Annotated in this window: 52 protein-coding genes and 1 pseudogene; 23 read left to right on the plus strand and 30 right to left on the minus strand. The window is 66.2% G+C overall.

The features are described 5' to 3' along the window. Both NS365_RS23685 and NS365_RS16095 read left to right on the plus strand, forming a co-directional pair. Positions 1 to 321 (plus strand): transposase (locus NS365_RS23685; protein WP_153003811.1); only part of this gene is annotated, 321 nt, incomplete at its 5' end. A 65-nt stretch (positions 322 to 386) separates the two neighbouring features. Further along, a pseudogene (locus tag NS365_RS16095) lies at positions 387 to 1,799 on the plus strand (IS701 family transposase). Positions 1,800 to 1,821: 22 nt separating this feature from the next. Here NS365_RS16095 and NS365_RS16100 read toward each other — a convergent pair. The 9 genes from NS365_RS16100 to uraH form a co-directional block, all read right to left on the minus strand. Beyond that, positions 1,822 to 3,084 carry a urate hydroxylase PuuD gene (locus NS365_RS16100; protein ID WP_058601322.1) on the minus strand — a complete coding sequence of 421 codons (1,263 nt, stop codon included), beginning with the start codon at positions 3,082 to 3,084 and terminating at the stop codon, positions 1,822 to 1,824. 305 nt (positions 3,085 to 3,389) lie between these two features. Continuing rightward, positions 3,390 to 4,475 carry a BMP family ABC transporter substrate-binding protein gene (locus tag NS365_RS16105; protein WP_058601323.1) on the minus strand — a complete coding sequence of 362 codons (1,086 nt, stop codon included), beginning with the start codon at positions 4,473 to 4,475 and terminating at the stop codon, positions 3,390 to 3,392. A 26-nt stretch (positions 4,476 to 4,501) separates the two neighbouring features. After that, on the minus strand, positions 4,502 to 5,425 hold the full coding sequence (locus tag NS365_RS16110) for an ABC transporter permease (protein ID WP_058601324.1): 924 nt from the start codon (positions 5,423 to 5,425) through the stop codon (positions 4,502 to 4,504). Further along, entirely contained in the window at positions 5,422 to 6,573 is a 1,152-nt protein-coding gene (locus NS365_RS16115) for an ABC transporter permease (RefSeq protein ID WP_058601325.1), read from the minus strand. The genes NS365_RS16110 and NS365_RS16115 overlap by 4 nt, the downstream gene beginning before the upstream one ends. Further along, complete coding sequence (locus NS365_RS16120; protein WP_058601326.1) at positions 6,573 to 8,099, minus strand: ABC transporter ATP-binding protein; 1,527 nt, start codon at positions 8,097 to 8,099, stop codon at positions 6,573 to 6,575. Before NS365_RS16120 ends, NS365_RS16115 begins: the two co-directional genes overlap by 1 nt. Before the next feature lie 13 nt (positions 8,100 to 8,112). Then, a complete protein-coding gene (gene xdhC / locus NS365_RS16125; protein WP_058601327.1) occupies positions 8,113 to 8,982 on the minus strand; it encodes a xanthine dehydrogenase accessory protein XdhC in 870 nt (289 codons plus the stop codon). Further along, entirely contained in the window at positions 8,979 to 11,381 is a 2,403-nt protein-coding gene (xdhB, locus tag NS365_RS16130) for a xanthine dehydrogenase molybdopterin binding subunit (RefSeq protein ID WP_153003812.1), read from the minus strand. The genes xdhC and xdhB overlap by 4 nt, the downstream gene beginning before the upstream one ends. Continuing rightward, positions 11,381 to 12,823 carry a xanthine dehydrogenase small subunit gene (gene xdhA / locus NS365_RS16135; protein WP_058601328.1) on the minus strand — a complete coding sequence of 481 codons (1,443 nt, stop codon included), beginning with the start codon at positions 12,821 to 12,823 and terminating at the stop codon, positions 11,381 to 11,383. Before xdhA ends, xdhB begins: the two co-directional genes overlap by 1 nt. A gap of 5 nt (positions 12,824 to 12,828) precedes the next feature. Continuing rightward, on the minus strand, positions 12,829 to 13,200 hold the full coding sequence (uraH, locus tag NS365_RS16140; protein ID WP_058601329.1) for a hydroxyisourate hydrolase: 372 nt from the start codon (positions 13,198 to 13,200) through the stop codon (positions 12,829 to 12,831). Positions 13,201 to 13,374: 174 nt separating this feature from the next. Here uraH and puuE point away from each other — a divergent pair, with 174 nt between their 5' ends. From puuE to NS365_RS16160, 4 genes are all read left to right on the plus strand, one after another. Continuing rightward, a complete protein-coding gene (gene puuE, locus NS365_RS16145) occupies positions 13,375 to 14,808 on the plus strand; it encodes an allantoinase PuuE (protein WP_058601330.1) in 1,434 nt (477 codons plus the stop codon). Positions 14,809 to 14,812: 4 nt separating this feature from the next. After that, entirely contained in the window at positions 14,813 to 15,307 is a 495-nt protein-coding gene (locus tag NS365_RS16150) for an ureidoglycolate lyase (RefSeq protein ID WP_058601331.1), read from the plus strand. A gap of 285 nt (positions 15,308 to 15,592) precedes the next feature. Further along, positions 15,593 to 16,522 (plus strand): phosphatase PAP2 family protein, encoded by a 930-nt coding sequence (locus NS365_RS16155; protein WP_082684654.1) that lies wholly within the window; start codon positions 15,593 to 15,595, stop codon positions 16,520 to 16,522. A 130-nt stretch (positions 16,523 to 16,652) separates the two neighbouring features. Continuing rightward, complete coding sequence (locus NS365_RS16160) at positions 16,653 to 19,262, plus strand: membrane-bound PQQ-dependent dehydrogenase, glucose/quinate/shikimate family (RefSeq protein WP_082684655.1); 2,610 nt, start codon at positions 16,653 to 16,655, stop codon at positions 19,260 to 19,262. Positions 19,263 to 19,353: 91 nt separating this feature from the next. On the opposite strand, the gene NS365_RS16165 is transcribed toward NS365_RS16160, so the two are convergent. From NS365_RS16165 to ureC, 8 genes are all read right to left on the minus strand, one after another. Next, positions 19,354 to 20,034 (minus strand): HAD family hydrolase, encoded by a 681-nt coding sequence (locus NS365_RS16165; protein WP_244498469.1) that lies wholly within the window; start codon positions 20,032 to 20,034, stop codon positions 19,354 to 19,356. Positions 20,035 to 20,133: 99 nt separating this feature from the next. After that, positions 20,134 to 20,433, minus strand: coding sequence for an alkylphosphonate utilization protein (locus tag NS365_RS16170; RefSeq protein ID WP_058601333.1), 300 nt, complete (start codon positions 20,431 to 20,433; stop codon positions 20,134 to 20,136). Positions 20,434 to 20,556: 123 nt separating this feature from the next. Then, positions 20,557 to 21,894: an 8-oxoguanine deaminase gene (locus NS365_RS16175; RefSeq protein WP_058601334.1), complete on the minus strand. Its 1,338-nt coding sequence runs from the start codon at positions 21,892 to 21,894 to the stop codon at positions 20,557 to 20,559. After that, complete coding sequence (gene ureG, locus NS365_RS16180; RefSeq protein WP_058601335.1) at positions 21,891 to 22,556, minus strand: urease accessory protein UreG; 666 nt, start codon at positions 22,554 to 22,556, stop codon at positions 21,891 to 21,893. The genes NS365_RS16175 and ureG overlap by 4 nt, the downstream gene beginning before the upstream one ends. Further along, positions 22,553 to 23,269 carry an urease accessory protein UreF gene (locus NS365_RS16185; protein ID WP_244496420.1) on the minus strand — a complete coding sequence of 239 codons (717 nt, stop codon included), beginning with the start codon at positions 23,267 to 23,269 and terminating at the stop codon, positions 22,553 to 22,555. The genes ureG and NS365_RS16185 overlap by 4 nt, the downstream gene beginning before the upstream one ends. Further along, positions 23,244 to 23,738 carry an urease accessory protein UreE gene (locus NS365_RS16190; RefSeq protein ID WP_058601337.1) on the minus strand — a complete coding sequence of 165 codons (495 nt, stop codon included), beginning with the start codon at positions 23,736 to 23,738 and terminating at the stop codon, positions 23,244 to 23,246. The genes NS365_RS16185 and NS365_RS16190 overlap by 26 nt, the downstream gene beginning before the upstream one ends. A gap of 33 nt (positions 23,739 to 23,771) precedes the next feature. After that, positions 23,772 to 24,290, minus strand: coding sequence for a DUF29 domain-containing protein (locus NS365_RS16195; RefSeq protein ID WP_244498470.1), 519 nt, complete (start codon positions 24,288 to 24,290; stop codon positions 23,772 to 23,774). Between the two features lie 16 nt (positions 24,291 to 24,306). Next, entirely contained in the window at positions 24,307 to 26,019 is a 1,713-nt protein-coding gene (gene ureC / locus NS365_RS16200) for an urease subunit alpha (RefSeq protein ID WP_058601339.1), read from the minus strand. 117 nt (positions 26,020 to 26,136) lie between these two features. Here ureC and NS365_RS16205 point away from each other — a divergent pair, with 117 nt between their 5' ends. From NS365_RS16205 to NS365_RS16215, 3 genes are all read left to right on the plus strand, one after another. Then, entirely contained in the window at positions 26,137 to 26,589 is a 453-nt protein-coding gene (locus NS365_RS16205; RefSeq protein WP_058601340.1) for a hypothetical protein, read from the plus strand. 174 nt (positions 26,590 to 26,763) lie between these two features. Next, a complete protein-coding gene (locus NS365_RS16210) occupies positions 26,764 to 27,231 on the plus strand; it encodes a hypothetical protein (RefSeq protein WP_153003813.1) in 468 nt (155 codons plus the stop codon). A gap of 219 nt (positions 27,232 to 27,450) precedes the next feature. Beyond that, on the plus strand, positions 27,451 to 28,443 hold the full coding sequence (locus tag NS365_RS16215; protein ID WP_058601342.1) for a GGDEF domain-containing protein: 993 nt from the start codon (positions 27,451 to 27,453) through the stop codon (positions 28,441 to 28,443). Between the two features lie 94 nt (positions 28,444 to 28,537). On the opposite strand, the gene NS365_RS16220 is transcribed toward NS365_RS16215, so the two are convergent. Then, positions 28,538 to 28,843, minus strand: a complete 306-nt coding sequence (locus NS365_RS16220; RefSeq protein ID WP_058601343.1) for an urease subunit beta — start codon at positions 28,841 to 28,843, stop codon at positions 28,538 to 28,540. 1 nt (position 28,844) lies between these two features. After that, positions 28,845 to 29,414, minus strand: a complete 570-nt coding sequence (locus tag NS365_RS16225; protein ID WP_058601344.1) for a HupE/UreJ family protein — start codon at positions 29,412 to 29,414, stop codon at positions 28,845 to 28,847. 300 nt (positions 29,415 to 29,714) lie between these two features. Here NS365_RS16225 and NS365_RS16230 point away from each other — a divergent pair, with 300 nt between their 5' ends. After that, positions 29,715 to 29,927 carry a hypothetical protein gene (locus NS365_RS16230; protein ID WP_058601345.1) on the plus strand — a complete coding sequence of 71 codons (213 nt, stop codon included), beginning with the start codon at positions 29,715 to 29,717 and terminating at the stop codon, positions 29,925 to 29,927. 78 nt (positions 29,928 to 30,005) lie between these two features. Here the strand turns inward: NS365_RS16230 and NS365_RS16235 are convergent, their stop codons facing one another. From NS365_RS16235 to pncB, 9 genes are all read right to left on the minus strand, one after another. Then, complete coding sequence (locus tag NS365_RS16235) at positions 30,006 to 30,308, minus strand: urease subunit gamma (protein ID WP_019998062.1); 303 nt, start codon at positions 30,306 to 30,308, stop codon at positions 30,006 to 30,008. A gap of 65 nt (positions 30,309 to 30,373) precedes the next feature. Beyond that, the gene (locus NS365_RS16240) at positions 30,374 to 31,210 is read right to left on the minus strand and encodes an urease accessory protein UreD (protein WP_058601346.1); all 837 of its coding nucleotides are present in this window, start codon (positions 31,208 to 31,210) and stop codon (positions 30,374 to 30,376) included. 18 nt (positions 31,211 to 31,228) lie between these two features. Next, positions 31,229 to 31,879 (minus strand): amino acid kinase, encoded by a 651-nt coding sequence (locus NS365_RS16245; protein WP_058601347.1) that lies wholly within the window; start codon positions 31,877 to 31,879, stop codon positions 31,229 to 31,231. A 225-nt stretch (positions 31,880 to 32,104) separates the two neighbouring features. Beyond that, positions 32,105 to 33,007: a dihydroneopterin aldolase gene (locus tag NS365_RS16250; RefSeq protein WP_058601348.1), complete on the minus strand. Its 903-nt coding sequence runs from the start codon at positions 33,005 to 33,007 to the stop codon at positions 32,105 to 32,107. After that, on the minus strand, positions 33,004 to 34,269 hold the full coding sequence (kynU, locus tag NS365_RS16255; protein WP_430515428.1) for a kynureninase: 1,266 nt from the start codon (positions 34,267 to 34,269) through the stop codon (positions 33,004 to 33,006). Before kynU ends, NS365_RS16250 begins: the two co-directional genes overlap by 4 nt. Continuing rightward, entirely contained in the window at positions 34,262 to 34,510 is a 249-nt protein-coding gene (locus NS365_RS16260; protein WP_058601349.1) for an Lrp/AsnC ligand binding domain-containing protein, read from the minus strand. Before NS365_RS16260 ends, kynU begins: the two co-directional genes overlap by 8 nt. 27 nt (positions 34,511 to 34,537) lie before the next feature. Then, the gene (locus NS365_RS16265) at positions 34,538 to 35,380 is read right to left on the minus strand and encodes an alpha/beta hydrolase (RefSeq protein WP_058601350.1); all 843 of its coding nucleotides are present in this window, start codon (positions 35,378 to 35,380) and stop codon (positions 34,538 to 34,540) included. 68 nt (positions 35,381 to 35,448) lie between these two features. Next, a complete protein-coding gene (locus NS365_RS16270) occupies positions 35,449 to 36,273 on the minus strand; it encodes a ferredoxin--NADP reductase (protein ID WP_058601351.1) in 825 nt (274 codons plus the stop codon). Between the two features lie 137 nt (positions 36,274 to 36,410). Next, the gene (gene pncB / locus NS365_RS16275; protein ID WP_058601352.1) at positions 36,411 to 37,715 is read right to left on the minus strand and encodes a nicotinate phosphoribosyltransferase; all 1,305 of its coding nucleotides are present in this window, start codon (positions 37,713 to 37,715) and stop codon (positions 36,411 to 36,413) included. A gap of 190 nt (positions 37,716 to 37,905) precedes the next feature. Between pncB and NS365_RS16280 the strand changes: the two genes are divergently transcribed. The 9 genes from NS365_RS16280 to NS365_RS16320 all read left to right on the plus strand — a co-directional run bounded on the left by NS365_RS16280 (position 37,906) and on the right by NS365_RS16320 (position 47,653). Continuing rightward, positions 37,906 to 39,321, plus strand: coding sequence for a nucleobase:cation symporter-2 family protein (locus tag NS365_RS16280; RefSeq protein WP_058601389.1), 1,416 nt, complete (start codon positions 37,906 to 37,908; stop codon positions 39,319 to 39,321). A 97-nt stretch (positions 39,322 to 39,418) separates the two neighbouring features. Continuing rightward, positions 39,419 to 40,423, plus strand: a complete 1,005-nt coding sequence (locus tag NS365_RS16285; RefSeq protein WP_058601353.1) for a M23 family metallopeptidase — start codon at positions 39,419 to 39,421, stop codon at positions 40,421 to 40,423. A gap of 97 nt (positions 40,424 to 40,520) precedes the next feature. Beyond that, on the plus strand, positions 40,521 to 42,251 hold the full coding sequence (gene ggt / locus NS365_RS16290) for a gamma-glutamyltransferase (RefSeq protein WP_058601354.1): 1,731 nt from the start codon (positions 40,521 to 40,523) through the stop codon (positions 42,249 to 42,251). A gap of 136 nt (positions 42,252 to 42,387) precedes the next feature. After that, on the plus strand, positions 42,388 to 43,551 hold the full coding sequence (locus tag NS365_RS16295; protein ID WP_058601355.1) for a YihY/virulence factor BrkB family protein: 1,164 nt from the start codon (positions 42,388 to 42,390) through the stop codon (positions 43,549 to 43,551). A 170-nt stretch (positions 43,552 to 43,721) separates the two neighbouring features. Beyond that, positions 43,722 to 44,891 (plus strand): zinc-dependent alcohol dehydrogenase, encoded by a 1,170-nt coding sequence (locus NS365_RS16300; RefSeq protein WP_058601356.1) that lies wholly within the window; start codon positions 43,722 to 43,724, stop codon positions 44,889 to 44,891. Next, positions 44,888 to 45,691 carry an SDR family NAD(P)-dependent oxidoreductase gene (locus NS365_RS16305; RefSeq protein WP_244498471.1) on the plus strand — a complete coding sequence of 268 codons (804 nt, stop codon included), beginning with the start codon at positions 44,888 to 44,890 and terminating at the stop codon, positions 45,689 to 45,691. Before NS365_RS16300 ends, NS365_RS16305 begins: the two co-directional genes overlap by 4 nt. Further along, the gene (locus NS365_RS16310) at positions 45,688 to 46,134 is read left to right on the plus strand and encodes a DUF1810 domain-containing protein (protein WP_058601357.1); all 447 of its coding nucleotides are present in this window, start codon (positions 45,688 to 45,690) and stop codon (positions 46,132 to 46,134) included. The genes NS365_RS16305 and NS365_RS16310 overlap by 4 nt, the downstream gene beginning before the upstream one ends. Positions 46,135 to 46,231: 97 nt before the next feature. Then, on the plus strand, positions 46,232 to 47,308 hold the full coding sequence (locus tag NS365_RS16315; RefSeq protein WP_058601358.1) for an ROK family protein: 1,077 nt from the start codon (positions 46,232 to 46,234) through the stop codon (positions 47,306 to 47,308). Between the two features lie 75 nt (positions 47,309 to 47,383). Continuing rightward, complete coding sequence (locus NS365_RS16320; protein ID WP_058601359.1) at positions 47,384 to 47,653, plus strand: DUF2312 domain-containing protein; 270 nt, start codon at positions 47,384 to 47,386, stop codon at positions 47,651 to 47,653. 91 nt (positions 47,654 to 47,744) lie between these two features. Here the strand turns inward: NS365_RS16320 and NS365_RS24570 are convergent, their stop codons facing one another. Then, positions 47,745 to 47,903, minus strand: coding sequence for a hypothetical protein (locus NS365_RS24570; protein ID WP_193753463.1), 159 nt, complete (start codon positions 47,901 to 47,903; stop codon positions 47,745 to 47,747). A 238-nt stretch (positions 47,904 to 48,141) separates the two neighbouring features. On the opposite strand from NS365_RS24570, the gene NS365_RS16325 reads away from it, so the two are divergent. The 4 genes from NS365_RS16325 (at position 48,142) to NS365_RS16340 (ending at position 53,573) form a co-directional block, all read left to right on the plus strand. Next, positions 48,142 to 49,041: a bestrophin family protein gene (locus NS365_RS16325; RefSeq protein ID WP_058601360.1), complete on the plus strand. Its 900-nt coding sequence runs from the start codon at positions 48,142 to 48,144 to the stop codon at positions 49,039 to 49,041. Between the two features lie 683 nt (positions 49,042 to 49,724). After that, entirely contained in the window at positions 49,725 to 50,549 is an 825-nt protein-coding gene (locus NS365_RS16330; RefSeq protein WP_058601361.1) for an outer membrane protein, read from the plus strand. A gap of 195 nt (positions 50,550 to 50,744) precedes the next feature. Continuing rightward, positions 50,745 to 50,924 carry a hypothetical protein gene (locus NS365_RS16335; RefSeq protein ID WP_058601362.1) on the plus strand — a complete coding sequence of 60 codons (180 nt, stop codon included), beginning with the start codon at positions 50,745 to 50,747 and terminating at the stop codon, positions 50,922 to 50,924. A 297-nt stretch (positions 50,925 to 51,221) separates the two neighbouring features. Continuing rightward, on the plus strand, positions 51,222 to 53,573 hold the full coding sequence (locus NS365_RS16340; protein WP_244498472.1) for a putative bifunctional diguanylate cyclase/phosphodiesterase: 2,352 nt from the start codon (positions 51,222 to 51,224) through the stop codon (positions 53,571 to 53,573). Positions 53,574 to 53,693: 120 nt separating this feature from the next. On the opposite strand, the gene NS365_RS16345 is transcribed toward NS365_RS16340, so the two are convergent. Beyond that, a complete protein-coding gene (locus tag NS365_RS16345; protein WP_058601363.1) occupies positions 53,694 to 55,505 on the minus strand; it encodes an acyl-CoA thioesterase in 1,812 nt (603 codons plus the stop codon). Between the last annotated feature and the right edge of the window lie 316 nt (positions 55,506 to 55,821).

Raw genomic sequence — 55,821 nt, forward strand, 5'->3', positions numbered from 1 at the left:
CAACGAGTCCTGACACTAGGCGAGCTCCCCGAACTCGGCACGCTCTGCCGACGCCACGTCGCCTCTCTTGCCGGCCTGGCGCCACATGCAAGGGAGAGCGGCACTTGGCGAGGGGCAAGGCGCATCTGGGGCGGGCGACGAAAGGTGCGTGAGGCTCTCTACATCGTGGCCCTTAGCGCTTCACGAAACGTGCCCGTCCTTAAAGAACGCCTGCGCCTCATGGGCAAGGCGCCCAAGACGATCCTGATCGCCGTCGCCCGCCAGTTCCTCGTCATCCTCAACGCCATGCTGCGATCCAAAACACCAATCGCGCTCGCGTGAGCAAACACAGTTGCCCCTAGCATTACAGTTGCGTTTTTGACGCGAGTCTGAATCCATGTGGAGCCATGACGAAGAGGTCATGGCGATGGTGGCATCGATCGAGGAGACATTTGAGTTCTGGGCGTCGTCGCTGCGCGACGTGAAGGGCCGGATGCGGTCTTTGTTCACGCAGGATCGCGTCGCGGCATCGGCGGGGTTGTTTCTGGACGGGTTGCTGGGCGAGGAGCGGCGCAAGACCGGCTGGATGCGAGCGGAGGCGGCGGGCGACCGCGGTCCATGGCGCCAGCAGGCGATCCTGGGTCGGGGCCGCTGGGACGCGGATGCCCTGCGCGACATCGTACGGGACTATGTCGTCGAGCATCTGGCCGACGACGATGCGGTTCTGGTGGTCGACGGTGAGCCGGACCAGCGAATGATCCGGTGAATCATTCGCCCGGCGAACGGCTTCCTGAAGCAGGGCCGATCCTCCTGCGGTGTCGGGCGTCAGTACACGGGCTCGGCGGGCAAGATCATCAACTGCCAGATCGGCGTCTTTGCCGCCTACGCCTCGCGGCATGGCCATGCCTTCATCGATCGGGCGCTGTATCTGCCGAAGGCTTGGACCGGCAATCGCGAGCGCTTGAAGGCGGCGCACGTGCCCGATGGTATCGGCTTTGCCACCAAGCCGGCTCTGGCTCTGGCGATGATTCACCGCGCCCTCGAAGCCGAGATGCCGTTCGCCTGGGTTGCCGCCGACAGCGTCTATGGTGTGGGCGATATTGAGATGGCGCTCCGCCGCGCCAGAAAGGGCTACGTGCTCGGCGTCAACGCCAATAGCCCGTTCAACTCGTGGATCGGTAAACCACCTGTCGCGGGTACGGCCGCCCAGATCGCCGACGACCTCGATCCGACGGCTTGGCAGCGCCTGTCGGCAGGCAATGGCACGAAGGGTGAGCGCCTTCACGACTGGGCCTATCTGGAACTGGCCGACCTCGAGGCGGCCGAGGACGACGAGGGCCTGTCCGGTCTATGGACGCGCGGACTTCTGATCCGACGCCACCTTACTGATGGGGAACTGGCGTTCTTCTCCACATGTTGCCCCGCCGGCACGCCGATCAAGACGCTGGTCCGGGTCGAAGGCCATCGCTGGGCCATTGAGGACGGCTTCGAGACGGCCAAGACAGAACTCGGTCTCGACCACAACGAGACGCGCTCCTGGCATGGCTGGCACCGCCACGTCTCGCTGGTCATGCTGGCCTTCGCGATGCTGGCGGCCATCCGCCACAAAGCCAACGGTATCGATCCGAGAAAAAGGGGGCTCACCATCAAGGCCATAGCCCACCGCTGAGCGGCTGGTTGGTCCAGGAAATCCGCCGCATCGCTTGCCGCTTGGCGCGGCGACGCATCCAGCCGGCCCGCATCATCGCGTGGTCGCGCTGGCGACGAGCACACCAAGCTGCGGCGCAGTACGCTCATCTCAAGTCAAAACGCAACTGTAGTGCTAGGTGCGGCACCCAGTTCTTAGGGGCGGTAAAGGCCGCTGCCGGTTTCCAGCCAGCGGGCCAGCGTCAGGCGCTCGGAGGGCTCCATGCCGGTGATATTGCCGGGGGGCATGGCGTGGGAGCGCACGGCCTGACGCTCGATCAGTGCGGCGTTCAGAACGATGTCGCGGCCGTTTTCCAAGAGCACGCCCTTGGGTGCGTGGCCCATGCCCGGCCAGAGCGGCTTGCGCGCATGGCACATGGAGCAGCGCGACTGGACGATGCCCTCGGCCTCCTGAAACAGAGGCGAGCGCGCGAGTGCGAGTTGCGGATCGGCCGGGAAGTCGAGGCTGGCATTGGACGTGGACGAGGCCTCGCCCGTGGATGAGGCGCGCCAACCCGGCGCGCCCGACAGGGCCATGACGAGAACGAAGAGCACGCCCGCCACAGCCCAGCACCACCAGAGATGCTGCCCGGTCTTGTGTTTGGTGTTGAAGAAGTGGCGCACGACCGCGCCGATCAGCAGCACGAGCCCCGCGATGGCCCAGTTCCATTCCGTCGCGAAGGCGAGCGGATAATGGTTGGACAGCATCAGGAAGATGACCGGCAGGGTCAGGTAGTTGTTGTGGAGGGAGCGCTGCTTGGCGGCCGCGCCCAGGCGCGGGTCGGGCGAGCGCCCGGCCTTGAGGTCCGCCACCACGATCTTCTGGTTGGGGATGATGAGCATGGCGACATTGGCGGTCATGATCGTCGCGATCATGGCCCCCGTGTGCAGCATGGCCCCGCGCCCCGAGAAGAGCTGGCTGAAGACAAAACTTGCCGCGACGACATAGACGAACACGATGCCGAGCAGCACCGAGTCGTTCTTGCCGAGCGGCGACTTGCAGATCCGGTCATAGACGACCCAGCCGAGCGCCAGCCCCGCCACGCCGATCAGAACGGCGGCCCAGGCCGGAAGATCGGCCTTGGCGGGATCGATCAGATAAAGATCGGCGCCGAGATAATAGACGAGGAAGAGCAGCGCCGCGCCCGACAGCCAGGTCGCGTAGCTCTCCCATTTGAACCAGGTCAGGTCCTCCGGCATGTGCGGCGGGGCGACCATGTATTTCTGGATATGGTAGAAGCCGCCGCCATGGACCTGCCAAGCCTCGCCGCCAACACCCACCATGGGCGCGCCATGCGGTTTTCGAAGGCCCAGATCGAGCGCGATGAAATAGAAGGACGATCCGATCCAGGCGATCGCGGTGACGACGTGCACCCAACGCACGCCAAATTGCAGCCATTCGGAAAGATAAGTCCACATGGGATGACCCCCGAGACGCCGCCCCCTTGTCGCGGAACGCCTCAAAATGAATCCGATGTGCCTTTGCGGGCCCCTCGCCGTTCAGGAGACGGTGGGAGGAGCCAGGCGTTTGGGAAAGGGCGCGTAACGCCCTTTCGGAATTCGTCGCTCGCTCGGCCGGCCTCCCGTTATAGGGTGCCAACCGGAGGGTCGTGATGGCGAGTCAGCCAGCGTGGAGTCGCGAGACCCGAAGCGGAGCGGACTTTGTGTCCGCGAGCATCGGAAGCGCAGCGAACCGCGCTGGATGACCGCCAGCGCGAGCCGTCTTAGTTACGCACGCCTTGGACGTACCAGTCCATCTTGAGCAAGTCCGCATCCGGGATGACCTGACCCGCCGGGATCTTGTCGGCGCCCGACTGGTCCTTGATCGGGCCGGTGAAGACCTCGTAGGTGCCGGCCTTGGTCTCGTCCACGATCTTCTGCGCGGCGGCCTTCACGTTATCAGGCATCTTGGGGTTGAAGGGGGCCATCTCGACCTCGCCTTCCTTCATGCCGAGCCAGACGTCCTGCGTCTTCCAGGTGCCATCGGCCACCGCGTTGACGCGGCTGACATAATAGGGGCCCCAATTGTCGACGATCGCGGTCATGTGCGCGTTCGGGGCGAACTTGGTCATGTCCCAAGCCTGACCGAAGGCGATGGCGCCGCGCTTCTCGGCTTCCTGCAAGGGGCCGGGCGAGTCGGTGTGCTGGGTGATGACGTCGGCGCCCTGATCGAGCAGCGCGCCGGCAGCCTGCGCTTCCTTGGCCGGGTCGTACCAGGAGTTCACCCAGACGACCTGCGTCTCGAAATTCGGGTTCACCTTGCGCGCCGCCAGCGTGAAGGCGTTGATGCCCATCACGACTTCCGGGATCGGGAAGGAGGCGACATAGCCGGCCTTGCCGGTCTTCGACATCATGCCGGCGATTGTGCCGAGCACGGCGCGGCCCTGGTAGAATTTGGAATTGTAGGCCGCCATGTTCGGCGCGGTCTGGTAGCCCGTCGCGTGCTCGAACTTCACCTTCGGGAACTGCTTGGCGACCTTCAGCGTCGGATTCATGAAGCCGAAGGAAGTCGAGAAGATGATGTCGTTGCCGTCCTGCGCGAGCTTGCGGATGACGCGCTCGGCGTCCGGCCCTTCGGCCACGTTCTCGACGAAGGTCGTCTGCACCTTGTCACCCAGCTTCTCGGCCAGATATTTGCGACCCTGGTCATGGGCGAAGGAATAGCCGAAATCGCCGACCGGGCCGACATAGACGAAGGCGGCCTTCACCGGGCGATCCTTCACCTGCGCGAAGGCCGGAGCGCCGATCGCGAGCGTGGCGGCGAGAGCGGCGCCTCCCAGAAGAACCTGACGGCGGTTGAGAAGGATCATCGAGAACTCCTTGAGATGATCGGATATCAGGCCGAAGCCCGGAAGGGTTTGCCAAGGCAGGCCGGCGCCGCGCTGCGCGTGCGCGACCGCCCCGAGATAACAGCGAGGACGAGGATCGTCGCCAGATAAGGAAGGCTGGTCAGGAACTCGGGTGCCAGCAGCGACCAACCCGCCGCCTTGGCTTGAAGCTCCAGCGTGATGACCGCGCCGAAGAGATAGGCCCCGAGCAGGAGCCGCCCCGGCCGCCAGGAGGCGAAGACCACGAGCGCGATGGCGATCCAGCCGCGCCCGGCCGTTAGTCGCTCGGCCCACATGGGCGTCAGCACCAGCGAATAGTAAGCCCCCGCCAGCCCCGCCATGGCCCCGCCGAAGAGCACCGCGAGATAGCGCACCTTCAACACGGGATAGCCGATCGAATGGGCCGAGGAATCGCTTTCGCCGACCGCCCGCAGGACGAGGCCGGCTCTGCTGTGCTTGAGAAACCACCAGACGGCGAAGGTCAGCGCGAAGGAGGCGTAGACGATGGGCGAATAGCCGAACAGGACGCGCCAGATCGGATCGTCGCTCAAGCTCGCGGGAAAGACCGAGCCGAAGACGGGCGTGGTGATGCCCACAAACGATGCGCCCGCCAGCGCCGAAACGCCGGTGCCGAAGATCGTCAGCGCCAGACCCGTCGCCACCTGATTGGCGGTGAGTGTCAGCGTCAGATAGGCGAAGATCAGCGAGGCGGCGGCGGCCGCCGCCATGCCGCCCAGCGCGCCGAGCGCCGGAACGCCTGTCGACACCGAGACGATGAAGCCGGTGACGGCCCCGATCAGCATCATGCCTTCGACGCCGAGATTGAGAACGCCCGACTTCTCCACCACCAGCTCGCCGAGCGCGGCGATCAGGATGGGCGTGGCCGATGTGACGACCGCGACGATGATGGCGACGATCAGTGCCTCGTTCATGCCGGCACTCCGCTTCCGGTCTTGGTCTCGGCAACCGGCGCGATGGCAGGTCCGCTTTGGGCCGGCAGGCCGACCGGCGCACCGCTGCCGCCGCCGGATGTGGTCAGGCGGTAGCGCACGAGAATGTCCACCGCCAGAAGGAAGAAGAGCATCATGGCCTGGAACACGCCGATCGCGGCGGCCGGCAGGCCGATGGCCGTCTGCGCGCTTTCGCCCCCGACATAGGTCAGCGCCAGAACGAGCGCGGCAAGCACGATGCCGAGCGGATGGAGGCGACCGAGAAAGGCGACGATGATGGCGGTGAAGCCGTAGCCGACCGGAAAGGCCGGGACCATCTGACCGAACGGGCCGGCGGCCTCGAAGATACCCGCGAGACCGGCCAGCGCGCCGCCGAGCGCCATGGTCATCCAGACGACGCGCGTTTCGCGAAAGCCGCCATAGCGGGCGGCCTGCGGGCTGAGGCCGACGACGCGCACCTGAAAGCCCGCGACCGTGCGCGACACCGCGAACCAGAGCGCGAGCGCCAGCGCGAGCGCCACCGGAATGCCGAGATGGATCAGCGTGCCCGGCACGACGAAGGGCAGCGTCTGGTCGGGCGAGAACATGGCCGTCTGCGGGAAGTTGAACCCCATCGGGTCCTTCCAGGGGCCGCGCATCAGATAATAGAGAATCTGGATGGCGACATAGTTCAGCATCAGGCTGGACAGGATTTCCGAGACGCCCAGCGCCGTGCGCAGGAAGGCGGGAATAGCGGCCCAGACCATGCCGCCGATGATGCCCGCGACGACCATGAGCGGCAGAATCCACGGCCCAGTCATGTCGAGCGTCATGAGCGCGACGCCCGTGCCGGCAAGGCCGCCCATGACATATTGCCCCTCCGCGCCGATGTTCCAGACATTGGCGCGGAAGCCGACCGACAAGCCGACGGCGATCATGGCGAGCGGCGCGGCCTTCACGAGAAGGTCTTGCCAGCGATAGGGATCGAAGAGGGGCGTGACGAAAATCTCGCGCACCGCGCCGAGCCCGTCATAGCCGAGCAGGGTGAAGACCACGGCGCCGACGAGCAGCGTCAGCACGACAGCCAGAACCGGCGTCGCAAACAGCATGGCGCGGCTCGGCTCGCGCCGGGGAACGAAGTGAAGAGCCATCAGGCCGCCACCTCCGCATGAGTCTCGCCATGGATGCCGCCCATCAGAAGGCCGACGCGCTCGATCGAAATGCCCTTCACGTCCATGGCCGGCGACAGACGCCCTTCGTTGATGACGGCGAGCCGGTCGCAGAGTTCCAGAAGCTCGTCCAGATCCTGGCTGACGACGACGATGGCCGTGCCCTTCGCGGCCAAATCCAGCATGGCCTGCCGGATGAAGCCGGCCGCACCCGCATCGACGCCCCAGGTCGGCTGCGAGACGACGAGAACCGTCGGCTCCTGCCCGATCTCGCGACCCATGATGAATTTCTGCAAATTGCCGCCGGACAGCGAGCGCGCGGCGGCGCGCGGCCCCGTCGCCTTGACGCCGAAACCCTTGATGACGCTTTCCGCAAAGCTCTTGGCCGCGCCCATGCGCAGCAAGCCGCCCGAGGCCAGCCCCTTGCGCGCGCGGGCCGAGAGAATGGCGTTTTCATAAAGCGTCATATCCGGCACGGCGGCATGGCCGTTGCGCTCTTCCGGCACGGTCGCGAGCCCCGCGCGGCGGCGCGCGGAGACGCCGAGGCGTGCCAAATCCTGTCCGTCGATGCGCACATGGCCCGAAACGCCCGCCGTACGCTCGCCCGAGAGCACTTCCAGAAGCTCATTCTGCCCGTTGCCGGCAACGCCCGCGATGCCCAGAATCTCGCCCGAGCGCACGGAGAAGGAGACGTTCTTGAGGCTGGTGCCGAAGGGCGGCAGGCCGGGGGCGGAGAGACCGGAGACGGAAAAACGCTCCCGGCCGAGGCTGGAAGCCGGCTTTTCCGACAGAGCCTTGAGCGAGCCGCCGATCATCAGTTCGGCCATGGAGCGCGCGGTTTCCTGGCGCGGATCGCAAGTGCCCACCACCCGACCGCCGCGCAGAATCGTCGCCGTCGAGCAGAGGGTGCGGATCTCGTCCAGCTTGTGGGAGATGTAGAGGATCGAGCAGCCTTCGCCCTGCAACTGTCGGAGAACGCCGAACAGCGCGTCCACCTCCTGCGGCGTCAGAACGGATGTCGGCTCGTCCATGATCAGAAGCTTCGGCTTGCCCAGAAGCGCGCGCACGATCTCGATGCGCTGGCGCTCGCCGACCGAAAGCGTGTGGACTTCACGATGCGGGTCGAGCCCCAACCCGTACGCGCTCATGACCTCGCGCACGCGCGCCTCCAGCTCGCGCCGGGGCGGCGGATCGTCCATGCCGAGCGCGATATTCTCCAGCACCGTCATCGCCTCGAACAGGCAGAAATGCTGGAACACCATGCCGATGCCGAGCCGACGCGCCTCGCGGGGCGACTGAACCCGCACGGCCTGCCCGTCGAAGAGCATCGTGCCCTCGTCGGCCTGCTGCACGCCATAGATGATCTTCACAAGCGTGGACTTGCCGGCCCCGTTTTCCCCGAGCAGGGCATGGATGGCGCCGGGCGCGACGGAAAAGGAAATGTCATCGTTGGCCACGACGCCTGGAAAACGCTTCGAAATCGACTGAAGCTCAAGACGAGGCGCCATGGGCAAAGGTCCGCTACGGTTCAACCGAGATGTTATTGCACTCGTTTTGCACAAGCGCAAAGCCTGAGCAGTGGTTTTCCTCACAGGAGGATGCGAGGGCGGTCAAGATTTCGGCAGCCGCCAAAGCGGCGATCACGGCCGGGCGTTTGTCGCGCACCCGACCACCGCCGATCGGCAGGACGAGACGCTCGGCCAGAGCCCCCTCCCGCGCCTCGTCCAGGCGGCGGCGGAAGGTCTCACGCTTGGTCCGCGAGCCGATCATTCCGACATAGGCGGCGTCCGCCCGGCGCAGCGCTTCGGCCGCGATCAGGAAGTCCAGCGCATGATCGTGCGTCAAGACGACGAAAGCCGAGCCTGCGGGCGCGCCCGGCACCTCAGCCTCGGGCACGGCGCGCAAGCGGCGCTCGACGCCGTCTGGCAGCGTCGCCAGCCGGTCGGCGCGTGTGTCGATCACCACGACCTGAAGCGGCAGCGGCAGAAGCGCGCGCGCCAGCGCCTGCCCTGTATGGCCGGCCCCGAACACATAGATATGAGGATAGGCCTCACGCTCGCGCGCTTCCAAGGCTTCCATGTCCGACAGAAGCGCGGCGTCGAGACGGCGAAACCCGAGCGTCACATGGCCGCCGCAGCACTGTCCGATGGCGGGGCCGAGCGGGATCGCGAGGCGGCTTTCGCTCTCGCCCGAAGCCAACAAGCGCCGCGCCTCCACAATGCCTTCCATCTCCAGCGCGCCGCCGCCGACCGTGCCCTCGCAGGTCTCGGCGGTCACCAGCATGAAGGCGCCGACCTCGCGCGGGGTGGAGCCGCGCGCTTCCTCGACCCGCACGAAGACCGCCGGCCGCCCCTCGGCCATGGCCGTGCGAAGGGCGGGCAGCGCGCTCATGCGGCGCGCACCGCGCGCACGGCCGAAAGAATGCGCTCGGGCGTCGCCGGGGCGTCGAGCGCGGGGAAGCGCCGCCCTTCGCCCGCCGCGATCACCGCATCCGTCAGCGCCGAAAAGACCGAGAGCGCCAGCATGAAGGGCGGCTCGCCCACCGCCTTGGAGCGGAAGATCGTGGCGGCCGGGTTGCGGCCCTTGTCCCAGAGCTTCACGCGCAGATCGTCCGGCCGGTCGTTGGCGGTCGGGATCTTATAGGTGGACGGTGCATGGGTGCGCAGCCGTCCGGCCTTGTCCCAGACAAGCTCCTCCGTCGTCAGCCAGCCCATGCCTTGAATGAAGCCGCCTTCGATCTGGCCGAGATCGAGCGCGGGGTTCAGCGACTGGCCGACATCGTGGAGAATGTCGGCGCGCAGCAGGCGGTTCTCGCCCGTCAGCGTGTCGATCACGACCTCCGCGCAGGCCGCGCCATAGGCGTAGTAATAGAACGGCTTGCCGCTCGCCGTTTCGCGGTCGTAGCTGATGCCGGGTGTGGCGTAGAAGCCGGTGGAGGACAGCGAGACGCGCCCGAGATAGGCTTCGCCGACGAGATCGGAGAAGCGCTTTTCCACCGCGCCGATCCGCACCCGGTTCGGCAGGAACTCGATGGCATCGGGCGCGACGCGGTAGCGCTCGGCGGCAAAGGCGATCAGACGCTCCTTGATCGTGCGCGCGGCGGCCTGCGCGGCCATGCCGTTGAGATCCGAGCCCGAAGACGCCGCCGTCGCCGAGGTGTTGGGCACCTTGGCCGTCGTGGTCGCGGTGATCTTCACCCGTTCCACATCGATCTGGAACTCCTCGGCCACGACCTGCGCGACCTTGGTGAAGAGGCCCTGCCCCATCTCCGTGCCGCCATGGTTCAGATGAACCGAACCGTCCTTGTAGACATGCACCAGCGCGCCGGCCTGGTTGAGATGCGAGGTCGTGAAGGAAATGCCGAACTTCACCGGCGTCAGCGCCAGACCTTTCTTGAGGATCGGGCTTCGGGCATTGAACGCCCGCACGGCCTCGCGCCGGGCGCGATAGTCGGAGGAGGCTTCGAGTTCCTCCACCATCTCCGCGATGACGCTATCCTCCACCTTTTGATGATAAGGCGTCAGGCCCGGCTCGCCCGCGCCCATCGCCGCGTAGAAATTACGCTTTCGGACATCCAGCGGATCGAGGCCGAGGTCGAAGCCGATCCGATCCATCGCCCGCTCGATCGCGACCATGCCCTGCGGCCCGCCGAAGCCGCGAAAGGCGGTGTTGGAGACGGTGTGCGTCTTCAGGCGGCGCGAATGGATATGAGCCGCCTTGAGATCATAGGCATTGTCGGCATGGAACATGGCGCGGTCGGCGATCGCGCCCGACAGGTCCTTGGAATAGCCGCAGCGGATGAACTGGTGGAACTCCGCGCCGACCAGCCGCCCCTCGCCGTCATGGCCGACGCGGTAGTCCGTGCGGCACTCGTGCCGCTTGCCGGTCATCTCCATGTCATCGTCGCGGTCGAGCCGGCATTTGGCGGGGCGGCCGGTCTTCAGCGCGACGAGCGCCGCGACGGACGCAAAGAGCGCGGGCTGCGATTCCTTGCCGCCGAAGCCGCCGCCCATGCGCCGGACCTCGATCGTCACCGCATGGTCGGCGCGGCCGATGGCTTTCGCCACATTGTGCTGCACTTCGGACGGATGCTGTGTGGAGGAGCGTACGACGACGTCGCCATCCTCCTGGGGCCAGGCATAGGCGATCTGGCCTTCGAGATAGAAGTGATCCTGCCCGCCCGTCTCGACCCGGCCTTCCACGATATGCGGCGCTCCCGCGAGCGCCGAGGCCGCGTCGCCGAGCCGCATCTCGTGCGGGGTCAGAAGGTCCTCGCCGGCCGCATCGGCAAAGGCGACGCCTTCGTCCATCGTCACGGCGGCGGGCAGGTCTTCGTAGTCCACCACGGCCAGCTTTGCGGCGGCGCGGGCTTGTTTCAGGCTGGGCGCGGCAACGGCAAAAAGCGGCTGGCCGACGAACTGCACGATGCCGTCCGCGAAGATCGGATCGTCCCCGAAGACGGGCGAATAATCGTTGATGCCCGGCACATCCTCGGCCGAGAGCACGCAGACGACGCCCTCGCCCGCGCGCACGGGCGCAAGGTCCATCGCGCGGATGCGCGCATGGGCCTTGGGGCTCATGGCGAGATAGACCTGCAACGTGCCGGGAAGCTCGGGATCGTCGTCCAGATAGCGCGCCTCGCCCGAGACGTGCTTGGCTCCGCTGTCATGGCGGATCGACTGGCCGACGCCGCCCTTCAGCCGGGTTTGCGGCAGAGCAGGCGCTTCGTCCAGCGCCTCGATGCCGACCGTGCCGGCCTCGCCCCGGTCCTGAACGCGGGTCTCGTCCATCAGGCCACCTCCTCGATCCGCGAGGGAACGCCGTTCAGTTGCAGCCGAAAGCGCTCCAGGCATCCGGCGGCGGCTTGCAGGCGATAGTCCGCGCTGGCGCGCAGATCGTCCAGCGGCTGGAAATCCTCTCGCAAAGCCTTGGCCGCCCGCGCCACGCTGTCCGCATCGAAGGGCCGGCCGATCAGCGCCGCTTCCGCCGCCGCCGCGCGCTTGGGTGTGCCCGCCATGCCGCCGAAGGCAAGGCGCGCGCTCATCACCACGCCACCGTCCAGCGTCAGCTTGAAGGCCGCGAGCACGGCCGAAATGTCCGAGTCCAGGCGTTTGGAAATCTTGTAGGCCGCAAAGCGCTCGTTCACTTCCAGAAGCGGCACCTCCACGGCCACGACAAACTCGCCCGGTGCGCGGTCCTGACGGCCGTACTGGATGAAGAAATCCTCCAGCGGCAGGTTTCGCATCGCCTCGCCCCGGCGCAGGAAGAGGTTGGCGCCGAGCGCGATCAGCATGGGCGGCAGGTCGCCGATCGGCGAGCCATTGGCGATATTGCCGCCGACTGTCCCTGTGTTGCGAATCTGATAGCCGGCGAAGCGGCGCATGACCTCGTCGAGATCGGGGTGGATGTCGGCAAGCCGCGCCCGCGCTTCGCGATGCGTCACACCCGCTCCGAAGAAGAGCGAATGCGGCCCCTCCTCGACATGACGCAAATCCTCCACGCGCGAGACGTCGATCATGACGGGGAAATCGCGATGCTGCTTCGTGACCCAGAGCCCGACATCCGTCGCACCGGCCACCAGCGTCGCCTCCGGGTGCGCGGCGTAGGTGTCGGCGAGATCGTCCACATGGCCGGGGGAGAGCCAGAGCCGCCCGTCCGCCTCGTAGCGGAAGACGCCCTCGCCGCGCGCCGCGCGCAGAGCTTCGGCCGTCGCGGCGTCCTCGGCGGACGTGTCCGGCAAGGGCCGGCGCGCGAGGTCGAGACCGGCCTCCACGATCGGCCCATAGCCGGTGCAGCGGCAGAGATTGCCCGAGATGACGTCCTTGACCGACTGCCGGTCGCTGAGCGCGCCCGTGCGCCAGCCGGAATAAAGCTGCATCACGAAGCCGGGCGTGCAGAAGCCGCATTGGCTGGCGTGGCGCTCGACCATCGCCTCCTGAATCGGATGCAGCCCGTCCCGGCCGAGATGCTCGACGGTCACGACGGAGCGCCCATGCAGCGCCGGCAGGAAGAGGATGCAGGCGTTGACGGCGCGGCGCTGGAGCCCCCCTGCGCCATCTGGCTCTTCGAGAAGCACGGTGCAGGCGCCGCAATCCCCCTCCGCGCAGCCTTCCTTGGTGCCGGTCAGCCGCTCGCGGGCCCCGCGCAGATATTCGAGAACGGTGGTGGTCGGCGGGAGACCTTCCACCATGCGCTCTTCGCCGTTCAGGAGAAAGCGGATCGCCTCGCCCATCTGGTTCAGCTCCCGCGATAGGTGGAATAGCCGAAGGGCGAGATCAAAAGCGGCACATGATAGTGCTTGGCCTCCGCCACGCCGAAGCGGATCACCACGTCGTCCAAGAATTTCGGCTCCGTCAGCTGAAGCCCGGAGCGGTCGAAATACGGGCCGCAGAAAAAGGTCAGCTCGTAGACGCCGAATCGGCAGGCATCGCCCTCCAGAAGCGGCTTGTCGCAACGCCCGTCCGCATTGGTGCGGGTTTCTACCACGAGTTCGCGCCGATCGCCGTCCAACCGGTGGAGAACGAGTTCGAGCCCGCTCGCGGGTACACCACGCGCCGTATCGAGGACATGCGTCGTCAGCCGGCCGGCCGGCGCATCATTGGCTGCCATGAATCGAGGAACCTTCGGTTTAGACCATCCGGTCATGCAGTCTGCACCGGTTCGTCCATGCTCGTCCAGCCTTCGAACGTCTCCAATGTGACAAGCGGGAGAACGGCGGCATGGAAATTGGCGCGCGATCGTCGTATCGCAGGAGCGACCCCACCTTCCCGGAGACTGAGCGCCATGACGACTTCCTATCCCCGCGACATGCTCGGATATGGCCGCCGGGCGCCCGATCCACGCTGGCCCAACCCGGGCGGCACGGGGCCGGCCAAGATCTGCGTGCAGTTCGTGGTGAACTACGAGGAAGGCGGAGAGAACGCGATCATCCATGGCGATAAGGCCTCCGAAGCCTTTCTGTCGGAGATCGTCGGCGCGGCCCCCTGGCCGGGCCTGCGCCATATGAACATGGAATCGATCTACGAATATGGCGCGCGGGCCGGCTTCTGGCGGCTCTGGCGCATGTTCACCGAGCGCAGCCTTCCCGTCACGGTCTATGGCGTCGCGAGCGCTCTGGAGCGCAGCCCCGAACAGGTGGCCGCCATGCAGGAAACGGGCTGGGAGATCGCCTCGCACGGGCTGAAATGGATCGACTATCGCGACCACACGATCGAGGACGAGCGCGCCGACATGGACGAGGCGCTTGAGCTTCACGAGGCGGTGACCGGCGAGAAGCCGCTGGGCTGGTACACGGGCCGCTCCTCGCAGCACACGCTGGAACTCGCCGCCGAGCGCGACTTCCTCTACGCCTCCGACGCCTATGCGGACGATCTGCCCTATTGGCAGGAAACGCGCACCAAGCCGCTGCTCATCCTGCCCTATACGCTCGATTCCAACGACATGCGCTTTGCCACGCCCCAGGGCTTCAACACGGGCGAGCAGTTCTACACCTACCTGAAGGACGCCTTCGACTGCCTTTACGAGGAAGGCGAGAAGGGGCAGGCCAAGATGCTGAACATCGGCCTGCATTGCCGGCTCGTCGGCCGCCCCGGCCGGGCGCAGGCGCTGGCCCGCTTCCTCGACTATATCGGCTCGAAGCCCGATGTCTGGGTCGCCACGCGCGCCGACATCGCCCGCCATTGGCGCGAGCACTTCCCCTACAAGCCCTCGATCCAGCCGAGCCGGCTGGAGCGCGACATCTTCCTGCGCATGTTCGGCGGCGTCTTCGAGCATTCGCCCTACCTCGCCGAGCGGGTGCTGGATCGCGGCATCGGGCAGGCGCATGACACGGCGCGGGGCCTCTCGGCCGCCTTCGCGGTCGCCTTCCGCCGCGCCAGCGAGGCCGAGCGGCTCGCGGTTCTGCGCGCCCATCCCGATCTCGCCGGCCGCCTCGCGCTCGCCGGCGGGCTCACGGCCGAATCCTCGGCCGAACAGGCCTCCGCCGGGCTCGACCAGCTGACGCCGGACGAGCTGACGCGCTTCACCGAACTCAACGCGCGCTATGTCGGGCGCTTCGGCTTCCCCTTCATCATCGCCGTCCGCGGCCTCGACAAACACGCGATCCTTCGGGCCTTCGAGGCGCGGGTGGAGAACGACCCGGCCACGGAATTGGCCACCGCCTGCCGCGAGGTCGAGAAGATCGCCCGCCTGCGCATCACCGCGATCCTCGGAGAATAAATCCTTGAAGCGCCTGACGCCCCGCCCGCTCGACGCCGACAGCTTCCGCCCCTTCGGCGAGGTGATCGAGCCCGACAACGCGACCGAAATCCGCCTCATCAACAATGGCACGACGACGCGCTTCCACGACATCGCGCCGGTGGACGTGGCCTCGGGCGGCGGCCATGCCTTGATCTCGATCTTCCGGGGTAAGCCCTTCGCGCTGCCGCTGGACATCTCCATGCTGGAGCGCCACCCGCTTGGCAGCCAGGCCTTCATGCCCCTCGACGCCCGCCCCTATCTCGTGGTGGTCGCGCCCGACGAGGGCGGCCAGCCGGGCGAGCCGGTGGCGTTTCTCGCCAGCGGCAAGCAGGGCGTCTCCTATGCCAAGGGCACCTGGCACCACCCCCTGATCTCGCTGGAGGACATGTCCGACTTCCTCGTCGTGGACCGGGGCGGCACGGGCAGCAATCTCGTGGAATTCTTCCTGCCCGAGCCCGTGCGCATCGAGGCAGAATAGATCACGGGCTCTCGAACCCGGCGGGACTGACCGGAACAGGCGACAGGTTTCGATCAGACCTGAGGCCGGATGCGATGGCCATCGCGCCTTTCCAACATCCGGCATTTCGCACCCGTCTTGAGTGTTATGGCTCCCGATCCATATCATCAGGATCGCGGATCATCAGGTCCAACCTGCACCCAAAAGCCGACAATACCTTATCTTTTCAATCTCTTGCGTTGAGACCTTCTTCACAGCCGCATGCGAACGTAACCACAATCCTGGCGCGTTCGATTCGGTGTTGGCATGGCTACGACAAGTCCCCGTCGATTGCTTTATGGACTGACGGCTCTCTCGCATCTGGTCGTCTTTCCGCTCGCATGGCTCGCGGATCTCGCGATCGATTTCGGGGAACTGGCCAAGCTTTATGGGATCAGCCTTCCGCTTGCCTGCGGTGTCGTCCTCTACGCGATCCGTCAGCGGATGGAGATGCTGCGCGTCGCTCTGGATTGCGTGATGTGCGGTCTTCTTCTGACGGTGCCGGTCGGCATCTCGACCTATATCGCGATGGGCGCCGACCATCTCCTCGCGGACGAGGCGCTGGCCCGCATGGACGCGACCCTCGGCTTCGACTGGAACGGCCTCATCCGTTTCGTCGATGCTCGCTGGCTTCTGGCGGAGGCGCTTTTACAAGCCTACCAAAGCTTCGCCTTGCAATTGGTTCTCGTGCCGATTCTGCTCGCCGTTTTCTCGCAACCGGCACGGGCTTATGCGATGGTGACCAGCTATGGCGTTTTGTGCTTCGCCTCCAGCCTGATCTCCGTCTGGTATCCAGCCCTGGGAACTTACACGTCTTACGGCAGCACAGCGGAATCCCTCACGCACATCAATGCACATTTCGGGTTCGCCTTCCTGGAGCAGTTTCACGCGGTTCGTAACGACCCAGCCTTCGTCTTCTCAATGGCGCGGATGATGGGCATCCTGACGTTTCCATCGGTGCATGCCGCCGTAGCGATTCTTTGCGCATGGGCCATGTGGCCCATCCGTCCGCTGCGCTATCCCTTCCTTCTGCTCAACATTCTCATGACGGTTTCGGCCGTTTCACATGCCGGCCATTACCTCGCCGACATTATCGCCGGCATTGGCATCGCAGCGGCAACGATTGCCATCGTCAACAAGCTTTGCCTTCAGCACCAGCACAGCGAGTTTGGCGGCACACGCATCGCGGTCGTTTGAAGGCGGCCGAGCGCGTCGAGGTAAGGGGCCGAACAATTAAAGCTCTTATCGTCATCTCTCCTGTGTTTTCGCCTTGAAGGCCCCTCGCGGCGCGACATTTGGCTCGCATCGTCGCCGCGAAGGAACCGCCATGCCCGGCCGCACGCCTCCCCCCTTCATTCTGGCCATGGCCATCATCCTCGCCCTTTGCGGCGCGGCGCTGCTTGCGGGCGGCGTCTGGCTGCTGACGCATGGCGGGTCGGCCTATTACGTCATCGCCTCCGTTCTCTTCCTCGTCACCGCGCTTCTTCTCTACCGGCGCAAGCCGGAGGCCCTCGCGGTCTATGCCGCGCTCGTGGTCGGCACGCTGATCTGGGCGCTCTATGAGGTCGGCTTCGATTGGTGGCCGCTCGCCGCGCGCGGCGACGTCGTGTTTATTCTGGGCGCGCTGCTGCTCCTACCCGTCGTGACACGCGAGCTTGGCCGACGCTCGGTGGCGGACGCGCTGGATGGCCGGCATCCCACCGCACCCTCGGCCCTCAGCGGCACAGGCGCGATGCTGTCGGGTTCGCTCGTCGTGGCTGTCGCGGTCGCGGCCACCTCCTGGTTCGTCGATCTGCACCGGACGGAAGGCGAGTTGCCGGGCGTGCGCACGCGCGTCGCGGGCGATGCGCAGGGCATTCCGGCCGGCGAATGGCAGGCCTATGGGCGCACCCAAGGCGGGCAGCGCTGGTCGCCGCTTGCCGATATCACGCCCGCCAATGTCTCCGATCTGGAAGAGGCCTGGCAATTCCACACGGGCGACAAGCCGCAGCCGGGCGATCCCAAGGAAACCACGTTCGAGGTGACGCCGCTCAAGATCGGCGAGCGGCTCTATCTCTGCACGCCGCACCAGAGCGTCATCGCGCTGAACGCGACGACCGGCGAAGAGGTCTGGCGCTACGATCCGCGCATTCAGGGCGAACTCGCGCTCCAGCACCTGACCTGCCGGGGCCTCGCCTATCAGCCGCCGGGCGCGGCGCCCGCCGCCGCCGCGCAGCCCGCTCCCACACAAGCCACGGCCGAGAACCCGAACGCGCCGGCTGGCACAGCCTCCGAGTTGTCCGCCCAAGGCGGCCTCACCGCGCCGCAAGAGCGCAGGCAGTCCGGCGCGCCGACAGAGGGCGCGCCCGCGCGTCAGGAGGGCGGCGCGGCCGATCCCGGCCTGCCGGTGGCCACCGCCAGCGCCGAGACGGCGGTCTGCGACGCCAAGCTCTTCATGCCGACGGCCGACGCGCGCCTGATCGCGCTCGATCCGGAAACCGGCCATGTCTGCTCGAATTTCGGTGGCGGCGACGGTCAGATCGATCTCTGGACCAACATGCCCAACGTCAATCCGGGCTCCTATTACTCCACCTCGCCGCCCATCGTGATGGACAATCTCGTGGTGGTCGGTGGCACGGTGCTGGACAATGTGTCCACCGCGGAAGCCTCGGGCGTCATCCGCGCCTTCGACATTTCGACCGGCCAACTCGTCTGGAACTGGGATTCGGGCAATCCGAACGAGACGACGCCCCTGCCGGAAGGGCAGACCTATACGCCGAACTCGCCCAATTCCTGGTCGATCATGAGTGCCGACCCGCAGCTCGGCCTCGTCTATGTGCCGCTCGGCAACCAGCCGCCGGACCAGTGGGGCGCCAATCGCTCGGAAAACGTGGAGCGCTATTCCTCCGCCGTGGTCGCGCTCGACATCCGCACCGGTCAGGCCCGCTGGCACTTCCAGACCGTGCATCACGATCTCTGGGATTATGACGTGCCGGCCCAGGCGAGCCTGATCGATCTGCCGATCAATGGCGAGACAATCCCCGCGCTGGTCCAACCCACCAAGCAGGGCGAACTCTTCGTGCTCGACCGGCGCACGGGCCAGCCGGTTCTGCCCGTGACCGAGAAGCGCGCGCCGGGCGGCGCGGTCGCGCCCGACCATACGGCGCCGACGCAGCCGGTCTCGCAGGCCAGCTTCGATCCGAAGGCGCTGCGCGAGAAGGACATGTGGGGCGCGACCATGTTCGATCAGCTCCTGTGCCGCATCGCCTTCCATTCCTATCGCTATGACGGCCGCTTCACCCCGCCTTCGCTTCAGGGATCGATCATCTATCCGGGCAATTTCGGCGTCTTCAACTGGGGCTCGGTGGCAGTCGATCCGCAGCGCGCCGTCCTGTTCGGCACGCCCGCGCATCTGGCCTTCCTGTCCACGCTCGTTCCGCGCCCCAAGGACGAAACGCTGGTGGTGAACCAGCAAAAGCCCGAAGGCGCGCTGCCGGCGCTGAACGAGAATTTCGGCGCGCCCTATGCGATCAACCTGCGCCCCTTCACCTCCGTGCTCGGCCTGCCCTGTCAGGCCCCGCCCTGGGGCAATGTCGCGGGCGTCGATCTGACCACGGGCGAGACGGTCTGGATGCACAAGAACGGCACGGTGCGCGATGCCGCCCCCTTCCCGATGATCCCCTTCGAGATGGGCGTGCCCAATCTCGGCGGGCCGATCATGACAGCGGGCGGCGTCGCCTTCCTGTCGGGTACGCTGGACTATTACGTGCGCGGCTATGACGTGACGACGGGCCAGGAACTCTGGCGCTCGCGCCTGCCGGCCGGCGGCCAGTCGACGCCCATGACCTATCGCGGCGCGGACGGGCGGCAGTATCTGCTCGTGGTCGCCGGCGGCCACGGCTCGCTCGGCACCAAGCGGGGCGATTCGGTGATCGCCTACGCGCTGCCGAAACAATAGGTCGCTCGACGGGCATGAAAAAGGCGGCGTGCGATGGTCTCGCGCGCCGCCTTTTGTTTTCCAGAGATCACACGAGCCGCCGCGTCACCTCTCAAGCCGCCAAGTGCGCGCGGACCTCGTGCAGATCGACTGCCACCATCCGGCAGAGGGCGCGGATTTCGTCGGTCGCGGGCAGGAGGTCGGGGATCATCACTGTGCGCATCCCGGCAGCCGCCGCCGCGCGGACGCCATTGTGCGAATCCTCCAGCGCCAGACACGCGGCGGGATCGACACCCAGAACCTCGGCCGCGCGCAGGAACGGATCGGGCGCTGGCTTGCCCTTGGCATAATCGCCGCTCGCGATCACCGCGTCGAAGCGCGATGCCAGACCATGCAGCGCCAGATTGAAGGTGACGTCCTCATGCGGGGACGACGTGCAGATGGCGCGCGGAATCTTCAGCGCGTCGAGATGGTCGAGGAGTTCCACGACGCCGGCCTTCAGCGCCAGGCCCGCTTTCAAGGCCACGTAATGCCGCCGCCAGACCGAGCCGAAGGCCTCGATATCCTGCGCCTGCCCGAAGACGTCCTGAAGATAGACCCGGTTGATCGTCCAGGGGCGGCCGACCATGACGAGGAAGTCGTCATGCGTGGCAACATGGCCGATCTCGGACGAAGCCGCCAGAAAGGCGTCGCGGCTGAGGACTTCGCTGTCGAACAGAAGCCCGTCCATGTCGAAGATGACGGCGGCCGGCCGTGCTGCGGCGGCGTTCGGGGTCGCTTCGTTCGGGGTCAAAGGCGCGTTCCTTCCGGCTCTGGAAGGGCTTCCCTTTTCAGGCTGCACGCGCTTTTGCAAGAGTGCGACGGCGCTCTCGCAAGCGCCGCCGCTGCCCGATCAGCCGCGCTTGCGCACGAACTCCGTGCGCAGGACGAGGCCCTTGATGCTCTCGTGGCGGCAGTCGATCTCTTCCGGGTTGTCGGTCAGGCGGATCGAGCGGATCACCGTCCCCTGTTTCAGGGTCTGTCCCGCGCCCTTTACCTTCAAATCCTTGATCAGCGACACGCTGTCGCCATCGGCCAGGACATTGCCGGCCGCGTCCCGCACTTGCGTCCGGGCGCTGGCCGTGGTCGCCATTTCGGAGGCCGGACGCCATTCGCCCGTCGCCTCGTCATAGATGTAATCGTCGTCGCTCATCGCGCGCCTCGCTTGTGGTTGGCAGGCCGCCGCAAGCCGATAGGCTCGCAGCTGACGAGACCATCCGATTGCGGCGGATGATCCAGCGATTAGACGACCTGCGACATTCTGTCCAATGCCGCGTCAGGCGAAGCGCCGTGCCGCCGCGCCATGCTCGGCCCGGAGCCGCGCGATGTCGATCCCGACCGGCTGCCCGTCGAGAACGCGCCAGCGCCCCGCCACCATGACCCGGTCCGCCCGCGTCGCGCCACACAGGACCAGCGCCGCGATCGGATCATGCGCGCCGGAAAAGCGCAGCTCGTCCAGCGTAAAGAGCGCGAGATCGGCTTGGAGCCCCGGCGCGATGCGGCCGATATCGGCACGCCCGAGGCAGGCGGCCGAGCCCGATGTCGCATAGCGCAAGGCGTCGCGCGCCGTGACCGCCGAGGCCGAGCCGGTGCGCAGCCGGCCGAGCATGAGGGCGTGGCGCACGCCTTCCATCAGATTGGACCCGTCATTGGAGGCCGAGCCGTCGACGCCGAGCCCGACCGGACTGCCCGCCGCTTCCAGTTCGGAGACGGGGCAAAAGCCCGAGGCGAGCGCGGCGTTGGAGGTCGGGCAATGGCAGACGCCGACCTTGTGCGCACCCAGCCGCCGGCATTCCTCCGAGGTGAAATGGATGCCATGCGCCAGCCAAGTGCGCGGCCCCATCCAGCCGACCTCTTCCAGATAGTCCACCGGGCGGCACTGGAAGCGGGCTTCGCAGAAGCGGTTCTCGTCTTCGGTTTCGCCGAGATGCGTGTGAAGCCGGCAGTCGAAGCGCTCGGCCAGCGCGGCGCTTTGCTGCATCAGGCTCTTGGTGACGGAAAAGGGCGAGCAGGGCGCGAGCGCGATCTGCACCATGGCGCCGTCCGAGCGATCATGCAGCCCATTCAACAGGCGCTCGGAATCGGCGAGGATGTTGTCCTCGTCCTGCACCACGCTATCGGGCGGCAGGCCGCCGTCTTTCTGGCTGAGGTTCATCGAGCCGCGCGTCAGCGTCACGCGGATGCCCAGCGCGCGGGCCTCTTCGGCCTCGATATCGATCGCCCGCTCCAGCCCTTTCGGGAAGAGGTAATGGTGATCCGCCGCCGTGGTGCAGCCCGACAGCAAAAGCTCGGTCAGCGCGAGACGGACCGACTGGCGAAAGCTGTCTTCATCCAACCGCGCCCAGATCGGGTAGAGCGCCTGGAGCCAGGGGAAAAGCTCCTTGTCGATCGCGCTCGGATGGGCGCGCGTCAGCGTCTGATAGAAATGATGATGCGTGTTGACGAGGCCGGGCAGGACGACGTGGCGCGAACAGTCGAACACCTCGTCCACCGGGGCGGCGGGCGCGCCGCCCGAGGGCACGAGTTCGGCGACGCGCCCGTCTTCCACCACGATGCCGCCGGCGGCGGCCGGCTCCAGAACGGCGAGCGGGTCTTTCAGGAAAAGCCGGCTCATGCAGCCTCACGCAGTGGCTGGAGGCCGCCGGTGCGGGCGAGGAAGTCCAGAATGGCGGCGAGGCCTTCGCGGCGCGAGAGGTCGGCAAAGACGAAAGGCAGCGCGCCACGCCCCTTGGCAGCGTCCGCCTTCATGCGCTCCAGATCGGCCCCGACATGAGGGGCGAGATCGGTCTTGTTGACGACGAGAAGGTCGGAGCGCGTGATCGCCGGCCCGCCCTTGCGCGGGATATCGTCGCCTTGGCAGACGGAAATCACGTAGATCGAGAGATCGACCAGATCGGGCGAGAAGGTCGCGGCAAGATTGTCGCCGCCCGATTCCACGAGGATGAGGTCGAGGTCGGGGTGGCGCGCGTTCAGCGTCGCGATGGCGCGAAGGTTCAGCGAGGCGTCCTCGCGGATCGCCGTGTGCGGGCAGCCGCCCGTCTCGACGCCGAGAATGCGATCGGCCGACAGCGCCTGCCGGCGCACCAGCGCCTCGGCATCCTCGGTCGTGTAGATGTCGTTCGTGACGACGGCAATCGACCATTGGTCGCGCGCAGCCAGGCAAATCTTTTCGCAGAGCGTCGTCTTGCCGGAGCCGACCGGGCCGCCGATGCCGACGCGAAGCGGGCCGTTCCGGCGGCGGGGGGCGAGGCTCGGGGTCGGGGTTGGATCGCTCATGTCAGGAACAGTCTCGGTTGCAGGGTTTCGTGGCGCAGCGCCGCGATGTCGGAGAGGATCGCGGCCGAGCCGAGATCGTCCAAGGTCGAAATAGCCGCCTTCTGCGTGGCCAGCTCGAACACGGGTTCCAGCCGCCGCATGACGCGCACGCCTTCGCGCTGGCCGAGCGGCACGAGGCGGACGGCGACGCCGACGAGATTGGCGGCGAAGGCATGGGCCAAGGCCAGAAGCGCCGGGCGCAGCGAGACGCCCTCGCGCGCGGCCAGCGCGCCGAGCACCACGGGATAGGCAGTTGCCTCCCCTTCCGGCTCCGCCCCCCAAGGCGCGGCGGCTTCCGCGAAGGCGCGGCCGAGGTCGAGCGTTTCGCGGCGGCGCTCGGCCGAGCCGGCGGAGGCGCGGGCGAGTTCGGTTAAATCGGTCCAGTCGGTGCCCGCATTCGGCCCGCGCAAGCGGTGCGCTCCAGCCAGAAACACGAGATCGTTCCAGCCGCTGCCATGGAGAAGCAGCGTCTCGACCCAGATGAAAAGCGCGTCGCCATCCCGGACCTGTCCGTGCGCGATGGCGGCTTCCAGCCCATGCGAATAGGCGAAGGCGCCGATCGGGAAAGCCGGCGAAGTCCAGGTGAGGAGGCGCGCGAGTGCGGCTAGCCCCTCCGAGCCCTCTCCCGACCCGCCTCGCCCATCGCCCTCAGCCATGGGAGTGGGTATGGTCATGGCCATGTGTATGCCCGTGCGAATGGGGCGCCGCACCCGGCGTCGCATAGGCACCGCCGACCGGATCGAAGGCCGCTTCGACCTCATGGATATGCGCGCCGAGTTCCAGAAGCATGTCGCGGATCACATGATCGCGGCGCACCAGGATGCGCTTGGCCTCGATCTGGCAGGGCAGATGCCGATTTCCGAGCTGCCAGGCAAGCGTCAGGAGATGCACGGCGTCGCGCCCCTCGATCGCGTAAAGCTCCTCGGGCTTCGCCCGCACCACGACATAACGCCCGTCCGACAGGGTGATGGCGTCGCCCTCGCGCAGAAGGCGCGCTTCGGCGAGGTCGAGCAGGAAGGCGATGCCATGGTCGCTGACCATCGCCATGCGGCGGCGATGACGCTGCGCCTCGTCCAGCGTGATGGTGTCGGCGGCCTCCCCGATAAAGGCGCCGCGTTCGATGATGCTATTGGCCTCGATCACGCAGATGAACTCGCTACTTTTGACGGCGAAAGGTCAATCGACCCCAGGGAAAAAGTCCGGATCGAGAATGTCGTCGATCCCGAACGGACAGGAAAGCGGAAAGGTCTCCAAAGCCATGTTCGTCTCTGCGACCGCGTTCAAACGGGCTAGAGCATATTCCTCCTCCAGCACTTCGGCCGGATAGGATCGCAGACTCGGACTTTGGCGCAGACGGCGCGCGATCCGCATCCGCTGTTCGGCGATGGTCGCCCGCCAGCTATTGGAGCGCTTCGAGGGCTGAAACTGCCATTTCAGAAGATGAGCCAGGAGAACGCACAGCCGGTTCTCGATCTCGCTTTGCTGTGACGAGCCCAAATCCTCGATTTCCGCGGCAAGTCTTGTTGCGTCGAGACCGGAGGCATCCGCGCCCCGCTCCCGCAGGAGCTGAGCTTGCTGGCGCGTCCAAAGAAAGAAATCGCGTTCGTAGAGCGTCGGCCGGCCGGCACGCGACCGGCTCGTTCCGCTTGTCTGAAACACCGGCCCCATGTCCTGCTTCTCCTTCGGCTGCGCCATGGCAGGACCCCAAGAGTTAGAACAGGAAGTAGCGCTGCGCCATGGGCAGCACCTTGGCGGGTTCGCAGGTCAGAAGCTCGCCATCGGCGCGCACCTCGTAGGTCTCGGGATCGACCTCGATATGGGGCGTCAGATCGTTGAGGATCATGGAGGCCTTGGTCAGCCCGCCGCGCGTGTTCTCGACGGGCAGGAAGGTCTTCTCGCAGCCGAGCTTCTCGCGCAGCCCGTCCGCCATAGCGGCGCTTGATACGAAGGTGACGCCGGATGCGCCGACCGCCTTGCCATAGGCCCCGAACATCGGGCGATAATGCACCGGCTGCGGCGTCGGGATGGAGGCGTTGGGATCGCCCATGGGGGCTGCGACGATCGTGCCGCCGAGCAGCACCATGGCCGGCTTCACGCCGAAGAAGGCCGTGTCCCAGAGCACGAGATCGGCGCGCTTGCCGACTTCCACCGAGCCGATCTCTCGGCCCATGCCCTGTGCCAGCGCCGGGTTGATCGTGACTTTCGCGATATAGCGGCGCACGCGCAGGTTATCGTTGTCGCCCGTCTCGCCGGACAGGCGGCCGCGCTGCTTCTTCATCTTGTCGGCGGTCTGGAAGGTGCGAATGATCACCTCGCCGACGCGGCCCATGGCCTGGCTGTCCGACGAGATGATCGAGAAGGCGCCGATATCGTGGAGAATGTCCTCGGCCGCGATGGTCTCCTTGCGGATGCGCGATTCCGCGAAGGCGATATCCTCGGGGATGGACGGGTCGAGATGGTGGCACACCATGAGCATGTCCAGATGCTCTTCCAGCGTGTTGATCGTGTAAGGCCGGGTCGGATTGGTGGAGCCCGGCAGGACGTTCGGCAGGCCGCAGACCTTGATGATGTCGGGCGCGTGGCCGCCGCCCGCCCCTTCCGTGTGGAAGGCGTGGATCGTGCGGCCCCGGAAGGCGCCGACCGTTTCCTCCACGAAGCCCGACTCGTTGAGCGTGTCGGTGTGGATCATCACCTGCACGTCGTGCTCGTCGGCCACCGTCAGGCAGCAGTCGATCGCGGCCGGGGTCGTGCCCCAGTCCTCGTGCAGCTTCAACGCCGCCGCGCCGGCCTTGATCATCTCGACCAGCGCACCCGGCTGCGAGGCATTGCCCTTGCCGGCCAGCGCGAAGTTCATGGGGAAGACATCGAGCGACTGGATCATGCGCGCCAGATGCCAGGGGCCCGGCGTGCAGGTGGTCGCGAGCGTGCCGTGCGCCGGCCCCGTGCCGCCGCCGACCATGCAGGTCACGCCCGAGAACAGGGCGTCCTCGATCTGCTGCGGGCAGATGAAATGGATATGGCTGTCGATGGCCCCGGCGGTCAGGATCTTGCCCTCGCCCGCGATCGCTTCCGTGCCCGGGCCGACGATGATGGTGACGCCGGGCTGCGTGTCCGGATTGCCGGCCTTGCCGATGGCGTGGATCCGCCCGCCGCGAAGCCCCACATCGGCCTTGTAGATGCCGGAGTGATCGACGATCAGCGCATTGGTGATGACGGTATCGACTGCGCCTTCGGCCCGGCTCGCCTGGCTTTGGCCCATGCCGTCGCGGATCACCTTGCCGCCGCCGAACTTCACCTCCTCGCCATAGGTGGTGAGATCGCGCTCCACCTCGATGAAAAGGTCCGTATCGGCCAGCCGCACCTTGTCGCCGACGGTCGGCCCGTACATCGCGGCATAGGTGGAGCGACTGATGGATGCGGGCATGGGTCGGGACTCCTGAGGCGTCTTTCGCGTTGCGGCAGATTAAGCGGATCGCGGCGGATTGTCTGCCACCGGCTGCGGGAAACTTGAGCTTTTCGCCAATTTGCGCGTTCTGGAAGCATGACACGTTTTCCACGCCTCGCACTGCTTCTGGTTCTCGCCCTGTACGCCTCGCTTCTGAGCGCTTCAGGAGCTTTCGCGCAGCCTTTCGACCCCGGCCCGCCGGGCACGCCGGTCGGTTCCTCCATGTCGGGCGCGCGAATCGGCGGCGCGCCGAAAACCCGCGCGCCGCTCGCCATCCCGAACGCCCGCGTCTTCGGGGATACGGTGGAGGAACGCGCCTATGGGCGCGACTACGACAATTCCTATCTGACACCGCGCATTCCCCAGCCGGACGCGGACGGCAGCTCTACGCGCCTGCGCGCCGGCGAAGGGCGCCCCGCTCTGGATTCCAGCCGCGCCGGCGATTTCGCGCGCTCGGACGGCTCGGTGATCAACAAGAGCGGGGTGACACGGCCCATCTCGCCGCCGCGCCGCGCGCGCATCGTGCCCAACGGCAAGGCTCCCCGATAGGTCACGAAGGAGCGGAAGCGTTTACCAGACTTGACATTTCTCGAGAGTGCGAGGGCCGCCGCGCTGGAGCGGGAACGCGAAAGCGGCTTTGCTGTTGTTCGACAAAGGATCGGATTGTCCGATTCGCTTTTTTTCGCGCCGGGCTTTGCCCGACCTTTCGAACGAGGCCACGCGATGCGTTCTTTTTCCTGGTCCCTGATCGCCCTTGCGGCCGGTCTGTCCTTCGCCCTTCCCGCCCATGCCCAGAGCATCGGAGGCGGCGGCATTGGCGGAAGCTCCGGAGCGAGTGCCGGCGGCGGCAGCTCGACGCCCAGCCTCGGCGGGGCCACCAACTCGCTTGGCTCGTCGGGCGGCGTCGGCTCCAGCAGCACCTCGACCCAGCAGCGCGCGACCGCCGGCTCGGCCACGATCAACTCCGTCAACGCGGACGCCGCCGCGCGTTCGGGCAATCTCGGCGCGGCCTCCACGATCGGCAATTCGACCGGCTCGGCGCTGGGCGGCGGCACGTTCCAGAGCACGGCCGGAACTGGTCCCGCCGCGCTCTACAACATCCCGATCCCCAAGGTGAACGTCGATCTGCCCTCGATCCGCAGCGCGCTGCGCCAAGGCCCGAACGCCACGCCGGATCGCTACGGCAACTGATCGAAGAACGGGGGCTGGCCACCCGACCGGTCAGCCCCGCCGTGGGCAGCGCCCTCTTCATCTTTCGCCAACCCTCTATCCATGCGCGCACCGAATCCACTCGAACGGGTATACGTTCGATTGTATGATCCCCTTAAAGCGCATCTCGCCTCCGACCGGACGTTGAGCCACGCTCCATGTCGAAACGGGTTCGAGAAAGCGGGACGTAGCAGGGGGATCATGACGAAGGATGCAGCCCCTCCCCTTGCGCCAGCGCCCGGTCTCAGCCCCGACGACATTCTGGCGATTTTCAACTGCGCCCCGACATCCCTTTGGGTTCAGGATCTCAGCCTTCTGAAGGCGCGGCTCGATCAATGGCGCGCGGGCGGCATTCGCGATCTGCGTGCCCTTCTGGCACTGGATGCCGCGCGGGTCGAGGAACTCGTTCCCCTCGTTCGAATCGTGAGCGTCAACGCCGAGACGCTGCGCCTTTATGATGCCGCCGACGAGGCGGACCTCTTCGCCCATATCCGCGTCATCTTCGGCCCGGATCAGATCGCCTCCTTCGTCGAGGTGATCTGCCAGCTTTGGGACGGGGCCTTGCGCGCGAGCTTGGTCACCAGGAATTACACGGTGAAGGGCGCGCGCTTCGACATCAGCTATAACGGGCGTCTTCTTCCCGGCCATGAAACCGGCTGGGGCCGGTATCTGATCTCGGTCGAGGACGTGTCCGACCGCGAGCAGGCGCGGCGGCAGCTGGAGTTCGCCCGCACGCACGATCCGCTGAGCGGTCTCTTCAACCGAACCTTTCTGACCGATGAAATGGAGCGGCTGGAAACATGTGCTGAGCCGGTCGCCATCGCGGTGATCGATCTGAACGGCCTCAAGGACGCGAACGACCATTTCGGCCACAAGGCCGGCGACGATCTCATCCGCAAGATGGGGCGCGTTCTGTCCACCAGCCTGCCGCCTTGCTGCCGCTCGGCGCGCATGGGCGGAGACGAGTTCGTGGTCCTGGTGCAGGGTGCGGGGAAAGGGCAATGGGGCCAGCTTCTGGACGCCCTCACACGCGGCGTCGAAGCGGAGAATGCGAGCGGCGGCGTTGCCCCCTTGAACTTCTCCATCGGCGCGGCCTGGCGGATGCCGGGCGAGACCATGGAAAGTTTGCTGGCCCGTGCGGACCGGCGCATGTACCGCTCCAAACGCGCCTTTTACGACGAGGTCGCCGCCTGACATCTCTGTCCCGGCCGCGCCTGGCGGAGATAGGGCATCATGAAAAAGGCGCCTCGCGGCGCCTTTCCTGTTTCTGGAGCTGAGGTCGTCCGCTTCAGAGCGCGCCTTGCACCCGGCCGTTGAAGCCGAAGACGCGGCGCTCGCCCGAAAGCGGCACGAGGCGCACGTCGCGCGACTGGCCAGGCTCGAAGCGCACGGCCGTTCCGGCCGCGATGTCGAGCCGGTAGCCGCGCGCGGCTTCCCGGTCGAAGCGCAGCGCCGCGTTGGTTTCGGCGAAATGATAGTGCGAGCCGACCTGGATCGGCCGATCGCCCGTATTGGCGACGTGAAGCTCGATCGCCTCGTGCCCTGCATTCAGAACGATGTCGCCATCCGCTACGATGATTTCGCCGGGGATCATATCAGCCCACCATGAGAACGAGGCCACCGAGGGCCGTGGCGCCGCCCAGAAGACGCGGCAGGAGACCCGCGCCACCCAGCGCGCGGCCGAGAAGAAGACCCGCGCCATGCAAGACGGCGGTGGAGAGCGCAAAGCCGATGGCGAAGCTCGCAGCACCCGCGCCGCCCAGTTCGCCGCCATGGGCGTAGCCGTGGAACAGCGCGAAGAGGCCAACCACAACGGCCGACAGCGCCACGGGCAGGCGCACCGCGAGCGCCACCAGGAGCCCCAGCGCCACGACGGAAGCGAGAATGGCGGGTTCGACCATGGGCAGTGAGACGCCGGAGAGCGCCAGCGCGAAGCCCACGAGCATGGTGCCGACAAAGGCCGATGGCACCAGCCATCGAGCGCGGCCGCCGATCAGCGCGGCCCAGAGACCCACCGCCACCATGGCGAGGATGTGATCGGCCCCAAACAAGGGATGGCTGACGCCCGCCATGAACGAGCCGTGCGCGGCCGGGTCCAGATGGGCGAAGGCGGGGGCCGTGGCGGTGCCCAGCGCGGCGGCGGTCAGCAGGATCAGTCTCAACATGTCTTGTCCCTCATTTGGTCGACAGGCGCCCGGTTTTGGTCGCGCCGCATCGCCCTTCGCATGGACGCTCCATCCCCGCAAGAACGCGATGCTTCGGTCTGGAGAACAGCATGAAAGCGCGCCGCGCCAATGTCAAAGGCAGGCGATGCCCTTGCCTCGAAAACGGACGATTGACCATCCGGGGAAGTGTTTCAAATGCGAGGGAGCGCCGTCACCGAAGAGAAATCCTCCCGCGCTAGGATCAGCACAAAGGGAGCGGAAGGACTGAGAGCCGCGCCCGAGACAGGACCTCGAAACCCGATGAAGCGGATCGCAGCCCTTTCCATGATCGTGACGGTTTTGACCGCTGGGCTCGGCTTCGCCTCGCCGGCCGGCGTATCGGAGCCCTTCCGCGTGCGCACCGTGACAATGAATGGTGTCAGCGGTCCGGCCTATTATTCCCGCGCCGCCGGCACGTTCCGCTTCCTGCCCCAAGCGTCGGGCAGCCAGATGGCGGCTTTAAGAGCGCCCTGACCATGAACGCATCAGGAACTGCGGCGCGTCGCCCGATCTGACCCTATCCAGCCAGCGAACGCTGCGCCTTCGAACCGCTTAGCGGATCGGCTCATGCACCGTTACCAGCTTGGTGCCGTCGGGAAAGGTCGCCTCGACCTGCACGTCATGGATCATCTCGGCAATGCCCTCCATGACCTGATCGCGAGTGATGACGTGAGCGCCCGCTTCCATGAGATCGGCCACCGAGCGCCCGTCGCGCGCGCCTTCCACCACGAAATCCGTGATCAGTGCGATGGCCTCGGGATGATTGAGCTTCACGCCTCGCTCCAGACGCTTGCGCGCCACGATGGCGGCCATGGCGATCAGAAGCTTGTCCTTCTCGCGAGGGGTGAGGTTCATCGACGCGATCTCCTATCCATGGTCCCGAGCGCTCTGTTCCAGCCGAATCGGAGGCGAGCGGTTCGTCAGAGCGACCATACGCGGGGAAGGCCGACCTGCGAAAGCAGCGCCAGCGCCGGCACGAGCCGCTTTCGCAGCGCATAATAGCTGGGCGCGACGAGCCGGGCCATGCCGAACCCGTCGATATGACTGGCGCCGCCTTCCGGCCCCAGCACCTCGCGCAAGGCGGGCAGCACGCCCTCCCCGCGCTCGTCCTGCCAGAACACGGTCGCAAAGGCGCGGGCCGCGCCGAGCGAAGCGTTTCGGCCGGTGAGTTCGGCCATGTCACCGCCGAGTTTGAGATCGTCGGCCAGGATGAGTTGCCCGTCGCGGCGCACACGCCAGCGATCCCGCAAAGCGCCCGTCGTCACGCTCTCGCCCATGGCCTCGCGCCCCAGAACGACGCTTTCGCACAGGAGAAGCCGGCTGCTGGAGGCGGCATCCACATCGAGACTGCGGCTGAGCCGGCCGCCGTCGAACAGAATCGTTTCCTGCGGAAGGTAGCTCAGCGCCGCATTCGGCGCGACGGTCAGGCACGTCGAGACACGGGCGTCGGCCCCGGTGGAGCGATAGATGCGCTCGCAGGCCTGTGTCGTCACGCGGAGCGCACCGCCTGGCTCCACCTCGAAACTCTGCCGCAGCGCGTCGCCGCCCGTCAGGCCACCGGCCGTATTGATCAGCACCGCCTCGGCCTGTGCCACACGGGGAAAACGCAGCTTGAGCGCGCCGGCCTGATGCAGATGCCGCAACCGCGTTTCGCCGCGCGGGCCCGTGGGGCCGAACGTCGCGCGTGCCTCACCATGGGCGCGTTGGGCGCGCACAAGCGGCACGTCGCCGGCTTCGCGTGGGAGATCGATCAGCATGGAAAAGGAAGACGAGATTTACTGCGCGGCTTCCGCGAACGCGCCGTGCGGCTGTTCGGACGAGACTTCGCGACCGGGCAGAACGCCCTCGGCGAAGCGGCGGCCAGACATGGCAAGATCGGACGGGCCAGCGACATAGACCCGAGTCGAGCCGTGAAGAAGCGCGACGAAGCAGGCATCCACCACGCCGGCCGCCGAAATCGCTTGGAGGCTGGAGCCGGCGGGAACATCGATCTGCTTGATGAGACAGAGCGGCGAGCCGGGAACCTGCGCGGCCAGCCAGGCAGCGACGCTGTCCGACGTGACGCTCCAGGTGTCGTCGGCGTTGCGGCCTGACAGGATCATGTCGGAGGGCATCCAGACCGGCACGAGGCCACGGGCCTGCGCGGATTCGATGGCTTCCAGCGTGCGGGCCGGCACCAGCTTTTCGCCGAGCGCCACGAGCGCATGGCCGAACTGTTCCATGGCCAGCAGCGTCATGCGGTAGGCCGCTTCCGCGTCATAGCCGATGCGGGTCTGAAATTGGCGCACGGTGTTGGCGAAAGGTCCGCCGCCCGGCACGATGACCAGCGGGCGTCCGGTCTTTTCGATGGACTGGACCCACTTGCGCAGATCGGGCGTGGCAATCGAACTTCCGCCGAACTTCACGATCAGCATGGGCTTCGTCATCGCCTCTCTCCCTCGATTTTCTGAGTGTGGCTCAAAAGAGCCTCATTCATGCGCAGCTTGAACACGTTTTAGCAGTCTTGCAAAGTTTCGTGATTCCCTGTCACATAAAATGCAAATAGCTGCATCCCGTCCAACGCATAGCGGGCATGATGGCTCCGCCTGGCCGAGCGAGCACGGCCACCGATTAGGGCAAGGCCAGATCTTGAGCAGCCCGGCCGCGGAAGGTCAGATCGTGCGTTCGTCGCGATAGCGACGGATCGCGACGCCGACGGCTTCCGGGCCGAGATCGAGCTTTTCCACCTGGATCTCGACCGACAACAATCGGGCATCGCGCAACAGGTCGGCGGCCAAGTCTTCGGCCAGCGCTTCCACCAGATCGGTATGTCCCTGGTCGGCCAGACGGCGGATCGCGTCCGTCACGATGTCGTAGGAATAGACTTCGCTGACCTCGCGCGGAACGCGGCTGGGTCGGCGGATTTCCGCCTCGACGGTGAAGCGGAGCCGCTGCGTGCGGTCGCGCTCGAAGCGATAGGCCCCGACGCGGAAGGGCAGTGTGAAACCGCGTACGAAGATGCGATCCGTCTCCACCGCGCTGCGCTCGGCAGCCGATCCGCGCTCCGGCGCCAAGGTGGCGGGCGGGGCGTCCAACATGCGCCGGCCGAGCGCCAGCGTTTCGGCATCGGCCTCCTCGAACACCAGCGCTTCGGGCCCGAGCACCAGAAGGCGCGGAATGTCGGGAAGCTCCAGGCGGCCGCCGAACCAGCATTCCATGCCCGCCTCGCGGCACGCGCGCTGGAACTCGGCCAGCGTTTCCAGCGAGAAGGCGCGCAAGAGCGCCCGGTCCGGATCAAGCAGAATCACCGAATAGCCGCCGCGCATCACGGCGACGAACTCGTCCGGCGCTTCCAGCCGGGCGACGCGCAAAGGGTCGGCCGGGAGCGTGACGTCGCCGGCCATGGCGAAGTACAGCTCGGGCTGGCCCTCCACCCGCCGCTCGATGATCTGGCCGGGCACCCGGTCCCGCCGCGCCGGCGCCAGCACATAATCCGCGCCCGCTTCGAGCGCGCGGCGCGCTTCCTCGGGCGAGCGGACGGCGATGGCGAGGCGGCAGGGCTTGGAAAGCGTCATGTCACGGTGTTCCGGCGCTGGAAGCGCTCGTCCTCGTAGCGTTTCGAAGCGAGCAGTTCGGCGATGGTTGTCGCTGCGTTAAGCGCGTCGGCGAAGCTGTTGTAAAGAGGCGCGAAGCCAAAGCGCAGAATGTCGGGCGCGCGGAAGTCCCCGACGACGCCTTCTTCGATCAGCGCCTGACACAGGGCATAGGCCGCCGGATGCGTGAAGGACACCTGACTGCCGCGCCGCGCTGGCTCGCGCGGGGTGACGAGTTGCAGCCCGTGCCCGGCACAGAGCGCCTCCACGGCCGCGATGAAGAAGCGTGTCAGAGCCACGGACTTCTCGCGCAACGCGGCCATATCCACGCCGTCGAACGCATCCAGCGCGGCGTCCAGCGCGGAAAGCGCCAGCACCGAGGGCGTGCCGGTCAGGAAGCGCGTGACGCCCGACGCCGGCTGATAGCCCGTTTCGAAAGCGAAGGGCGCGGCATGGCCGAACCAGCCCGACAGCGGCTGGCGGGCGGCTGCCTGATGACATGGCGCGACATAGAGAAAGGCCGGTGCGCCGGGGCCGCCATTCAGATATTTGTAGCCGCAGCCGATCGCGAAATCCGCCCCGTCGCCTGCGAGATCCACCGGCAGAGCCCCGGCCGAATGCGCGAGATCCCACAACGCCAGCGCGCCGCGCTCGTGCGCCAGACGCGACAGGGAGGCCATGTCGTGCAGCGCGCCGGTGCGATAGTTCACCTGCGTCAGCATGAGGACGGCGGTCTCGTCCGTGACAAGGGCCGGAATATCGTCGGCATGATCGGCGAGACGCAGCTCGTGCCCTTGGTTCAGAAGGTTGGCGAGGCCTTCCGCCATATAGAGATCGGTCGGGAAGTTGGAGCGCTCCGACACGATGACGCGCCGGCCCGGACGCAGCGCCAGGGCGCTTGCCAGAACCTTGAAGAGATTGACCGAGGTCGAGTCGCAGGCAACAAGCGCCCCCTCCTCCGCCCCGACGAGGCGGGCGATGCGCGCGCCGACGCGCGCGGGCAGGTCGACCCAGCCGGCCTGGTTCCAAGAGGCGATCAGCCCCGTGCCCCATTCGCGGTCGACGACATCGCGCAACCGGGCTCGCGCGCCATAGGTCAGGCAGCCGAGCGAGTTGCCGTCGAGATAGGTCATGCCTTCCGGCAGATGGAACAGGGCGCGCAAGGGGCGCAGCCTGTCGGCATGGTCGGCGGCCTCGGCGCGCTCGGTCCAGAGATCGGAGAGAGCGGGAATCACATCAGCCACGGCCGAACGCCTTGAACGCGACGGTGGTGAACGTATCCACCACGCCATCCACCGTCTGCAGCTTCTCGGTCACGAAGTGCCCGATGTCGCGCCCGGCTTCCAGATAGAATTTGGCGAGAAGATCGTATTGGCCCGAGGTCGAGTAGATTTCCGAAATCTCCTCGACGCTCTCAACCAGATCGTCGGCCACGGTATAAGCCGTACCGGGCCGACATTTGAACTGAACAAAAATCGCTTGCATCACGGTGTCTCCAGAGCGCTTGAGCTATCAGAGAGAAGCGCCTGAGGTCAAAACTCTCGTGATCTGCGAGCCCGACAGAGCCAAGTCTTCGATCACATCGAAATGGTGCCGATCGGGAATGTCCGCCGCTTCCACCGGGACGCCCAGCCCGGACCATGCGGAGGCCAGAAAATGCGTCTGGCGGCGAAGCTCGGGCAGTTCCGCCGCGCCGACCACGGCATGGATGGGGCAGATATGAAGAGGCTCAAGCAGCGCCGGGCTTTGCGCCAGCGCTTCAGCCGCGTCGATGCGCAGCGTATCGTTCATGCGGGTTCGACGGATCGGCCTGAGATCGTGCAGGCCGCTGATCGGCACGACGCGATCGACCCGCGCCAGGACGGGGCCGGGCAAAGGCGAGCCGGCGGCGACCATGCGCGCCACGAGATGCCCGCCCGCCGAATGGCCGACGAGCCGGATGCCGCCCTCGATGCGGCTTGCCGCCAGGGCGATCGCCTGCGCCACATCGTCCGCGATTTCGGTGAGGCGCGCTTCGGGCGCGAGGCGGTAGCTCGGCATGGCGACGGCAAAGCCCGATTCCACCGCGCCGCGCGCCAGATGCGACCAGACGGATTTGTCGAGCGCCTTCCAGTATCCGCCATGGACGAAGACGACGAGGCCGCGCGCGGAGCCTTCGGGATGGAACAGGTCGAGTTTCTGGCGCTCATGCGCGCCATAGGCGAGGTCGATCTCGCTGCGTCGCCGCCCTTCCATTGCATCGCGGAAGGCGGAGGCTTCGCGCTGCCAGCGGGGCACGAACGTGTCGGAGCGCTGGACGGCGCCCGAATTGTCATAGGCCGCGTCGAAATCGGCGACCGGAATCCAATGGGTCATGCTGCACTCCTCCCCGCATTCGGGAAGGAATAGGGCGCGACACCGGCCGCGTCACGCCCCGCTCTCCATCAATCGACGAAGGAGCGCTCCACGACATAGGTGCCGGGCTTGGAATTGGCGCCTTCTTCGAGGCCGAAGCGCTCGCACAGGGCGGCCGTTTCCTTCAGCATCTCCATGGAGCCGCAGATCATGGCGCGGTCGGTCGCCGGGTCCATCGGCGGCACACCGAGATCGGTGAAGAGCTTGCCGGTTTCCAGCAGCGTGGTGACGCGCTCGCCCTTGTGCTCGCCCTCGCGCGTGGCGGAGCCGTGATAGAGCAGCTTGTCGCCCACGATCTCCGACAGGATTTCGTCGGTCTTGATCGTCTCGACCAGTTCCTGCCCGTAGCGAAGCTCGGCCAGTTCGCGCGTCGTATGCGTCAGGATGACCTGATCGAACTTCTCGTACGTTTCGGGATCGCGGATCACGCCGGCGAAGGGCGCAATGCCCGTGCCCGTCGAGAACAGATACAGCCGGTTGCCCGGCAGGAGCGCGTCGAGCACCAGCGTGCCCGTCGGCTTCTTGCGCATCAGCACCGTGTCGCCCGGCTGGATCTTCTGGAGATGCTCTGTCAGCGGGCCGCCCGGCACCTTGATGGAGAAGAATTCCAGCTCTTCGTCCCAGGAGGGGCTGGCGATCGAATAGGCGCGGAAGACCGGCTTCTCGGCATTGGGCAGGCCGATCATCGCGAACTCGCCGGTGCGGAAGCGGAAGCTCGCGGGCCGGGTCATGCGGAACTTGAAGAGCCGGTCGGTATAGTGCTTCACCTCGGTCACGGTCTCGGCGAAGACATTGGCCGGGATCGGGAAGGCGGCGGTTTCAGACGCGAGCGGAGTCTGGACGGGGGCGTTCATCGGGGGCCCTTCGGCAGCAAGCAAAACGGGGCGCGGCTGACCTCAAGCCAAACCGGCATCGCGGCGCGAAACCGCGCCGCAAACGAAATTCCCCTTCTCCTGACCCATCCTGCCCGCAAAAAAAAGGGCGTTTATTCTCAAACCAGCACGTCGCGCGAAATTTCCGCCTTCGTGCCGAAGATGCGGCGATAGCGCTCGATGGATTCGGGCGTGCCCGTGGCCTTGGCCGGATTGTCCGAAAGCTTCACCGCCGGACGCCCGTCCGCGTCCATGACCTTACAGACCAGCGAGATCGGATGGAGGCCTGGCGTGTCCTCCGGCGCGACGCCGCGAAAGTCGTTGGTGAGATTGGTGCCCCAGCCGAAGCTCATGCGCACCCGCCCGTCGAAATGACGATAGGTTTCCTCGATGGAATCGACATCCATGCCGTCCGAAAAGACGAGCAGCTTGTCGCGCGGATCGACGCCCTTGGAGCGCCACCACGCCATGATCGCTTCGCCGCCTTCGATCGGCGGGGCCGAGTCGGGGCGGAAACCCGTCCAGTTCGCCACCCAGCCGGGCGCGCGCTCCAGAAACGAGGCCGTGCCGAACGTGTCGGGCAGCACCACCAAGAGATTGCCGCCATACCAGCTCTGCCACGCCTTCAGCACCTCGTAGGGCGCATCGCGAAGCTCGGCGTCGGAGCGGGCCATGGCGGCATAGACCATGGGCAGCTCGTGCGCGTTAGTGCCGATGGCTTCGAGATCGGTCTCCATGGCGAGCAAGACGTTGGACGAGCCGATGAACCGATCGCCGAGCTTTTCCTTCAGCGCTTCGACGCACCAGCGCTGCCACAGGAAGGAATGGCGGCGGCGCGTTCCGAAATCCGACATGCGGATGGCCGGCAGCTTGTCCAGCCGCTCGACCTTCTCCCACATCTTGGCCTTGGCGCGGGCATAGAGAACATCCAGCTCGAAACGGCCGTAATCCTTCATCGCGGCGCGCGAGCGAAGCTCGTTGATGATGGCGAGCGCCGGGATTTCCCACATCATCGTGTGGGTCCAAGGGCCGTGGAACATCAGCTCGTACTGCCCGTCCCGCTTGGCGAGCTCGTAGGGCGGGAGCTGGAAATCGCGAAGCCATTCCAGGAAGGCCGGCAGGAAGATCTGCCGCTCGCCATAGAAGGAGTTACCCGCCAGCCAGATCATCTCACGCTTGGAAAAGCGTACGGAGCGGGCATAGTCGAGCTGGGCGCGCAGCTCCGCCTCGTCGATCTCGTCGGCAATGCGCACGGTCTTGGTGCGGTTGATGAGGCGGAAGGTGACCTGCGTGTTGGGGTGCAGGCCCCAGACCATCTGCAGCATCAGAAGCTTGTAGAAATCCGTGTCGAGCAGCGAGCGCACGATTGGGTCGAGCTTGAACGTGTGGTTCCACACCCGCGTTGCAATATCCGTGGCGACCATGACCGCCCTTTCCGATGACGCTCGTTTCGGCTTCGATGCTTAGCCGATCGAAACGAGCGATGACAGCCCGACCCTGCGGCAGGCTTATCTATGCTGCATTGCCCACTTCATACTCATGATCAAATAACTTGCACAATCCTGGCGAAAGTCGTGATCTAGTCCGGCCGTGAACCGCATGGAGCGCCCTCGCATGGCTCGAACCCCGCCGCCCTCCTCCCCTCATCCCGTCGATGAGCGCCTGCCCGCCGGGCGGCTCGCGCCGCTGGCCGTGCAGCATGTTCTCGTCATGTATGCCGGCGCGGTGGCCGTGCCGCTGATCGTCGGGCGCGCCTTGCAACTGCCGCCCGAGGATGTCGCCTTTCTGATCTCGGCCGATCTCTTCGCTTGCGGCATTGCCACGATGATCCAGAGCCTCGGGCTTTGGGGCACGGGCATTCGCCTGCCGGTGATGATGGGGGTGACCTTCGCCTCGGTCGGCCCGATGCTCGCCATGGGCGCGCTGCCGGAGGTCGGGCTGCTCGGCATCTACGGCTCCGTCATCGCGGCGGGCCTGTTCGGCATTCTCGTCGCGCCCGTGGTCGGGCGCGTGTTGCCGCTGTTTCCCCCTGTCGTCACCGGCTCGATCATTCTCGTGATCGGCATTTCGCTGATGCGCGTCGGCATCAACTGGGCGGGCGGGGGCCTGCCGACACTGCCGAAGATGCTGGAAACGGGCGAGCGCGTGCAGGTGGCCAATCCCGCCTATGGCGCGCCGGAAGGCCTGTTGATGGCGGCTTTCGTGCTCCTCGTGATTCTGGCGATCCTGCGCTGGGGGCGCGGCTTCATCGCCAATGTCGCGGTTCTCGCCGGCATCGTGGCGGGCGCGGCGGTGGCAACGATGCTGGGCGCGATGCATTTCGACAAGGTGGCGGCGGCCCCCTGGTTCGGCCTCGTCCTGCCTTTTCATTTCGGCTGGCCGCAATTTCATCTCGTGCCGATCCTGACCATGTGCCTCGTCATGATCGTGGTGATGATCGAGTCGCTCGGCATGTTTCTGGCGCTCGGCGAGATGACCGAGCGGACGCTCGACCGCAAGGCGATCACACGCGGCCTGCGCGCCGACGGCGTCGGCACGCTGATCGGCGGCATCTTCAACACCTTCCCCTATACGTCCTTCTCGCAGAATGTGGGTCTCGTCGGCGTCACGGGCGTCAAGTCGCGCTTCGTCACGGCGGCAGGCGGCGTCATCCTGCTTGGTCTTGGCCTCAGCCCGAAAATGGCGGCGTTGGTGGAGGCCGTGCCGGTCACGGTGCTCGGCGGGGCGGGGCTCGTGATGTTCGGCATGGTGGCCGCGACGGGCGTTCGCATTCTCTCCGCCGTGGACTTCCGCGCCAACCGGAGCAATCTCTTCATCGTCGCCCTGTCGATCGGTTTCGGCATGATCCCGCTGGTCGCGCCCGGTTTCTTCCACCACATGCCCCGCGCCCTCCAGCCGCTTCTGGAATCGGGCATCCTGCTCGCCGCCATCGCCTCGGTCCTCCTCAACCTCTTCTTCAACCGGCTGGACGGGGCGGATGTGGCGCGCACCCGGTCCGCCGGCGTGGCCGGGGCGTCCGAGCACGTCTGAGCCGGCAATGGATCGAAGACACGGGCGGGTGCGCCTCGACGGGTGCGCCTGCGCCATGCGACAAGCCGGGCGAACTCCTAGGCAAGGATCGCCCGCCATGTCGCTTCGCCGCCTCGCGTTTGCCGGCCTTCTCACCGGGCTGAACCTTTCCGCTCCGCCGGCCGAGGCCGACGAGACGAGGCGACTGCAACTGCCGGTCGCCTGCGCCGTCGGGCAGGACTGTTTCGCCCAGCAATTGCCGGACATGGACCCCGGCCCCGGCGCCACCGATCCGTTCTGCGGCACGGCGGCCTATGACGGGCATGACGGGATCGACATTCGCGTCCTGTCCATGCGCGATATCGAGCGCGGCGTGCCGGTCGTGGCCGCTCTCGGCGGCACGGTGCGGGGCGGGCGCGACGGGATGCCGGATCGGCTCGCCAACACGAAGGAATTGCGGGACGCCGTCCAATCCGTCGAATGCGGCAATGGCGTCGTGATCGACCACGGCCAAGGCTTGGAAACGCAATATTGCCATATGCGGCGGGGCTCCGTGCGCGTGAAGCCGGGCCAGCGCGTCGAGGCCGGCCAAACACTCGGCGAGATCGGCTCGTCGGGGCTCGCCGAGTTTCCGCATGTCCACCTGTCGGTGCGCCGCAACGGCGCCAAGATCGATCCCATCTCCGGCCGCGCCGTCGGCGGCGGCTGCCTCGCTGACGATACGGAACGCGCCACGCTCTTTACCCCGGAGGCGGCGGAGCTTCTTGCGCGGCCGACGACGCAGCTTCTCGCCATGGGGCTGGCCGGCGAGGTGTTGGATTATGAGACGCTCGCCAGTGACGGCCCGCCACCGACGGCGGGCGCGAATGCGACGATGACGGTCGGCTGGGGCTGGTTCGCCAATCTCCATGGCGGAGACCGCGTGCGTTTCCAGATGACCGATCCCGCCGGGACCAAGGTTCTGGACACGCTGACGGAACCGCTGGACCGCAACAAGGCCGTTTATTCCGGCCTTGCGGGCCTGCGCCGCCCGCCCACGCCGGGCACCTGGGTTCTGGATGTCGCGGTGGAGCGCGACGGGGCCGCGCTTCTGCATCGAACCCAGCGCATCGAAATCCGCTGACGGGCCCCGGCTTCGCGCGTGACAAGCGCGCGGGGCTGACGCAGTCTGTCCGCCGACGCCGCCCGGTCTCGCGCGGCTTTCGGTCAGGAGACGCGCCATGTTTCGTCGGACCCGCCTTTCCCTGCTTCTTTGCCTGACGGTTCTGCCGGTCTTTCCGGCGGGAGCCGCCTCCCCCGCCCCGGTCGCCGCCGAGCATGGCATGGTCGTCACCGCCCAGCGCCTCGCGTCCGAGATCGGCGTCGAGGTGTTGCGCTCGGGCGGCAATGCGGTGGATGCGGCGGTGGCGGTCGGCTATGCGCTCGCCGTGGTCTATCCGACCGCCGGCAATCTCGGCGGCGGCGGTTTCATGACGCTGCGCCTGAAGGACGGCACCGCGCGCTTCATCGACTTTCGCGAACGCGCGCCGGGCAAGGCCACCAAGGACATGTATCTGGATGCCAAGGGCGATCCGGTTCCCGGCCTTTCGACCGATGGCTATCTCGCGGTCGGCGTGCCCAGCTCGGTCGCCGGCTTCGAACATGCGCGCGAGCATTTCGGCACCAAGGACCGCGCGGCGCTGCTTGCCCCCGCGATCCGCCTCGCGCGCGACGGCTTCGAGCTGTCGCCCGGCGATGTCGCGAGCTTCGCGGAGGGAAATGCCGATCTTGCCAAGGACCCGGCGGCGGCGGCGATCTTCCTGAAGAACGGCACGGAGCCTTATGGCGCGGGCGAGAAGCTGGTGCAGAGCGACCTCGCCGGCACGCTGGAGGCCATCGCCCAACGCGGACCGGACGGGTTCTACAAGGGTGCGGCGGCCGAGGCCATCGCGCAGGCCAGCGCAGCGCATGGCGGTATTCTGGAGCGGAGCGATTTCGAGGCTTACAAGGTTCGTGAACTCGATCCTGTCCGCTGCGACTATCGCGGCTATGAGATCATTTCCTCGCCGCCGCCCAGCTCCGGCGGCGTGGTGATCTGCGAAATCCTCAATATTCTGGAAGCCTATCCGCTGAGCTATACCGGCTATGGCTCGGCCGAGACGGTGCATCTGATGGCGGAGGCCATGCGGCAGGCCTTCGTGGACCGCAATTCGGCGCTGGGCGACCCGGACTTCGTGAAGAACCCGACCGAGACGCTGCTCTCGCAAGCCTATGCCGACAAGGTTCGCGCCCGCATCGACCCCAACCGTGCCGGTGTCTCGGCCTCGATGAAGCCGGTCGGAGCGGAAAGCCACGAGACGACGCATTATTCCATCATCGACAAGGACGGAAACGCCGTCGCCGTGACCTACACGCTCAACGGCGCCTTTGGCGCGCGCGTGGTCGCGCCCGGCACGGGCGTTCTCCTGAACAACGAGATGGACGATTTCACGCAGAAACCGGGCGTGCCCAATCTCTATGGGCTGGTGCAGGGCGAGGCCAATGCCATCGCGCCCGGCAAGACGCCGCTGTCTTCCATGAGCCCGACGATCATCACGCAGAAGGGCGAGCCCGTCATGGTGATCGGCTCGCCCGGTGGCTCGCGCATCATCACCATCGTCGCGGAAGCCATCATGAACGTGGTGGATCACGGCATGGATATTCAGGAAGCGGTGGACGCGCCGCGCATCCACCATCAATGGCAGCCCGACCGAATCACGATGGAACCCCGCGCCCTCTCGCCCGACACGATCCGGCTTCTCGCCGCCAAGGGCCATGTGGTGCGTGAAGACCCGAACTGGCCGGTCTGGGGCGAGGCGGCGGGCATCCTCGTGGGAGGCCCGAGTCTCGCCAAGCGCGATCCGCAAAGCCCCAACCGCTTCTTCGGCGCCATGGACGCGCGGGCCGGCGCGGGGGCAGCCATCGGCTACTGACGCCCCCGCGAGCCGCCATCCTTTTGCCACGACTTCGCCCCCTGAGGATCGCAAAGCCGCTTCGCCGCGTTTGCCCTTCTGAGGGCGGCGAAGCTGCGCCGGCCTCGCGGAAGAGCAGCGAGGGGCGCGAAGGGCGATGAGCGGAGACACGCAGCGGAAACATTCGGCGACGGGGGACATCATCCTCGGCCTCGCCTCGGCGGGCGCGCTGACCGTCCTGGGCTTCATCGCCGGCAAGTCGGGTGGGGCGCGCGAGCGCGGCTGGCCCGGCGAGGCGGGCGGCAAGGACGCCTCCGCCGCCTGGTCCGACGATCCGGCCTCGGGCCAGAGCGGGAAAACGTCGGTGGCCATGGGCGACAGCGCGCACGGGCGCGCGGCGCGGAAGCCGACGGCCATTCCGGCCAAGGGCTGGAAGGACGTTCTGTGGCGCACCTATGAGGAATTCTCGAACGACCGGCTGATGCTGGTCGCCGCCGGCGTCACCTTCTACGTGCTCCTGGCGCTGTTTCCCGCCATCACCGCCTTCATCTCGATCTATGGTCTGTTCAGCGATCCGGCCAGCGTGCGCGATCAGTTGCAGGGCCTTCAAGGCGTTCTGCCCGGCGGCGCGCTCCAGATCATCGGCGAGCAGTTGCAGCGCATCACCTCGCAGGAAAGCGCCAAGCTGGGCTTTGGCATGATCTTCGGCCTCGGCGTCGCGCTCTGGAGCGCCAATGCCGGGATGAAGACGCTCTTCGACGCCATGAACATCGTCTACGAGGAAGAGGAAAAGCGCGGCTTCATCAAGCTGACCCTCATCACGCTCGGCTTCACGCTCGGCACGATCGTCGCGCTTATCGTCGCGCTGACGGGCGTCGTCGTCCTGCCGATCGTCCTGGAGTTTCTGCATCTCGGCAGTCTGGAAACCGTGCTTCTGGTTCTGCGCTGGCCGATCCTGCTCGTGCTCGTCGCGCTCGGGCTTTCGATCATCTACCGCGTCGGCCCCAGCCGCTCGGCCGCGCGCTGGCGCTGGATTGCGCCGGGCAGCCTGTTCGCCGCCGCGCTCTGGGTCGTGTTCTCCCTGCTCTTCTCCTGGTACGCCCAGAATTTCGGCTCCTATGACGAGACCTATGGCTCGCTCGGCGCGGCCATCGGCTTCATGACCTGGATCTGGATTTCCACCATCGTGGTGCTGATCGGGGCCGAGCTGAACGCCGAGATGGAGCATCAGACGGCGATCGATTCCACCACCCACGCCGCCCGCCCCATGGGCCAGCGCGGCGCGACCATGGCCGACACGCTGGGCGAGACGAAGGGCTGATACTGCCTTCGGTGTCGTTCGCCACCCAAACGAACTCTCAGGAACTGGACTTCGAAACCTCCGGTTAAGCTTGAAGAGAGCGCAACGGCGGCCCGGCTTCGCTTCGATCCCCCGAAGGAGCCGGGCCACATCGCCAAGCGCCCTCCCCCGCAGCCTGAGAGGAGATTTCCATGAAAGCGCTGACCTGGCACGGAAAGAGCGACATCCGCTGCGAAAGCGTGCCCGATCCCCGGATCGAGGACGCGCAGGACGTCATCATCAAGGTGACGTCCTGCGCCATCTGCGGCTCCGATCTGCATATCTATGACGGCGTGATCCCCGACATGCATTCGGGCGATATCGTCGGCCACGAGACGATGGGCGAGGTCGTCGAGGTCGGCTCGGGCACCAAAAACCTCAAGGTCGGCGACCGGGTGGTCGTGCCCTTCACCATTTCCTGCGGCGAGTGCTTCTTCTGCAAGCGCGGCTTCTTCTCGGCTTGCGAGCGCTCCAACCCAGACAAGGCCAAGGCCGAAAAGCTCTGGGGCCATTCGCCCGCCGGCCTGTTCGGCTATTCGCATCTCTTGGGCGGCTATCCCGGCGGGCAGGCGGAATACCTACGCGTGCCCTATGCCGATGTCGGGCCGATCAAGGTGCCGGACGGACTCACCGACGAGCAGGTTCTCTTCCTCTCCGACATTTTCCCGACCGGCTACATGGCGGCCGATTTCTGCGACATCCAGCCGGGCGACACGATCGCCGTCTGGGGTTGCGGCCCGGTCGGCCAGATGGCGATCAAGAGCGCGTTCCTGCTCGGCGCCGAGCGCGTCATCGCGATCGACACGGTGCCCGAGCGTCTGGCGATGGCCCAGGCCAGCGGCGCGATCACGCTGAACTTCATGGACGAGGATATCTACGACCGCATCCAGGACCTCACCAACGGGCGCGGCGCGGATGCGTCGATCGATGCGGTGGGGTCCGAAGCGCATGGCATGGCCTCGTTCGACTCGTTGATCGACCGGGTGAAACAGGCGACCTTCATGGGCACCGACCGGCCGCATGTTCTGCGTCAGGCCATTCACTGCACCCGCAATTTCGGCACGGTTTCGATCGTCGGCGTCTATGGCGGTTTCGTGGACAAGATCCCGATGGGCTCGGCCATCAATCGCGGCCTGACCTTCCGCATGGCGCAGACGCCCGTGCAGCGCTACCTGCCGCTTTTGATGGAGCGCATCGTGAAGGGCGAGATCGATCCGTCCTTCGTGATCACCCATACGGGCACGCTGGAGGACGGGCCGGATCTCTACAAGACATTCCGCGACAAGCAGGATTCCTGCATCAAGGTGGTGCTGAAGCCATGAGCGAGACCATGGATTCGCAGAGCCGTCCGCTCGCCGTTGTCACCGGCGCATCCAGCGGCATCGGGCTGGAACTGGCGCGCCTTTGCGCGGCCGACGGGTTCGATCTCGTCATCGCCGCCGACGAGGTCGAGATCGAGACGGTGGCCACCGAGCTGCGGCGCTCAGGCGTCGCGGTCAAGGCCGTGACCGCCGATCTCTCCAGCCTGGAAGGCGTCGGGCAGCTCGTCGCCGCGATTGGAGAGCGCCCGGTGCATTCTCTCTTCGCCAATGCGGGCCAGGCGCTCGGCAAGGGCTTTCTGGATCAGAACCTCGACCGCGCGCTGGAGATGGTGAACACCAACATCACCGGCACGCTGGCGCTCATCCATCACGTCGGCAACACCATGCGGGCGCGGGGCGAAGGGCATATCCTGATCACGGGCTCCATTGCCGGCTTCATGCCGGGGGCCTTCATGGCGGTCTACAACGGCACGAAAGCCTTCCTGAACAGCTTCTCCTTCGCGCTGCGCAACGAGCTGAAGGGCACGGGCGTCACCGTATCCTGTCTCATGCCGGGGCCGACCGACACGGAGATCTTCGCGCGCGGCGACATGCTGGACACGAGCATGGCGCGGGATGTGCCGAAGGAAGACCCCGCCAAGGTCGCGCGCACCGGCTACGAGGCGCTGAAGAAGGGCGAGGGGGACGTGGTGAGCGGCTGGTCGAACAAGATTCAGGCCGCGCTCGCCAATGTCACGCCTGCCGCGATGCTGGCGGAGATGAACCGCAAGCTGGCCGAACCGGGCTCGGCCAAGACATGAGCGGCGCGAGCCCTGAAGCCGATCCGTTCGATCTCGGTCGGTTTCTCTCGGCGCAGGAGACGACCCAGGCCCGAGCCCTCGCCGAACTCCGACGCGGGCGCAAGGAAAGCCATTGGATGTGGTTCGTCTTTCCGCAACTCGCGGGGCTGGGGCGCAGCGAAACGGCGCGCCATTACGCGATCCGCTCGCTGGCCGAAGCGCGCGCCTATCTCGCCCATCCTGTGCTCGGTCCCCGACTGCGCGAGGCCGTGGCGGCCGCCATGGCGTCGGGCGTCGCCTCGCCCCGCGCCCTGTTCGGCTCGCCCGACGACATGAAGCTGCGCTCCTCGCTGACGCTGTTTCGCGAGGCGGCCGAGGGCAATGAGGCGCAAGCCTTCGAGGAGGCGCTGGCGCGCTTCTTCGGCGGCGAAGCGGACGAGGAAACGCTGAAGCGGCTGGGCTGACGGCCGCTTCACGTTGCCGCGAGAGAGGGCCGAGCCGGCGAACCCCGGCGCACCTTCGCCATTGTGACCTCGTGGCGCAAGGATGAGGGACGAGACGATGGCCGACAGCTTGGACGTTCCTCTCCCGTCGGACGACATCCCTCACGGCGCGGCCGACCTCCCCTCCTTGCGCGTCGAAAGCTACAGTCTCGACCTGCGAGAGGAGGACGGCTTCGTCGGCGACAAGGCCAGCGAGACCGCCTTTCGCGAGCTTCTGGACGAATGGCGCGAGCGCCTATCCGGCCGGGGCGTCAAGCCCTTCGGCGAGGAGCCGACCGAGGAGCTGGAGCGCGACGAGTTGGACGAAGCCTTGCGCGGTCCCGCGCGGCATCCGGGTGAGGCAGCCGAGGCCGAGACGCTGGAGCGTGCCCTCGCCGAGTTCTCCCGCGACCTGACCGATGTGCTCATTCGCTTCCTGCAGACGCCCTCATGGCGCGGCACGCAGCGCATCGTCTGCGGCGGCGGGCTGCAATCGGCTGAGATCGGGCAGGAGGTCTTGCGGCGCGCCCAGGCCCATCTCCGCGAGGCGGATTGGAATATCGCCCTCACCCCGCTCAGCCACGAGCCCGACGATGGCGGCATGATCGGCTGGGCCTATGCCGCGCCGTCCGAGCTTCTGGCGCAGGGCAACGGGTTTCTGGCCGTCGATATCGGTGGCACGAATCTTCGCTGCGGCCTCGTGTCGTTGCCGAGCGGCGTTGGCGCGCCGGACGTCGTCGCCCGCGAAAAATGGTGCCATGCCGACGAGGCGCCGAGCCGGGACGAGATGGTGGAGCACATCGCCGTCCTGCTGCGCGACATGGCCGAAGAGGCAGAGCGGCACGGGCTTGCCCTCTCGCCCGTGATCGGCCTGGCCTGCCCCGGCCTGATCCGCCCGGACGGCGCGATCACAAGCGGCGTGCAGAACCTGCCGGGGGACTGGAGCGAGGATGGGTTCTTTCTTCCTGAGCGCATCCGGCGCGCCGTGCCCCTGCTCGCCGGTCGGCCGAGCGTGGTGCTCCTTCACAATGACGCTGTCATCCAGGGCCTCAGCGAAGAGCCCTCGATGCGGGATGTCTCGCGCTGGGCGGCGGTGACGATCGGCACCGGGCTCGGCAATGTCGCCTTCCGAAACCACGCTGCATTCGAGCGGTGAATCCCGCCGTTACGATTAAGGAAGTGATTACGTCTGCCGGCGATAGTGCACTCATTCATTCAAGAAGGAGTCACCATGTCGGACACGGTTGGGATCGGCGGAAGCCGCATCCGCTCGTTCGTGGAGCGCGTGGAACAGCTGGATCAGGAAATCCAGGATCTGATGGAAGGCAAGAAGGACGTCTTCGCCGAGGCGAAGGGCGAAGGCTTCGACGTCAAGATTCTGAAAGAAATCATCAAGCTGCGCAAGCAGGACAAGGACGAGCGCGACGAACACGAAACGCTGCTCGACCTGTATCTGCGCGCCATGGACGAGGCCCCGGCAGAGACCGCCAAGGCGGCTTGAGTCTGGCGGCGTGGTCAATTTCGACCTGCGCCCCTCGTCCAGCAAAGCCCTCCCCGCCCGCCGGCGGGGAGGGCTTTTTCATGTCGCGATGTCAGTTCTGCGAGACGGGGCGATAGTCCACCAGCGGATCGGCCTCGACCTTGGTCATGTTGGTCACGCCCAGAAACACGATGCCGCCGGCAAAGAGCAGGCTGAGGGTCAGAAGGCCGTATCGGAGGAAGCGAAGGTGAAAAGGGCTGCGGCTGCGCATGAGCGTTCATCCATGAAATCGTCAGGTCAACAATCGCGTGATGATGGCTGGGGTTCCCCGGCGGCCCGACAAATCCTTTCCATTTCGTAAAAATCCCGAGGCCGAACAGCAGGATAAGCCGACCTCAGCCGGAGGCGCCTGCCACAGGTCGAGCCCTTCATCGCCCGCCATCGCCCCTTGTTGCGGTGCAACCTCAGCCGACCCTCGTCGTTGCCCGGCTAACGACAAGGAAACGCCTATGGTCCTACCCGAATCCGCCCGCCTGCCCCGAATGCTGCGCTACATCGGCTGGCCGCTCGCCCTGCTTTTGGTCTGGGATGTCCTCGTCACGCTCGCCTATGTCTATCTGCCCCATCCCGAGTTTGAACTGCCGATCCTGCCCATGACGCTGCTGGGCTCGGCGCTGGCGCTGTTTCTCGGCTTTCGCAACAACAATGCCTACAACCGATGGTGGGAAGCCCGTACGCTTTGGGGCGCCATGGTCAACGCCTCGCGCTCCTATGGCCGGGCGGTGATCCACCTGATCGACAAGAGGCCGGAAAGCCACGACCTGCGCCATGCGCTCGTTATGCGGCAGGTCGCCTATGTCAACGCATTGCGCTGCCATCTGCGCCGTCAGCCCGCGCTCGAGGAAATCCGTCCCTTTCTGGGGGAAGGCGAGGCCGAGGGGCTGAAATCCGTCGCCAATGTGCCCAATGTCATCCTCAACGAAACGGCCGCACTCCTGTCGGACGCGATGCGCCAGGGCTGGATGGACTCGATCCGCCGCACCCAGATCGAGCAGTTGCTGGTCGATATGAGCAATGCCCAAGGGGGCATGGAGCGGATCAAGAACACGCCGCTGCCGCGTGAATACGCCTATTTCCCGACGCTTTTCGTGCAGGTCTTCTGCATTCTGCTGCCGGTCGGCCTTGTCGACAGTTTGGGCATCTACACGCCGCTCGCCTCCACCATCGTCGGATTCATGATGCTGGCCATGGACCGGATCGGCGGCGATCTGCAGGATCCGTTCGAGAACCGCGCCCACGACGTGCCGCTGACCTCGATCTGCCGCACGATCCAGATCGATCTGGAGCAATTGTGCGGCGAGCCGGACGTGCCGCCGCCCGTGCGCCCGGTTAACCATGTGCTTTGGTAGGATCAATGGTAGGGCGCGCGGAAAGCTTTCGTTAACCGCGCGCATGGTTTCTGAAACCTTCCGATACGAGCGAAGGTTCGAGCCATGGATATCGTCACGACCCTGTTCTCCTTCATCCTGACCATGGGCGGCTTCGCGGTGCTCGTCTCCGTCGCGCTTCAGCTTTCGGGCGACAAGAGCCCCAAGCCGCGCAACGCGCGCTGATATCGGGCGCTCCATCCGCCATCAGCTGAGCGGGCTCTGCTCGCGGACCATTCCTTTGCAAAGCTCGCGTCCCGTTGTGGGAGCGGGCTTTTCGTGTTGTTGCGATCCACCGCATTGCAACCACAAGCTTCAAGACACTTTCGCGCCCGCGACAAACTCATCTCACGAAACCGTTATAGCGGCGTATTCTCTCGTAGAATCCCGAGAGACAAACCCGGCAAATCCGGCCTTTTCACCCTCCTGACCGCATCAAACTGACAGGTTGTCGCAGTCATCATCCAAGGATTGACGCGACAATACACGTCACTCTCCTGCAACACTTAGAAAATGCCCACAAGCAGCCTCTTGAGCGGGGAAGATAAGCTGTCATCTTGAAGCACAACGGCACGAGCAGCCAGGGAGATTTCGAGCTTCCCTGACGCCCATGCCCCTCTGACACGAGAGGCCGAAAGAGCCTCCCCGCAACTGGAGCCTGTGCCATGAAGACCATCGCCCTCCTTCTCGCTTCCGCCGCCACGCTCGGCCTCGCCTCGCAGGCTCTGGCCGCCGACGTCGTGTATCAGGAGCCGGCCGCGCCCATCGCCGTCGCGCCCGTCGTCAACTGGACCGGCCTCTATCTCGGCGTCCAAGGCGGCGGCGCGTTCAACCCGGACAATGGCGACAATCTCGCCATCGTGCCGAACTTCACCGGCGCCGGCGCGACTTTCCTGACCAACGCCTTCGGCTCGAACTTCTCGACCGAATTCCAGTCGAGCTTCATCGGCGGCGCGCATATCGGCTACGACTATCAGGCCGGCAACTTCGTGGTCGGCGCTCTGGCCGACATCAACGCGCTCGACATCGCCCAGCGCGCCAGCGCCTTCTCCAACACGCCGGCCGTCTACACCGCCGAGCGCAGCCTCGACTATCTCGTGACCGGCCGCCTGCGCGCGGGTTACCTCGTCACCGAAAGCGCGCTGCTCTACGCCACGGGCGGCTTCGCCTATGGCGAGGTGGACTACCGCTTCGGCACCAACAGCCCGGCCGTCACCGCCGCCTTCCCGGCTCTCGTCAACACGAACGAGGACGAGTGGGGTTACTCGGTCGGCGGCGGCATGGAAGTGAAGGTGACGCAGAACATCTCCTTCGGCGCCGAATATCTCTACACCAATCTCGGTGACAGCGGCTCCTTCACGCGCCTGAACGGCGGCCCGTTCGACGGCGCGGCCGCAGCCGTGGTGCCCGGCCAGTTCACCGATTTCCGGAGCCAGGGCGACTTCGACTTCCACACCGTGACGGCGAAGCTCTCCTACCGCTTCAACTGATACGGCGGGGATCGCGCTCCCCACACGATCCCCTTCGAAAGGCTCGCCCGGCGAAAGCCGTGGCGGGCCTTTTCGTGTTGTCACAGAGCGTTGATGCGGCGCGCGGCGATGGCGCGCAGGACCCTTGCGCACCGAAGGACTTTTCAAACCGCTCTCTGGCTATAAGTCAGTCTCCACAGGGGTCGGAGGGGATACATGGCATCGGACGAAGATCCGATCATCACGGTGCTTCGTTTGTCGGAAGAGACGGACGATCCGGACGAGCTGACACAGCTCTTCCGTGAGACGCATCCCGACCTGCCGCATCAGGCCTTTCTCGACGCCTGCATGGTGGCGCTCGACATTATCGGCTCGCGCCCCACGCGCCTTCACTGACCGGCCCCGACGCGATACGTTGGTTCACGGCCTCACGCGCCTTTCTGCCCCAGGGCATCGGCGAGCTAGAATGAACGCATTTCGTTACCTGCCGTTAAGAGAGCATTCAGTACGATTTAGGGGTGTCCACCTTACCAGTCGTCCAAGCGTTGCCTCGCGCGTTAGACCTCTGCAATTGAAAGGCCGCCGATGCGGTCCCGATCCGGTTTGGTTCCTCTTGCATCAAACAGACGGGACGCGAAGGCGAGCGAGACACGAGGCTGCACAGCTCCCCAAAAGCGTGCGGAGTGGACACCAATGAACCGATTGGACTGGATGACCCCGTTCCGGCGGCTCGCTGCGTTTCTGATCGATTTCGATCCGCGCGACGCGCGCGACGGCCCCCTGCCCGACAGCGTGCAGACCGAGCGCGTGGATTTCGCGCTGCGCCTGGCACCGCTGACGGCCATCACGGCCTTCATGGTTGTTCAGGTCATCATCGTTCTCTATTGGCGCAGCGGCTATGGGGTCTATCTCCTCGGCCTTCAGATCGGCAGCGTCGCGCTGGCCATCCTGACGCTGGAGAGTTGCTGGTGCTGGCGCGGGCGCGGCGACGCGCAGCCCATCACCCATCGGTTTCGCCAGGCGATGACGGCGACGGCGCTTCTGGCCGGCCTGCTTCTGGCATCCGTGCCGGTGGTGCTCTTCGCGCAAAGCGACATGCAGGGCCGGCTTCTCATCGCCTCCACCTGTGCCGGGCTGATCGCGACGGGCATGTGTCTGGCCACCGTGCCGCGCGCCTCGATGGCCTATGTCGGCCCGATCGTCTGCGGCTCGTTCCTGGCGCTCGCCATGACGGGCGAGCCGGTCAATCTCTATGTCGCCGTTCTCCTGGCCTTCTACGCGCTCTTCATCTTCACGGCGATGTTCCATCTGCGCCGCCTCGTGACCAAGCGCGTCCTCACTCAAATCGAACTGACGCGCCAGCAGGAGCTGACCAATCTCCTGCTCAACGATTTCGAGGCTCATGCCAGCGACTGGCTTTGGGAAACCGACGCCGAGTTGCGGATGCAGCATGTCTCGCCCCGGCTGGCGGAAGTGCTGGACCTCCCCGTAAGCGTCCTGCACGGGCTGACCATGGCGCGCCTGTTCGGCGCGGCGGGCGCAAACCCGCAGGAAAAGGAGCTGGCGGCCCTGTTCCAGACCATGGCCGACAAGCGCGAGTTCCATGGCGTCGCGATCCGCCTGCGCTTTTCGGGCGAAGAGCGCTGGTGGAGCCTCAGCGGCAAGCCGATCGAGGACGAGGACGGCGCATTTGCGGGCTATCGGGGCGTGGGCTCCGATATCACGGCGCAGCGGCGCTCGCAGGAGCATCTCTCCTATCTCGCCACGCACGACCCACTCACAGACCTTCCGAACCGCGCCCTGTTTCAGCAGACGCTGGACACCTATAGGGCGCGCGGCGAGTCGAGCGGATTCGCGGTCATGTGCCTCGATCTCGACGAGTTCAAGAACGCCAACGACACGTTCGGCCATGCGGTGGGCGACGCGCTGCTGCGGGAAGTGGCGAACCGGTTGCGCAGCTTCGTCGGACCCCACACATTCGTCGCGCGGCTCGCGGGCGACGAGTTCATGGTGCTTTACGACAATGGCGACCGTCGGACCGTCGCGCGGCTGGCCGAGCGCATCCTCGCCACCATCGCCCGGCCCTGCCGTCTGGGCGACATTCATCTGGGCATCGGCGTCAGCATCGGCATCGCGGTCTCGCCTTGCGACGGCGGGGAGGATCTGGTGCGGCGCGCCGATCTCGCGCTCTACCGAACGAAGAGCGAGGGCCGCAACGGCTATCGTTTCTACGAGGCCGAGATGGACGAGCGCCTCGTTCGCCAGCGCGCCTTGGCGGCGGACCTGCGCGGGGCGCTGGAGCGGGGCGAGTTCCAGCTCCACTACCAGCCGCAGGTCCACGCCCGCTCCGGCGCGATCTGCGGTTTCGAGGCGCTTTTGCGCTGGAACCATCCCAAGCGCGGCGAGGTGCCGCCTTCGGAGTTCATTCCGATCGCCGAGGAAACGGGCGTCATCATGCCTCTCGGAAATTGGGCGCTGCGCGAGGCCTGTCGCACGGCCGCCAACTGGCCCGAGGAGATCGGCATCGCGGTCAACCTCTCGCCCATCCAGCTGCGCCATACCGACGTGCCGAAACACGTGGAAGACGCGCTCCAGACATTCGGCCTATCGCCTGCGAGGCTGGAACTGGAGATCACCGAATCGGTGCTTCTGGAGGCGGCCGCTCAGGTCAACACCAAGCTGGCGCGCCTGCGCGCGCTGGGCGTGCGCCTGGCGTTGGACGATTTCGGCACCGGCTATTCCAGTCTGGCCTATCTGCGCCGCATCGCCTTCGACAAGCTCAAGATCGACCGCAGCTTCGTCACCGATCTCAATGGCGAGGGGGCGGACATGCCCATCGTGCGCTCCATCGTCTCGCTCGCCAAGGCGCTGGGCATGGTGGTGATCGCGGAAGGGGTCGAGTTCAAGGAGCAGCAGGCCTGCCTCGTCGATCTCGGTTGCGACGAATGCCAGGGCTTCCTGTTCGGCCGCGCCATGACGGCGGACGCCGCCAACGCTCTGGTGCGCCCGGCTTTCCCCGCACCCGATCTGCGGTTGGTGAGCTGACGAAGAGGCCCGCCGACGGAGGCCTCGCCAAGCGTCAACGCTGACACAAGCGTCAACGCTGACCCCAAGCGTCAACGCTGCCCCGAGCGTCAACGCTGACTGAGCCTTCGCAGGAAGCGCCTAGAGCGCTTCCGACAGGCTGGCCGCCCCTGCCCCCCGGGCATTCAGGCCGGAGGTCTTCGGCCAATAGGGCAGGAAGCCTCGAATGATGCTGGAAGGAATGTCGAGCGGACGATAATCCTTCGTGTCCACGAACATCAGCGACTGCGAGCCCCGGCCGAGAAGTCCTTGGTTCTCGCTATGAATCTCGTGCGCGAGGGTAACGAATTTGCGATTGTGCGTTTCGATGCGGATGCGCACGATGATGGGCTCGAACTCCTGCGCCTCGCGGCGGAAATCGTGCTGGAACGAGCGCGTCAGCACATAGAACGAGGTCGAGGCGAGATCGAACTCGGGCATGCACTGGTTGAAGAACAGCTCCCGCGCCTTGCCCACCCAGCGCATGTAATTGGCGAAATAGACATTCCCGACCGAATTGGTGTCGTCGTAGGTCGGCACCATGCGCATCACGAACCAGTCGCCATCGAAGCCATGCGCGGCCGAAAGCTCGGCGACTTTGCCCGCAGGCGCAAGCGGCGCGAGCTGAACCGGTTGGTTTGCCGGCTCCGAAGGCGCGTCCGGCTTGCTCGGCTGTGTTTCAGGCTCGCCGGGCTGCAACAGCATGGGCAGCGCGCCGATCAGCGCGACAAGCGCCGAGAGCCCGAGAAGGCTGGGCACCGGCCCGGCATAGCCGATCACGAAGAGCAGCATGGAGGCGAAGCCGATCAGATAGCACAGGACGCTGTCGTAGCGCCCGCGACGCCCCAGCACCCGCGCCAGAAGACAGGCCGCCGGCCCCGCAAGAAGCGTGGCGAAGGGCATCATGAGATAGATCATCGGGAGTTGCGCCTGCACCGCCACGGCGGCAAGAGCGACGGCCAGCGCCAGAACCCAGAGCGGCGAGGCGACGAGCGAGGCCGGCACGATGGCCAGAAGCGGGCTGCTGCTGCGCGCCGTCACCCCGGCCAGAAGCCAGCGGAGCGCGGCGTAAGCGCCGTCCACCGTCGATAGGAGCGCGATCGACGCCCAGACCAGAAAGGCGCTGCCGGCGAGCCCCCCACTCCGTTCGGCCAGCGCGCCCGCCACCGAGGCCGGCTCCCAGAACCCGGAAGACGCCGCTGGCGGCGTCACCATCCCGGCCGCGACCGCGAGCCCGGCATTGAGAAGCAGAAGCCCGAAGAACAGGGCCGCCCCCAGACCGTAAGCCAGCCTCACCGAGCCGCCGGCCTTGCGGATTTCCACCGCGCGCTGCCATTGCTGCACATCGGTCCAGGGTCCGAGAAGAAAACCCACCAGCGTCGGCAGGACGAGACCGAAGAAGCGGCCATCCAGCCCGTTGATCGCCCCGAGAAGCGGCTGACCTCCCCCTCGCAGCGTGACGAGGGCGACCAGCGCCGCGCCGACACCCAGCGGGAGGTAGAGGGCATGAAGGCGTCGGATCATGCCGATCGAAACGGCGTGGCCGATGGCGCAAGCGGCCAGAACCACGAGCCCCGCCAGAAGCGCCATGGCCGGAACTCCGCCCAGCGGCGCGAGATAGGCGACGAAGGCCTGAAGGCTCACCGCGACGGCGGCGATCTGGGCCAGAAGGAAAAGGCCGGTGAACGGCCCTTGAAGGCGGGGCCAGAGCATTGCTGGATCGCGCCCCGTCCGGCCTAGAACCCACCCGAACAGAAAGAAGCCCAAGGCGTTGGCGAGCGCGAAGGCGAAGAACCCCGTCCAGCCATAGGTTCGCGTCACATGGATCGCGTAGAAGAAGCCGAGCCCCCAGAACCAGGACAAGGCAATCGTCGGAACCCAACCGAGAGACGTACGGAGGGCGGAATGGGGCATGATATTCGCCTTGGACGCGTAAATTCTGAATCAAAACGTCCGCGTTTGGAGGCATTTCGTCAATGATTTTTGATCAGCCATCCAGATAAATTTTCACCCGATTGGGTGAGCACCCGGCGCGCGCCACAATAACACGAGCGATCCTTTATTGTGCGGTTGAAATAGAACGCCCTCCGCATCAATAATTCCAGATAGATGACCGCATCGTCGCCATCGCGCCTGCGCAAACAAGCATCGTCACGGTGAGAAAACAGGCAGGTTCCCGCACCCACAACCTGAGAGCACAGCCCTGATCGATCTTCGCCTAGCCCGTGAG

Source organism: Aureimonas ureilytica (genome assembly GCF_001475935.1).
Lineage (GTDB): Bacteria > Pseudomonadota > Alphaproteobacteria > Rhizobiales > Rhizobiaceae > Aureimonas > Aureimonas ureilytica_A.

What these genes read in the sequence shown, in the direction of transcription:
- ggt (WP_058601354.1), top strand. Translation starts at nt 40,521, where the DNA reads ATGTTTCGTCGGACCCGCCTTTCCCTGCTTCTTTGCCTGACGGTTCTG.
- NS365_RS16230 (WP_058601345.1), top strand. Translation starts at nt 29,715, where the DNA reads ATGAAGCGGATCGCAGCCCTTTCCATGATCGTGACGGTTTTGACCGCT.
- NS365_RS16185 (WP_244496420.1), bottom strand. Translation starts at nt 23,269, where the DNA reads ATGACCATACCCACTCCCATGGCTGAGGGCGATGGGCGAGGCGGGTCG.
- NS365_RS16215 (WP_058601342.1), top strand. Translation starts at nt 27,451, where the DNA reads ATGACGAAGGATGCAGCCCCTCCCCTTGCGCCAGCGCCCGGTCTCAGC.
- NS365_RS16225 (WP_058601344.1), bottom strand. Translation starts at nt 29,414, where the DNA reads ATGTTGAGACTGATCCTGCTGACCGCCGCCGCGCTGGGCACCGCCACG.
- NS365_RS16120 (WP_058601326.1), bottom strand. Translation starts at nt 8,099, where the DNA reads ATGGCGCCTCGTCTTGAGCTTCAGTCGATTTCGAAGCGTTTTCCAGGC.
- xdhB (WP_153003812.1), bottom strand. Translation starts at nt 11,381, where the DNA reads ATGGACGAGACCCGCGTTCAGGACCGGGGCGAGGCCGGCACGGTCGGC.
- NS365_RS16325 (WP_058601360.1), top strand. Translation starts at nt 48,142, where the DNA reads ATGGTCCTACCCGAATCCGCCCGCCTGCCCCGAATGCTGCGCTACATC.
- NS365_RS16335 (WP_058601362.1), top strand. Translation starts at nt 50,745, where the DNA reads ATGGCATCGGACGAAGATCCGATCATCACGGTGCTTCGTTTGTCGGAA.
- NS365_RS16270 (WP_058601351.1), bottom strand. Translation starts at nt 36,273, where the DNA reads ATGAACGCCCCCGTCCAGACTCCGCTCGCGTCTGAAACCGCCGCCTTC.
- NS365_RS16110 (WP_058601324.1), bottom strand. Translation starts at nt 5,425, where the DNA reads ATGAACGAGGCACTGATCGTCGCCATCATCGTCGCGGTCGTCACATCG.
- NS365_RS16235 (WP_019998062.1), bottom strand. Translation starts at nt 30,308, where the DNA reads ATGAACCTCACCCCTCGCGAGAAGGACAAGCTTCTGATCGCCATGGCC.
- NS365_RS16240 (WP_058601346.1), bottom strand. Translation starts at nt 31,210, where the DNA reads ATGCTGATCGATCTCCCACGCGAAGCCGGCGACGTGCCGCTTGTGCGC.
- NS365_RS16205 (WP_058601340.1), top strand. Translation starts at nt 26,137, where the DNA reads ATGACACGTTTTCCACGCCTCGCACTGCTTCTGGTTCTCGCCCTGTAC.
- ureG (WP_058601335.1), bottom strand. Translation starts at nt 22,556, where the DNA reads ATGAGCGATCCAACCCCGACCCCGAGCCTCGCCCCCCGCCGCCGGAAC.
- xdhA (WP_058601328.1), bottom strand. Translation starts at nt 12,823, where the DNA reads ATGGGCGAGGCGATCCGCTTTCTCCTGAACGGCGAAGAGCGCATGGTG.
- NS365_RS16115 (WP_058601325.1), bottom strand. Translation starts at nt 6,573, where the DNA reads ATGGCTCTTCACTTCGTTCCCCGGCGCGAGCCGAGCCGCGCCATGCTG.
- NS365_RS16210 (WP_153003813.1), top strand. Translation starts at nt 26,764, where the DNA reads ATGCGTTCTTTTTCCTGGTCCCTGATCGCCCTTGCGGCCGGTCTGTCC.
- NS365_RS16155 (WP_082684654.1), top strand. Translation starts at nt 15,593, where the DNA reads ATGGCTACGACAAGTCCCCGTCGATTGCTTTATGGACTGACGGCTCTC.
- NS365_RS24570 (WP_193753463.1), bottom strand. Translation starts at nt 47,903, where the DNA reads ATGCGCAGCCGCAGCCCTTTTCACCTTCGCTTCCTCCGATACGGCCTT.
- NS365_RS16100 (WP_058601322.1), bottom strand. Translation starts at nt 3,084, where the DNA reads ATGTGGACTTATCTTTCCGAATGGCTGCAATTTGGCGTGCGTTGGGTG.
- NS365_RS16295 (WP_058601355.1), top strand. Translation starts at nt 42,388, where the DNA reads ATGAGCGGAGACACGCAGCGGAAACATTCGGCGACGGGGGACATCATC.
- NS365_RS16160 (WP_082684655.1), top strand. Translation starts at nt 16,653, where the DNA reads ATGCCCGGCCGCACGCCTCCCCCCTTCATTCTGGCCATGGCCATCATC.
- NS365_RS16195 (WP_244498470.1), bottom strand. Translation starts at nt 24,290, where the DNA reads ATGGCGCAGCCGAAGGAGAAGCAGGACATGGGGCCGGTGTTTCAGACA.
- pncB (WP_058601352.1), bottom strand. Translation starts at nt 37,715, where the DNA reads ATGGTCGCCACGGATATTGCAACGCGGGTGTGGAACCACACGTTCAAG.
- NS365_RS16265 (WP_058601350.1), bottom strand. Translation starts at nt 35,380, where the DNA reads ATGACCCATTGGATTCCGGTCGCCGATTTCGACGCGGCCTATGACAAT.
- NS365_RS16345 (WP_058601363.1), bottom strand. Translation starts at nt 55,505, where the DNA reads ATGCCCCATTCCGCCCTCCGTACGTCTCTCGGTTGGGTTCCGACGATT.
- xdhC (WP_058601327.1), bottom strand. Translation starts at nt 8,982, where the DNA reads ATGAGCGCGCTGCCCGCCCTTCGCACGGCCATGGCCGAGGGGCGGCCG.
- NS365_RS16330 (WP_058601361.1), top strand. Translation starts at nt 49,725, where the DNA reads ATGAAGACCATCGCCCTCCTTCTCGCTTCCGCCGCCACGCTCGGCCTC.
- NS365_RS16280 (WP_058601389.1), top strand. Translation starts at nt 37,906, where the DNA reads ATGGCTCGAACCCCGCCGCCCTCCTCCCCTCATCCCGTCGATGAGCGC.
- NS365_RS16260 (WP_058601349.1), bottom strand. Translation starts at nt 34,510, where the DNA reads ATGCAAGCGATTTTTGTTCAGTTCAAATGTCGGCCCGGTACGGCTTAT.
- puuE (WP_058601330.1), top strand. Translation starts at nt 13,375, where the DNA reads ATGACGACTTCCTATCCCCGCGACATGCTCGGATATGGCCGCCGGGCG.
- NS365_RS16175 (WP_058601334.1), bottom strand. Translation starts at nt 21,894, where the DNA reads ATGAGCCGGCTTTTCCTGAAAGACCCGCTCGCCGTTCTGGAGCCGGCC.
- NS365_RS16300 (WP_058601356.1), top strand. Translation starts at nt 43,722, where the DNA reads ATGAAAGCGCTGACCTGGCACGGAAAGAGCGACATCCGCTGCGAAAGC.
- NS365_RS16320 (WP_058601359.1), top strand. Translation starts at nt 47,384, where the DNA reads ATGTCGGACACGGTTGGGATCGGCGGAAGCCGCATCCGCTCGTTCGTG.
- NS365_RS16250 (WP_058601348.1), bottom strand. Translation starts at nt 33,007, where the DNA reads ATGACGCTTTCCAAGCCCTGCCGCCTCGCCATCGCCGTCCGCTCGCCC.
- NS365_RS16285 (WP_058601353.1), top strand. Translation starts at nt 39,419, where the DNA reads ATGTCGCTTCGCCGCCTCGCGTTTGCCGGCCTTCTCACCGGGCTGAAC.
- NS365_RS16245 (WP_058601347.1), bottom strand. Translation starts at nt 31,879, where the DNA reads ATGACGAAGCCCATGCTGATCGTGAAGTTCGGCGGAAGTTCGATTGCC.
- NS365_RS16340 (WP_244498472.1), top strand. Translation starts at nt 51,222, where the DNA reads ATGAACCGATTGGACTGGATGACCCCGTTCCGGCGGCTCGCTGCGTTT.
- ureC (WP_058601339.1), bottom strand. Translation starts at nt 26,019, where the DNA reads ATGCCCGCATCCATCAGTCGCTCCACCTATGCCGCGATGTACGGGCCG.
- NS365_RS16310 (WP_058601357.1), top strand. Translation starts at nt 45,688, where the DNA reads ATGAGCGGCGCGAGCCCTGAAGCCGATCCGTTCGATCTCGGTCGGTTT.
- NS365_RS16315 (WP_058601358.1), top strand. Translation starts at nt 46,232, where the DNA reads ATGGCCGACAGCTTGGACGTTCCTCTCCCGTCGGACGACATCCCTCAC.
- NS365_RS16305 (WP_244498471.1), top strand. Translation starts at nt 44,888, where the DNA reads ATGAGCGAGACCATGGATTCGCAGAGCCGTCCGCTCGCCGTTGTCACC.
- NS365_RS16220 (WP_058601343.1), bottom strand. Translation starts at nt 28,843, where the DNA reads ATGATCCCCGGCGAAATCATCGTAGCGGATGGCGACATCGTTCTGAAT.
- NS365_RS16105 (WP_058601323.1), bottom strand. Translation starts at nt 4,475, where the DNA reads ATGATCCTTCTCAACCGCCGTCAGGTTCTTCTGGGAGGCGCCGCTCTC.
- uraH (WP_058601329.1), bottom strand. Translation starts at nt 13,200, where the DNA reads ATGGCAGCCAATGATGCGCCGGCCGGCCGGCTGACGACGCATGTCCTC.
- NS365_RS16170 (WP_058601333.1), bottom strand. Translation starts at nt 20,433, where the DNA reads ATGAGCGACGACGATTACATCTATGACGAGGCGACGGGCGAATGGCGT.